The 57,671-nt window shown below is 67.5% G+C and carries 49 protein-coding genes (1 of these 49 running past the window's edge); 24 read left to right on the top strand and 25 right to left on the bottom strand.

The features are described 5' to 3' along the window. A protein-coding gene (locus E8A74_RS43785; RefSeq protein ID WP_136935103.1) for a bactofilin family protein crosses the window boundary here: on the bottom strand, positions 1-140 show its 5' portion. It extends 175 nt beyond the left edge of the window; only the first 140 of its 315 coding nucleotides appear in the window; its start codon is at positions 138-140; its stop codon lies beyond the left edge, outside the window. A 57-nt stretch (positions 141-197) separates the two neighbouring features. Continuing rightward, positions 198-593 (bottom strand): bactofilin family protein, encoded by a 396-nt coding sequence (locus E8A74_RS43780; protein ID WP_136935102.1) that lies wholly within the window; start codon positions 591-593, stop codon positions 198-200. Between the two features lie 164 nt (positions 594-757). Here E8A74_RS43780 and E8A74_RS43775 point away from each other — a divergent pair, with 164 nt between their 5' ends. Continuing rightward, positions 758-1,564, top strand: coding sequence for a CPBP family glutamic-type intramembrane protease (locus E8A74_RS43775; RefSeq protein WP_170229835.1), 807 nt, complete (start codon positions 758-760; stop codon positions 1,562-1,564). Between the two features lie 121 nt (positions 1,565-1,685). Then, positions 1,686-2,486 carry a hypothetical protein gene (locus E8A74_RS43770; protein ID WP_136935100.1) on the top strand — a complete coding sequence of 267 codons (801 nt, stop codon included), beginning with the start codon at positions 1,686-1,688 and terminating at the stop codon, positions 2,484-2,486. An 18-nt stretch (positions 2,487-2,504) separates the two neighbouring features. Here E8A74_RS43770 and E8A74_RS43765 read toward each other — a convergent pair whose 3' ends face one another. Then, positions 2,505-4,262, bottom strand: coding sequence for a C25 family cysteine peptidase (locus tag E8A74_RS43765; RefSeq protein ID WP_136935099.1), 1,758 nt, complete (start codon positions 4,260-4,262; stop codon positions 2,505-2,507). Positions 4,263-4,366: 104 nt separating this feature from the next. After that, positions 4,367-6,445, bottom strand: a complete 2,079-nt coding sequence (locus E8A74_RS43760; protein ID WP_232380014.1) for an ATP-binding protein — start codon at positions 6,443-6,445, stop codon at positions 4,367-4,369. Between the two features lie 51 nt (positions 6,446-6,496). Here E8A74_RS43760 and E8A74_RS55235 point away from each other — a divergent pair, with 51 nt between their 5' ends. Continuing rightward, a complete protein-coding gene (locus E8A74_RS55235; RefSeq protein WP_232380015.1) occupies positions 6,497-6,643 on the top strand; it encodes a hypothetical protein in 147 nt (48 codons plus the stop codon). A gap of 47 nt (positions 6,644-6,690) precedes the next feature. On the opposite strand, the gene E8A74_RS53410 is transcribed toward E8A74_RS55235, so the two are convergent. After that, positions 6,691-7,077 carry a hypothetical protein gene (locus E8A74_RS53410; protein ID WP_170229833.1) on the bottom strand — a complete coding sequence of 129 codons (387 nt, stop codon included), beginning with the start codon at positions 7,075-7,077 and terminating at the stop codon, positions 6,691-6,693. Positions 7,078-7,130: 53 nt separating this feature from the next. Between E8A74_RS53410 and ppk2 the strand changes: the two genes are divergently transcribed. Further along, positions 7,131-8,144, top strand: coding sequence for a polyphosphate kinase 2 (gene ppk2 / locus E8A74_RS43755; RefSeq protein WP_136935097.1), 1,014 nt, complete (start codon positions 7,131-7,133; stop codon positions 8,142-8,144). Between the two features lie 697 nt (positions 8,145-8,841). Here the strand turns inward: ppk2 and E8A74_RS43750 are convergent. The 5 genes from E8A74_RS43750 to radC all read right to left on the bottom strand — a co-directional run bounded on the left by E8A74_RS43750 (position 8,842) and on the right by radC (position 14,770). Beyond that, on the bottom strand, positions 8,842-9,336 hold the full coding sequence (locus E8A74_RS43750) for a hypothetical protein (protein ID WP_136935096.1): 495 nt from the start codon (positions 9,334-9,336) through the stop codon (positions 8,842-8,844). 62 nt (positions 9,337-9,398) lie between these two features. After that, positions 9,399-10,823 (bottom strand): PPC domain-containing protein, encoded by a 1,425-nt coding sequence (locus E8A74_RS43745; RefSeq protein ID WP_136935095.1) that lies wholly within the window; start codon positions 10,821-10,823, stop codon positions 9,399-9,401. A 174-nt stretch (positions 10,824-10,997) separates the two neighbouring features. Beyond that, a complete protein-coding gene (locus tag E8A74_RS43740; RefSeq protein WP_136935094.1) occupies positions 10,998-12,341 on the bottom strand; it encodes an outer membrane protein assembly factor BamB family protein in 1,344 nt (447 codons plus the stop codon). Between the two features lie 2 nt (positions 12,342-12,343). After that, complete coding sequence (gene amaB, locus E8A74_RS43735) at positions 12,344-13,915, bottom strand: L-piperidine-6-carboxylate dehydrogenase (protein WP_136935093.1); 1,572 nt, start codon at positions 13,913-13,915, stop codon at positions 12,344-12,346. Positions 13,916-14,050: 135 nt separating this feature from the next. Continuing rightward, on the bottom strand, positions 14,051-14,770 hold the full coding sequence (gene radC, locus E8A74_RS43730; RefSeq protein WP_232380013.1) for a RadC family protein: 720 nt from the start codon (positions 14,768-14,770) through the stop codon (positions 14,051-14,053). A 167-nt stretch (positions 14,771-14,937) separates the two neighbouring features. Between radC and E8A74_RS43725 the strand changes: the two genes are divergently transcribed. The 4 genes from E8A74_RS43725 (at position 14,938) to E8A74_RS43710 (ending at position 19,882) form a co-directional block, all read left to right on the top strand. Further along, positions 14,938-15,795 carry a diguanylate cyclase gene (locus E8A74_RS43725; protein WP_136935091.1) on the top strand — a complete coding sequence of 286 codons (858 nt, stop codon included), beginning with the start codon at positions 14,938-14,940 and terminating at the stop codon, positions 15,793-15,795. Positions 15,796-16,142: 347 nt separating this feature from the next. Then, the gene (locus E8A74_RS43720; RefSeq protein ID WP_136935090.1) at positions 16,143-17,195 is read left to right on the top strand and encodes a hypothetical protein; all 1,053 of its coding nucleotides are present in this window, start codon (positions 16,143-16,145) and stop codon (positions 17,193-17,195) included. A 720-nt stretch (positions 17,196-17,915) separates the two neighbouring features. After that, positions 17,916-19,061 carry an STAS domain-containing protein gene (locus tag E8A74_RS43715; protein ID WP_136935089.1) on the top strand — a complete coding sequence of 382 codons (1,146 nt, stop codon included), beginning with the start codon at positions 17,916-17,918 and terminating at the stop codon, positions 19,059-19,061. Between the two features lie 227 nt (positions 19,062-19,288). Then, positions 19,289-19,882: a hypothetical protein gene (locus E8A74_RS43710; protein ID WP_136935088.1), complete on the top strand. Its 594-nt coding sequence runs from the start codon at positions 19,289-19,291 to the stop codon at positions 19,880-19,882. Positions 19,883-19,926: 44 nt separating this feature from the next. Here E8A74_RS43710 and E8A74_RS43705 read toward each other — a convergent pair whose 3' ends face one another. After that, positions 19,927-20,562 carry a cyclase family protein gene (locus E8A74_RS43705; protein ID WP_136935087.1) on the bottom strand — a complete coding sequence of 212 codons (636 nt, stop codon included), beginning with the start codon at positions 20,560-20,562 and terminating at the stop codon, positions 19,927-19,929. A gap of 42 nt (positions 20,563-20,604) precedes the next feature. Continuing rightward, positions 20,605-20,922, bottom strand: coding sequence for a hypothetical protein (locus E8A74_RS43700; RefSeq protein WP_136935086.1), 318 nt, complete (start codon positions 20,920-20,922; stop codon positions 20,605-20,607). Positions 20,923-21,568: 646 nt separating this feature from the next. Here E8A74_RS43700 and E8A74_RS54350 point away from each other — a divergent pair. Then, on the top strand, positions 21,569-22,738 hold the full coding sequence (locus tag E8A74_RS54350; RefSeq protein ID WP_211365598.1) for a hypothetical protein: 1,170 nt from the start codon (positions 21,569-21,571) through the stop codon (positions 22,736-22,738). A 260-nt stretch (positions 22,739-22,998) separates the two neighbouring features. Continuing rightward, positions 22,999-23,553, top strand: coding sequence for an EF-hand domain-containing protein (locus E8A74_RS43690; protein ID WP_232380012.1), 555 nt, complete (start codon positions 22,999-23,001; stop codon positions 23,551-23,553). A gap of 171 nt (positions 23,554-23,724) precedes the next feature. Here the strand turns inward: E8A74_RS43690 and E8A74_RS43685 are convergent, their stop codons facing one another. Continuing rightward, entirely contained in the window at positions 23,725-24,087 is a 363-nt protein-coding gene (locus E8A74_RS43685) for a hypothetical protein (protein ID WP_136935085.1), read from the bottom strand. Positions 24,088-24,509: 422 nt separating this feature from the next. Here E8A74_RS43685 and E8A74_RS43680 point away from each other — a divergent pair, with 422 nt between their 5' ends. From E8A74_RS43680 to E8A74_RS43660, 5 genes are all read left to right on the top strand, one after another. After that, positions 24,510-26,537, top strand: a complete 2,028-nt coding sequence (locus E8A74_RS43680; protein WP_136935084.1) for a YncE family protein — start codon at positions 24,510-24,512, stop codon at positions 26,535-26,537. Then, positions 26,534-27,136 carry an SCO family protein gene (locus E8A74_RS43675; protein WP_232380011.1) on the top strand — a complete coding sequence of 201 codons (603 nt, stop codon included), beginning with the start codon at positions 26,534-26,536 and terminating at the stop codon, positions 27,134-27,136. The genes E8A74_RS43680 and E8A74_RS43675 overlap by 4 nt, the downstream gene beginning before the upstream one ends. Positions 27,137-27,138: 2 nt before the next feature. Then, the gene (locus E8A74_RS43670) at positions 27,139-27,780 is read left to right on the top strand and encodes an SCO family protein (RefSeq protein WP_136935108.1); all 642 of its coding nucleotides are present in this window, start codon (positions 27,139-27,141) and stop codon (positions 27,778-27,780) included. Then, positions 27,777-29,351 carry a cytochrome c/ABC transporter substrate-binding protein gene (locus E8A74_RS43665; protein WP_136935082.1) on the top strand — a complete coding sequence of 525 codons (1,575 nt, stop codon included), beginning with the start codon at positions 27,777-27,779 and terminating at the stop codon, positions 29,349-29,351. Before E8A74_RS43670 ends, E8A74_RS43665 begins: the two co-directional genes overlap by 4 nt. An 82-nt stretch (positions 29,352-29,433) precedes the next feature. Continuing rightward, positions 29,434-34,188, top strand: a complete 4,755-nt coding sequence (locus tag E8A74_RS43660; protein WP_232380010.1) for a multicopper oxidase domain-containing protein — start codon at positions 29,434-29,436, stop codon at positions 34,186-34,188. Positions 34,189-34,257: 69 nt separating this feature from the next. Here E8A74_RS43660 and E8A74_RS43655 read toward each other — a convergent pair whose 3' ends face one another. Beyond that, positions 34,258-35,625, bottom strand: a complete 1,368-nt coding sequence (locus E8A74_RS43655; RefSeq protein ID WP_136935081.1) for a dipeptidase — start codon at positions 35,623-35,625, stop codon at positions 34,258-34,260. 245 nt (positions 35,626-35,870) lie between these two features. Next, positions 35,871-36,896, bottom strand: coding sequence for a hypothetical protein (locus E8A74_RS43650; RefSeq protein WP_136935080.1), 1,026 nt, complete (start codon positions 36,894-36,896; stop codon positions 35,871-35,873). 447 nt (positions 36,897-37,343) lie between these two features. On the opposite strand from E8A74_RS43650, the gene E8A74_RS43645 reads away from it, so the two are divergent. Next, on the top strand, positions 37,344-38,513 hold the full coding sequence (locus E8A74_RS43645) for a pectin acetylesterase-family hydrolase (RefSeq protein ID WP_136935079.1): 1,170 nt from the start codon (positions 37,344-37,346) through the stop codon (positions 38,511-38,513). Between the two features lie 23 nt (positions 38,514-38,536). Here the strand turns inward: E8A74_RS43645 and E8A74_RS43640 are convergent, their stop codons facing one another. After that, positions 38,537-39,766, bottom strand: a complete 1,230-nt coding sequence (locus E8A74_RS43640) for a monooxygenase (RefSeq protein WP_136935078.1) — start codon at positions 39,764-39,766, stop codon at positions 38,537-38,539. A 394-nt stretch (positions 39,767-40,160) separates the two neighbouring features. Here E8A74_RS43640 and E8A74_RS43635 point away from each other — a divergent pair, with 394 nt between their 5' ends. Further along, a complete protein-coding gene (locus tag E8A74_RS43635) occupies positions 40,161-43,022 on the top strand; it encodes a serine hydrolase (RefSeq protein WP_170229832.1) in 2,862 nt (953 codons plus the stop codon). A gap of 26 nt (positions 43,023-43,048) precedes the next feature. Here E8A74_RS43635 and E8A74_RS43630 read toward each other — a convergent pair whose 3' ends face one another. Together E8A74_RS43630 and E8A74_RS43625 are read right to left on the bottom strand one after the other, a co-directional pair. Further along, on the bottom strand, positions 43,049-43,447 hold the full coding sequence (locus E8A74_RS43630) for a hypothetical protein (protein WP_136935076.1): 399 nt from the start codon (positions 43,445-43,447) through the stop codon (positions 43,049-43,051). Between the two features lie 278 nt (positions 43,448-43,725). Continuing rightward, the gene (locus E8A74_RS43625; protein WP_136935075.1) at positions 43,726-44,139 is read right to left on the bottom strand and encodes a hypothetical protein; all 414 of its coding nucleotides are present in this window, start codon (positions 44,137-44,139) and stop codon (positions 43,726-43,728) included. Positions 44,140-44,458: 319 nt separating this feature from the next. On the opposite strand from E8A74_RS43625, the gene E8A74_RS43620 reads away from it, so the two are divergent. Further along, positions 44,459-45,514 (top strand): phosphotriesterase family protein, encoded by a 1,056-nt coding sequence (locus E8A74_RS43620; protein ID WP_136935074.1) that lies wholly within the window; start codon positions 44,459-44,461, stop codon positions 45,512-45,514. A 23-nt stretch (positions 45,515-45,537) separates the two neighbouring features. Here the strand turns inward: E8A74_RS43620 and E8A74_RS43615 are convergent, their stop codons facing one another. The 5 genes from E8A74_RS43615 to E8A74_RS43595 all read right to left on the bottom strand — a co-directional run bounded on the left by E8A74_RS43615 (position 45,538) and on the right by E8A74_RS43595 (position 49,542). Beyond that, positions 45,538-45,981, bottom strand: a complete 444-nt coding sequence (locus E8A74_RS43615; protein ID WP_136935073.1) for a hypothetical protein — start codon at positions 45,979-45,981, stop codon at positions 45,538-45,540. Between the two features lie 168 nt (positions 45,982-46,149). Further along, positions 46,150-46,938: an AAA family ATPase gene (locus E8A74_RS43610; protein WP_211365597.1), complete on the bottom strand. Its 789-nt coding sequence runs from the start codon at positions 46,936-46,938 to the stop codon at positions 46,150-46,152. Positions 46,939-47,090: 152 nt separating this feature from the next. Continuing rightward, positions 47,091-47,759, bottom strand: a complete 669-nt coding sequence (locus E8A74_RS43605) for a serine hydrolase domain-containing protein (RefSeq protein ID WP_211365596.1) — start codon at positions 47,757-47,759, stop codon at positions 47,091-47,093. 292 nt (positions 47,760-48,051) lie between these two features. Next, on the bottom strand, positions 48,052-48,504 hold the full coding sequence (locus E8A74_RS43600) for a VOC family protein (protein ID WP_136935072.1): 453 nt from the start codon (positions 48,502-48,504) through the stop codon (positions 48,052-48,054). Positions 48,505-48,756: 252 nt separating this feature from the next. Beyond that, on the bottom strand, positions 48,757-49,542 hold the full coding sequence (locus E8A74_RS43595) for a hypothetical protein (protein ID WP_136935071.1): 786 nt from the start codon (positions 49,540-49,542) through the stop codon (positions 48,757-48,759). Between the two features lie 318 nt (positions 49,543-49,860). Here E8A74_RS43595 and E8A74_RS43590 point away from each other — a divergent pair, with 318 nt between their 5' ends. From E8A74_RS43590 to E8A74_RS43580, 3 genes are all read left to right on the top strand, one after another. After that, positions 49,861-50,715, top strand: a complete 855-nt coding sequence (locus tag E8A74_RS43590; RefSeq protein WP_136935070.1) for a hypothetical protein — start codon at positions 49,861-49,863, stop codon at positions 50,713-50,715. Between the two features lie 186 nt (positions 50,716-50,901). Further along, positions 50,902-52,335, top strand: coding sequence for a rhomboid family intramembrane serine protease (locus E8A74_RS43585; RefSeq protein ID WP_136935069.1), 1,434 nt, complete (start codon positions 50,902-50,904; stop codon positions 52,333-52,335). A gap of 159 nt (positions 52,336-52,494) precedes the next feature. Then, on the top strand, positions 52,495-52,950 hold the full coding sequence (locus E8A74_RS43580) for a nuclear transport factor 2 family protein (protein ID WP_136935068.1): 456 nt from the start codon (positions 52,495-52,497) through the stop codon (positions 52,948-52,950). Between the two features lie 165 nt (positions 52,951-53,115). Here E8A74_RS43580 and E8A74_RS43575 read toward each other — a convergent pair whose 3' ends face one another. Then, entirely contained in the window at positions 53,116-53,568 is a 453-nt protein-coding gene (locus E8A74_RS43575; protein ID WP_211365595.1) for a GNAT family N-acetyltransferase, read from the bottom strand. A 236-nt stretch (positions 53,569-53,804) separates the two neighbouring features. Between E8A74_RS43575 and E8A74_RS43570 the strand changes: the two genes are divergently transcribed. Continuing rightward, entirely contained in the window at positions 53,805-55,100 is a 1,296-nt protein-coding gene (locus E8A74_RS43570) for a hypothetical protein (RefSeq protein ID WP_136935066.1), read from the top strand. Here the strand turns inward: E8A74_RS43570 and E8A74_RS43565 are convergent. After that, the gene (locus E8A74_RS43565) at positions 55,097-56,110 is read right to left on the bottom strand and encodes a hypothetical protein (RefSeq protein ID WP_136935065.1); all 1,014 of its coding nucleotides are present in this window, start codon (positions 56,108-56,110) and stop codon (positions 55,097-55,099) included. The genes E8A74_RS43570 and E8A74_RS43565 overlap by 4 nt on opposite strands. Positions 56,111-56,226: 116 nt before the next feature. Here E8A74_RS43565 and E8A74_RS43560 point away from each other — a divergent pair, with 116 nt between their 5' ends. Next, entirely contained in the window at positions 56,227-57,225 is a 999-nt protein-coding gene (locus E8A74_RS43560; RefSeq protein ID WP_136935064.1) for a sigma-70 family RNA polymerase sigma factor, read from the top strand. An 87-nt stretch (positions 57,226-57,312) separates the two neighbouring features. After that, positions 57,313-57,573, top strand: a complete 261-nt coding sequence (locus E8A74_RS56195) for a helix-turn-helix transcriptional regulator (protein ID WP_136935063.1) — start codon at positions 57,313-57,315, stop codon at positions 57,571-57,573. The last annotated feature ends 98 nt before the right edge of the window (positions 57,574-57,671 follow it).

Here is a 57,671-nt window from a genome sequence, read left to right as displayed (position 1 = left end):
TCGACGACCGCGCCTCCCTCGACGGTCACGCCGCCGTCGACGCTCAGCTTGCCGCGCACCGTGCCGGCCACGACCACCTCCTCGTCGGAGGTGATCTCACCCTCGATCGTGATGCCGCTGCCGATGATCGTACCCGCCACCTTCCACGCTCCCTCGCCGCGCGCGCCGCAGCACGTTCGTGTTCCTCGGAAAAACGTTTACCGACCGCCGGCGCGGCCACCCTGAAGCTCGGCCGGCAGCTCGAAATCCGCCTCGATCCGCCCCGCAAACTCGGCGCCTTCGTCGAGGCTCACCTCGGTGCCGCCGAGGTTGCCCGAGACCTTCGCCGACGCGCGGATCGCCACGGGGCCACGCGCCGACACGTCACCGGTCAGCGTGCCGGCGATCGTCACGACCCCGGCCTCGACGTCGCCGGTGATCTCGGCGCCTTCTTCGATCACGAGCTCGCCCGTGAGGCTCACGCCGCCCTCGACGTGGCCCTCCACGCGCAGATCTCCCTCGCCCACGACGCGGCCACGCACGCGCGTGCCGCGTCCGAGCACGGAGCCGCTCGTATCGAGATCGTTGTCTTGCATCGCCGGCGCTCGGACCATGGACCTCTTCTCCACGTTCGCGTCCGCCACGGCGAAACACGCGCGGGGCGGAAAGCGCGCGCAAGCTACTCCAAGGCGATCCGGCCCGCAACGCCTGTCTGTCGGGGCCGCGCCCTCCGCGGCGAGCGAAGCGTCCCTCGCGGAAACATGCCACCATGCGGCCCGTGCCTTCCGCGACCGTACGGCTCGACGCACCTCGGACCGCCTTGCGTGAGATCGCCAAGGGCTCCGCGTGGCTGCTCGGCACCGCGGCGGCCGTACGCCTCGCGGAGGTCGTCGTCGGTCGCAATCCGCTCGTCGCTGCGCTCGTCGGCGCGATCATCGTGGACCTCGGGACGTACCGCGTGGGCGTGCGATGGGACCCGGACCCGAGCACCGGCAAGGAGCCACGAGCGCGTGCGTTTCGCGGCATCGGGCTCGGTCTCGGCGTCGCGCTCGTGCTCGTCGTCGTGCCGCTCCTCGTGGCCGTGCTCGCGGGGTTTGCCACCGTGAGCGCGGGCAGCCCGTCGAGCTCGCTGGGGTTTGCCCTGCTGCGCGCGGCGGCCGTGGCGACGCGGGACGAGCTGCTCTACCGGGGTTTGCCGCTCGTGGTCGCGGCGCGCGCGGGGCTCGGTCCGCGCTTCGGGATCGGGTACGCCGTGCTCGCCGGGGTCGCCGCGCTCGCGCTCGTGCCGGGTGCGTCGTGGGAGGCGCTCGTGCTCGCGGCCGCGCAGGGCGCGCTCTTCGCGGTGCTCTGGGCGCGCACCGGCGTCGCGTGGGCGTCGGTCGCGGCGCATGCGGGCTTCACCCTGCTCGCGGGCGTGGGGCTGCGCGGCGGGCTGCTCGACGTGACGTGGAAGAGCGGGCTGCTCGGAGACGGGCCGCGCGCGCGTGGCGTGGTCGCGCTCGTGGCTGCGGCCGTCGCGGTGGGGATGGCGATCGCGGCGTGGAAGAAACTTCCGGCGAGGGCGGTCGAAAAAGCGGACGCGTAGAGACGCTGTCCAGCGCAATGCAACGCGGGCATCGCGGAGCGGCGATGGACGTCGCAATCGTGCGAGTCGTATCCGAGCCGGAGGCTTTACGGGAGCTACGGGATCGGATACCTCGAATGGTATGGCTCTCTCGGGCGGCTCGAACCAGGCGACGCACGTGCGTGGATTCGTTGTGCAGGGGGCGCTCGCCGCGGCGGCTTGTTTCCTCGCCGCGGGCTGCAAGGAAGGCGGCGCCGAGCCCACCGCGGAGCCCGACCGCGCGACGATCCAGCCGGAAGCCAAGCCCGAGGCGAAGGAGGCGTCCGCCACGCCCGAAAAGCCCGCCCCCGCGGCACCGGCGGCGAAGGCGCCCGAAAGCGAGGGAAACGCCGGCGCGGCACCGGCGCACGAGGCGCCCAAAGCAAAAGCAGCCGACCCGGCCCAAGCGGACGCCGCCAAGAAAGCTGCGCCCAGCGCCGCGCCCGAGCCTGCGCCGGCGCCCCCGCCTGCCACCACGCCCGAGCCTCCGCCCGCGGTTGCCGCCGCCCCGGCGCCCACGCCCGAGCCGCCTCCGCCGGTCGTCTCCCCGAAGGTGGGCGAGCAGAGCTTCAGCCTGTGGATGCAATCGTCAGGCCGGTACAAGGCCGGGGAGCAGGGCTTCGTCGAGGTGGTGCTCGTCCCGAAGGGCGAATTCCACTGCAATCAAGAATATCCGTACAAGATGAAGCTCGGCGCGGCGGCCGCGGGCGTCACGTATCCCACGCCGATCGTGCGGACCGAGGGCGTGAGCGTCTCCGCGAGCCGCGCCGTGATGCGCGTGCCGTTCGTCCCGCAAAACGCCGGCGACGCGCAGGTGTCCGGCAAATTTTACTTCTCGGTCTGCACGTCCGAGCAATGCGTGATCGACAACCGCGACGTGGCGGTGACCGTGAAGGTGGAATGACCGGCGCCGCCCAGCCACCTATGGCTTCTCCACCTTGACCCGCGCGTGCCCCGTCGCCGCCTGTCCACTCCCCCCGGCGAACACCTTGATCACGTATTCACCGGCCTCGACCGGCAGCTTCACGCGAAACTCCGCGCGCCCTTCATGCAACGCTCCTTCGAGGCGCGTGATCACCTTGTCCGAGGCCGCGGCATAGGTCTTTCGTAGCACCTCCCACGCCTGTTCTTCGGGCATCGCTTCCAGCTCGGCCTCGCCCGGGACCTTCGTCCGCACCACGCTGCGCTTCGTCTCGACCGTGAGGAGCGCCGTTCCCGTCGGAATCCCGGAGGCCTCCACCGAAATCGCCACCTCGGCGCCCGGCGCGCGTGACTCGGGCCCTCCCGCGAGCTTCACCACGGCGCTCGCCGGGTATTGCAACACCGTCGCCGGATCGCCGAGCAGGTTGTAGAGGCCCAAGTGCTCCTCCGCGAGCTCCTCCGGATCCGATTGAAAGAGCAACGGCGCGAGCGGGACCTCCCCCTCGTGCATTCTCCGCTTCGCAGTCACGATCCCCTCCCCGATCGTCGGCGCGCGCTCCTCGACGAACGTCTGCACGATCGCCTCTCCATAAAGCGCATTCGGGTACGGGTGACTCTCGCGGCTCGACGCAAACGCGGCGATGACGCCCTCCGGGTTCATGACGAGGGCCTCCGCGATGGATCGACGCCCGTTCCGGAGATCAAAAAACCCCGTGCTGCACGTGATCGCCACGAAAAAGGGCTTGCCGTCGGGGATACGCACATGCGCAAAATCCAGCATGTTCCCGGTGCTGTACCGAGCGCCGTTGAAGCGGACGGTGTCGAGGAACATCGGCGACCCGTGGCCGACGTAGCCCGCAATCAGCGCGCCCGCGTCGAGCCGCTCGACGAGCCGATGGCCAAGCTCCGGGAAAGGATACGCGTACGGCGACCCTGCCTTCGGGAAAACGATGTCCACGTCCCAGTCATAGGGGACCTGCTCGTCCAGGACACGCGTCATCCTTCTCTCGATCAGGAGATCGGCGACCGGGCCAAACCGCGCCGGCGCGCTGAAAAGCGAGATGCTGCGGCGCCACGCGCGCTCCGGGCGCGCCGTCTCGTACGCGACCACCTTCTTCGCGAAATCACGCGCCTCGTCCGCGGTCCGCGCCGGCACCCGCCCCACGGCGAGCGCTGTGGGCGCTCGTTGCGCCGAGAGCTCCGGTTGTCCGGGCGCACCCACGTGCGCGAGGGCGTACGGGAAGTCCGTCGCGTAACTCCCCTCCATGTGACGCAGGAGGCCGCGGTCCTCCTCCCGCACATTCGCCTCCAGGAACGCATACTCCTCGATGTCCTCGTTCTCGTAGTGAATCTTCGTCCGGTAAAACGTCGGCACGAACGAGGACCCGTCGAGCGACTCGCCATACCCCGGCGCGTCCCCCACGAGCAGGACGAACCGAAGCCGTTTCCCCGCATCCGACGCGACCTGCCGGATCGCCCCCTCGATCTGCTCCGGCGACGGCGCGCCGCCGCCGTTCGGCCGGGCGATCTCTTCGAGCGAAACCCGCGCGACCCGGAGGCCCCGCGCCTCGCGGTGCACGAGCAGCGGCTCGATTCCTTCAAGCAGCGCGCGAGGACCTATCGCGATGTACGCCACATCCGCGCGTCCCTTCGTCGGCGCGGGTTTTCCCGGGAACGCAGAAGGGTCCCCCGGAGCGGCCGCGCCGCAGCCCACGAGCCCGAGGAACATGGCGATCCGTGCGAAACGACGAACACGCATCACGCGCAGTCTACCCGGGACCCCGGCCTGCCGGGAAGGGCTCGTCGTGGTACGATCGCCCCGGGCGCCACGGACGTACACGCGTCCTTCCTACCCCGGTGGGTTCAACTTGCGCGAGATCGCGCCGCCACCTTGGACGTAGAGAGCCGCTCGATCACGGCCGCGAGCTCGCTCGGATCGAGCGGCTTCGCCACGTGCGTGTCGAATCCATGCAAGAGCGCGCGCGTCCGGTCCTCCGGGCGCGCGTACGCCGTGAGCGCGACGACCGGCGTCGTGCTCCCCTCCACGGGCAACGCGCTGCGGAGCTGCTCGATGAAATGGTAGCCGTCCTGCCCCGGCATGCCGATGTCGCACACGACCACGTCCGGCCGCGACTCCTTGATTTTCCAGAGCCCCTCGGCGGCGCTGCTGGCCACGAGGACCGTCGCGCCTCGGCTCGACAGGTAGGACGCGAGCATTTCGAGCACGTCCGGCTCGTCGTCGATCACCAGAATCCGGTGGCCTTCGAGGCTCGAACCCAGCGCCGGCCCGAAGCCATACAATGAGGCGCCGGGCGACACGGCGAACGAATCCTGCCGTCGCGGCAGCCGCACCACGAAACGCGCGCCCTTGCCTTCGCCTGGGCTCGTCGCCTCGATCACGCCCCCGTGCAAATCGACGAGGTGGCGCACGATCGCGAGCCCGAGCCCGAGGCCGCCGTGGGCGCGCGTCGTGCCCACGTCCGCCTGGCGAAACGGCTCGAAGATGTACGGCAAAAACGCGGACGGAATGCCCTTGCCCGTATCCTCCACGGCGAGCTCGACATGGCTGTCGTCGCCCAGCAACGTCACGAAAATCTGCCCGCCCGCCGGCGTGAATTTTACCGCATTCGAAAGCAGGTTCCACACGACCTGCTGCAGCCGCGCCGGATCGGCGCGCAGCGGCAGGACACCCGCGTCGAGCGCCCGAACGATATCCACGCCTTTGGCCATCGCCGCGGGCCGCACCACGTCGAGCGCCGCTTCCATCACGGCGAGCGGATCGACGTCCTGCACCTCGATCCGCATCGATCCCGCGAGGATCTTCGTCACGTCGAGCAAATCGTCAATGAGCTGCGCCTGGGCGCGCGCATTCCGCTCGATCACCTGCAGCGCCTTGGCCAGCGTCTCCGGCGGCGGCAACCTCCCGCGCAGGATCGTCGCCCAGCCGAGGATGGCCGTGAGCGGCGTGCGCAATTCGTGGCTCATCATGCCCAGGAAAAGATCCTTCGCGTGGTTTGCCTCCTCGGCGCGCTGCATCTCGGCCTTGGCCGTGTCGAAGAGCTGGCCCCGCTCGAACGCCTGGCCCGAGAGGCGCGCGAACGTCTGCATTTCACGGCGATCATCGTCGTCCGTGAAATGCGGGGGCGCGTCGTACAGGAGCCCGAGCGCCCCGACCTGGCTCCCGCCCGCGCGAATCGGCAGGACGAGCAGGGCCTCCGTGCCCAAGACGCGCCGCGCGAATTCGGGGTACCGCGCTTCGAGGGATGCCCGGTCGCGAAAATAGATCGGCGTATCGGCGCGCACCGCGTCGGTCAGCGGCAATTCCTCGAGGAGCGGCAGGCGCCGGCCGAGCCAGAGCGCGCGCATCTCGTCGGGCCAGCCCTCCATTCGCACGATCTCGAGAAACCCCGGCTCCGCGACGAGCTTCGCGAACACGCCGCGTGAAGCCCCGAAAGCTTTGCGCCCCTCGGTCACGATGGCGTCGATCACCTCGCGGATCGTCCGCGCGGCCGAGAGCTTCGCGGTGAACGCCTGGAGCCGTTCCATTCGTTTTCGCTCTCGCTCCGCCACTTCGTAGAGGCTCGCGAGGGCCGCCTCGTTGCGCTTGTGCTCGTCGATGTCCGTGAGCGCGCCGAACCAGCGCTCGGGTCGCCCGTCCGGGCCGTACATCGGCCAGGCGCGCGAGAGGAACCAGCGATACTGGCCGTTCACCCCCCGCACCCGCGCCTCGCATTCGTAAATCTCCCCCGTCTGCTGGCTGCGCGCGAACGTGCGCGCCGCCCTCTCGCGGTCGTCGGGATGAACGTGCTCGACCCAGCTCACCTTCCGTCCGGTCTCGATGGTCCGCCCAGTATATTCCACGAATCGACGATTGTAGTATTCGGGTCCGTCCAGACCCCATATCCATACGAGATGCGGCAACGCCTCCGCGATCGGGCGCATGCTCGCCGCGCTCGGCGGGGTGCTTCCGTCCGAAACGGAGGATACCCCTCGTTGCACGTCCAGCAAACGCTGGTTCTCCCCTCGCAGATGCTCGATCTCGCGCTCCAGCGATTCGAGCCGGGCTCGCGGGTCGTCCTCCGGCATGGCGGCCGCCTCCAGGGTCATTGCATTTCGACGCGGCGTCAAGCGGACGCGTGACCGCAGCGCTCCCTTTCCGCAGCGCGGGGTTCCAGCAAACGAACGCGTCAGTGCTTTGGCAGCCGCTGGCGCGCATCCCAGCCGCTCGCGCGTGGCGCATCCGGATCGAGAAACACGCGCTCGCCGACGTCGTATGCGAACCAGCCGTTGACCTGGCAAAGGTGCGAGAGCACGGGCACGGGGTTGCCGCCGCCGGCGACCTCGACCTCGACGCGATCCACGACGTCGCCGCCGGACAAAGCGAGCCACATCGTGTATTCGCCTTCGTCGAAGGTAGCCCTGGACGGATCGGACCAGTCGACGTCGCAAAGCAAGGACGAGATCGACGCCCGCACGTATGCAGGCGACCCCATGGGCCGGGCCCGAAAGCCCTGCACGAGCTCGTCGGGCGGCGGGTGACCGTCGAAATTGAACAACACGACGCGCCAGCTCACCTTTCGATGGGTAGCATTTGCCACCACGACCACCAAGGCGGGGCGAGGTACGCATGTCGCTAGGACCGAGCAAGGGGGCCAGGCTGGACGAGGGCAATGGGGGCGTCCGAGGGACACGCGGGCAGCAAGAAGGCGCGCGGATTCATCCGCCCGGGGTGTCGTGCGAAATCGAGCCCGTGGTGCAGGCGCTCTGCGACCTGCCGGCCGCGACCCTGCCGGAGTCCATCCTTTCGCTCGAAGAGCTCTCCGACCTGCACGCGTCGCGCGAGTTCATCCAGCTCTTGCGTTCGAAGAGCGTGGACGTCCGGCGCATCAAGGCAGCCATCGATTACGAGAACGAGCTGGAGAAGCTTCAGGTCGAGCTCGTGAAGATGCAGCGCTGGGTGCAGGAGGAGGGCCGGCGGGTCGCGATCCTGTTCGAGGGGCGCGACGCGGCGGGCAAAGGCGGCTCGATCCGGCGCTTCACGGAGTACCTGAACCCGCGGGCGATGCGCGTGGTGGCGCTGCCCAAGCCGTCGGACGAGGAGACGGGGCAATGGTATTTCCAGCGGTACATGCGCCAGCTCCCGAACCGCGGGGAGATCGTGTTCTTCGACCGGAGCTGGTACAACCGCGCCGTCGTCGAGCCCGTCAACGGGTTCTGCACGCAGGAGCAATACGAGCGCTTCATGCGCCAGGTGCCGGAGTTCGAGCACATGCTCGTCGAGGACGGCGTGGTGCTCGTGAAGTTCTGGTTCTCGATCTCGAAGGGCATCCAGAGCGCGCGGATCGAGGCGCGGCGCAAGAACCCGCTCAAACAATGGAAGCTCTCGCCCCTCGACGGCAAAGCCGAGGCGTTGTGGGACAGCTACACGCGGTACAAGGAGATCATGTTTGGCCGGACGCACACGAGCTTCAGCCCGTGGATGATCGTGCAGGCCAACAACAAGCGGAAGGCGCGGCTCGAGAGCATCCGGTACGTCCTGTCGATCCTCGAGTACCCAGGCAAGCAGAACGCGGGCGTCTCGCTCGTCCCCGACCCCAACGTCGTGATGCGCTTCCACCGCGCAGCGCCCAAGGTCGACTGAGCCGGTATTCGTAGGGTGCCGCACCTACATGCCCTGCAGGTTCGTCGTCGTGATTTTCACCGATGCGATGCCGCGGGGGCCGCCTGATCGCCAACCCTTCGAATTCAGGTCAGGAGATGCCTGGCCCAGGGCTTGCTCTATCTCTACGCGAGCGCCTGCTCCGGTCCCCCCCCCCGCCGTCGAGTAGGCGCTCTTTCTTTTTGTCCGCTGCAAGCCGAGACGCCGCAGCGTGCGCGCGTGGACGTGTTCATCCGCCGTCCACGCGCGCATCCGTCCGCGCCGCAGCCGCCCATCTGCACGATCCACCCGATGCGCGGGTCGGGCCGCGCCCCCGCGACCGCCTCGCGTGCGCCCGGAGGCCGCTCCGGTCCTGCATGGTTGTCGGCGCGTGGTTGCAGGGGTGAAGGGCCGGGAGGGTCGAGCTGGGCCAACCCCTCGAATTCAGGTCAGGAAGTGCCTGGCCCGGAGGTTGCTCTATCTCTACGCGAGCGCCTGCTCCGGTCCCCCCCCCCGCCGTCGAGTAGGCGCTCTTTTTTTGCCTTCGCGTCAAGATCGTACGCCACACGACACGCTGTCGCGCATTGCGTTGGACGCAGGTTGTCTGGGGAAACGACGCTCCGTGAAGGACCTCGGGCGCAGCGAGCCGAGCCTCGGCTGGGGCGCGCGCTCGGCGACGACGACCCCGGGAACCCCTGAATCAGCGCGTCTCCTCGGCTTCGAGCACACGCCCCGCGAGGGCCACACGCGAGCGGGGCAGGATGTCCAGCGTGACGGGCTCGCCTCCGCGGCAGCGATCGAAAAAACGGCCACGCGTCACGAACCGCTCGCCACCGACTGTCACGTACGTGATGGTCTCGCCGTACGCATTGCCTTCGCTCGTGATGCGCTCGATCTTGCCCGTGATCCGCCGTTTTTCGCCCGCGGCGAGGTCCGCGGCGATCAGGGAGACGAGGCGGTAGCCGAAGGTCCAGACGAGCAGGCCGACCACGATCACGAAGGCGATCGCGAGGCCGAAGAGGGCGGCGCCCTTCGAGCCGCGCCCCATGCCGTCGAGGACGACCTTCAGGACGAAAAGGGTGCTCGGAATCGCGGCGATGATCGCGAAGCGGTTCGCCACGGAGCGGCGGCTCGCGAGCTGCGTCGCGACGAGGGCGCGCTCCTCCTCGGTGAGGGGCGTGGGGGCATCCGTCATGAATGGAGAATCGCAGAGGCGCGGGCGAAAGAAAAGCCCGCGCCTCTGCGACCCGGCGCACCTCAGGGGCGCGGCGGCCAGGCCATGTCGAGCGAATCGACGGCCTCGCCGGGCGCCTGCATCGTGTGGAACGGCGCGGGCGCCACGAGCGGCGAGACCTCACCCCCACGCGCATTCCCCTGGGACCGCCATTCCAGGCTGAGGTGAATGTGGTGGTGGTGATAGGGCCAGCCCGAGCCATACGCGAGCCGGCTCGAGAATGCGCTCAGTTCGGCTTGGCTGATCTTCCTACGATCCCCGGCGGGCAGCGCCGCGAGCGATTTCGCGGTGGACTGGAGCAGGGGCGCGAGGACGGTGTCCGTGCCGATCACGCGCGTGCGCGGTGAAGCGAAGAGCTTGGCCATGAAGAAGGCCTGGCGCGGCAGATCGACGATGTGGGTCTTCGCCGCGCCGGCCGTGCAATAGCCGTCGGCGTGGCTCGCGCCGTCGTTGCACACGATCTCGGCGTCGTTCGCCCCGTCGGTCTGGAAGTACGAGATGTCGATGTTGCCGCCCTGATCATGCGTGCTCTGCGGATGGCGCGGGTCGCCGACGTCGTAGCCGGGCGTGACGCCGTCCATCTGGCAGATGTCGATGAGCGAGAGAGGCTTCGTGCCCGGGAAGGCCTTGCGCGTCTCGGCGAGGGCGTGACGCACGAGCATGACGAGCTCGCGCCGGGCAAAGCGATAATTGGAGTACGAGGCGAAGTTGTAGCCGTCCCCGACGACCGAATCGGAAGGATCCGCGAACGGGAACGGGATCAGGCCGCTGCCGCTGCTGCCGCGTCCATCGCAATCGGCGAGGGAAAACCCGGCGCCCGTGCAGGTCTGGCTGTCCTTGTAAGCATAGTGCTTGAGACGCAGGCTGTACGTGTTCGTCGCGCCCGCATGGCCGAGGACACGGACGTAATACACCGCGCCGCCGTCCTCGGAATAAAAGCCATAATATTCGGAGTTCGTCTCCTGGCCGCGGAACGTGTAGGGATACTCGGCGCCGTTGCGGGAGCCGAGCAGGCGTCCCTGCGCATCATACGCCACGAGATCCAGGTCCCCCGCGGCGTGCTTCATCTCGATGCCGACCCGCGCGATGGTGTGTGCAGGCACGACGACACGGTACCAGTCTTCATCGCCCTTGGTGATGGAGAGGTTGCCCGTGACGCCGAGCGGCGCGTCCTTGGCCGTCATACGGGCATCGTCCGGTTCGAGGCCCTCGCTGCCGGCCCTCGCGGAGCCCGGCATGTCGCGCAGGCTCCCCGCGGCGGTGAGGGCTGCCTCGTCCGTCACCTCGGCGGGCTCGGCGTCCTCGGAATCGGCCGGCGCTTCGGCCTCGGACGCGGTGGAGTCCGCCGCGTCGTCGAGGCCGGTCTCGCCCATTTCTCCCTGACAACCATGGGTCATGGCGGCGAGGGCCATGACGACGAAGTAAGACCATTCACGGCGTGCAATCATTTGTTTCATCCACCCGGTTGAAGTTCCCCCCCGGATGAAACCGAACGTGATTCGAGCGTGCAGCCCGATCAAGCTGGAACGAGCGTTTGCCCGCGGATAAATGGGAGCATTGGCGGACTTTCCGGCCTCCGGCGCGCCACGCGCCTCGGGAATCGCACAAGAACGTCGGCAGCGCTACCGGCGCTCGCCGATGCCCCAGAGGCTCCAGCCGTCGCGCAGGTAGATGCGCCCGTCGCCGACGCTGATGGACGGCTCGTTGAGGACACGGTCGAGGACCCGCGGGCGGAAGGCGCGGCACGGGGCCGGCAAGGTCCAGCGCCAGAGCCGGGTGAACGGCTCTTCGAGGCGCTCGACGAAAAGCGCCTCGGGGCTCGACCAGGCAATGGCATGCTCGTCCACCGCGACGATCGCCGGCATTTCGGTCGACCAGAGCTCGAACGAGAGGCGCCCGCTCCAGGGATCGAAGGGCGAGCCGGGCCAGCCCGCGCCGAGCGACGAGGCGCCCCGCGCCGCGCCCGTCTCGGCGTCGAACCGATGCAGATGCGCGGCCGTACCCGCGACGCCCACGACCGCGAGCATGCCCCCGCCCGGCCCCGCAATCGAGACGACGTCCCCGGGCACCTGCGCCTCCCAGCGTACGATCCCCGTCGCGGCGTCGAGCGCGACGATCCGCGAGGGCGCGCGGACGGGGCGCTGCGCGAGCAGGCTGCGCAGGAGCGAGTCGAGGGCCTCGCCCATGAGCGCGGGCTCCTCGGCGAGCGCTTCGAGCAGCTCCTCGTCGCGAGCGATCTTGCGCGCGGCGTCCTCGGCCACGCGGGCCGAGCGATCGAGGACGAAGAACATGCCCGCGCCGGCCCCGGCGACGGTGCGGCTGCGCGCGCCGAGCGACCAGAGGACCTGGCCGTCCTCGATCGACCGGGCCACGAGCGTCCCCCGATCGTCGGTCCCGCGCACGGGCACGGTCACGCCGAGCACGACGTTCGAGGTGGTGGCGAGCATGGCCTCCTCGCTGCCCCAGCGAAGGCCTCGCGCGAAGGAGCGGCATTCGGTCCGGTAAAACCGGACCTGGCGGTAGAGCCAGGAAACGAGGTAATGGTCATCGGACGCGCGGGCGAGGGGCATCAGGAAGAGCTTGCAGCTCCCGTCGCTCCCGAAGATGCGCATGTCGTTGCCGCGCGCCTCCTCCTCGGCGCCGGGCGCATCGACGAGGCCGATCGCCCCCGCGGGGCTGACGTCGTAGACCTTGAGCGAGGCGTCCTTCTGGTAGACCGGCACGAGCGCGCGGCCGTCGTTCCACGGCATGGGCAGGCCCGCGTAGGCGTCGGTGGCTTCGAGCGGCACGTGGAGCGTGTAAATCGCGCGCCCGGTGGCGCCGTCCACGCCGACGACGGAGGCGTCGTCGCCCGCGAGCAGCAAGCCCTGCTCGGCGATGACGGGCCGTTCCAGAAACCCCGACCAGGAACGCGGGGCCTGGCTCGAAAAGAGCAGTTCGGGCTCGGTGAGGGGCAAGCGGGGCATGCTCAGGGCTCTCCGAAGGTGATGCCCTGCGACAGGGGCAGGTCCATGCCCCAGTTGAGGGTGTTCGTCTGCCGTCGCATGTAGGATTTCCACGCGTCGGAGCCGCTCTCGCGTCCGCCACCCGTGTCTTTCTCGCCGCCGAACGCGCCGCCGATCTCCGCGCCGCTCGTGCCGATGTTGACGTTCGCGATCCCGCAATCGCTGCCGGTGTGGGCGAGGAAGGCCTCGGCCTCGACGAGGTGGTGCGTGAAAATCGAGCCCGAGAGGCCCTGGGGGACGGCGTTGTGGAGCGCGATCGCCTCGCGCATCTCGCCGAGGAGCGTAACGTGATCCCGCGGCCGCGAGGTGCCGCCGTAGTCGATGACGTAGAGGATCGGCGCGAACGTCTCCTCCTGCACGATGCGATACTCATGTTTCGCCGCGGCGATGCACGGCTCGACGTAATGACCGCCGGGGAACGCGGGGCCGTCGAGCGGCGCGCCGCCGTAGAGCACCTCGCCGCCCTCCTCCTTCAGCCGCGCGAGGGCCGATTGCACGGCGGCGACGGCGTCATGGCTGACGAGGGGCCCCATGAGCGTGCCGGCCGCGCGCGGATCGCCGATCCGGACCGTGGCATAGGCCCGGACGAGGCGCTTGACGAGCTCGTCCCGCACCGAGCGGTGGACGAGGATGCGACGGGTCGAAGTGCAACGTTGCCCGGCCGTGCCGACCGCGCCGAACAGGATCGCCCGCGTGGCGAGGTCGAGGTCGGCGTGACTCGTGACGATCACGGCATTGTTGCCGCCGAGCTCCAGCAAGGTGCGCCCGAGGCGCCGGCCGACGACCTCTGCGGCGCGCCGGCCCATGCGGGTGCTGCCCGTGGCCGAGACGAGCGGGAAGCGCGGATCGGCGAGCATGGGCTCTCCGACGTCCTCGACGCTGCCGAACGCGAGCGAGAAGACGGCCGGATCGACGCCGCTCTCGCGGCAAACCCGCGCCGCGAGGTGCGTGGTGGCGATGGCCGTGAGCGGGGTCTTCGGCGAGGGCTTCCAGACCGTCGTGTCGCCGCAGACGGCCGCGATCGCCGCATTCCAGCTCCACACGGCCACCGGGAAATTGAAGGCGGTGATCACGCCGATGACGCCGAGCGGGTGCCATTGCTCGTACATGCGATGGCGCGGCCGCTCGCTGTGCATGGTGAGGCCGTGGAGCTGGCGCGAGAGGCCACAGGCGAAATCGCAGACGTCGATCATCTCCTGCACTTCGCCCTCGCCCTCGGCCGTGATCTTGCCCATCTCCAGGGTGACGAGGGCGCCGAGGTCCTTCTTGTGGGCGCGCAGGGCGTCGCCGAGCCTGCGCACGACCTCGCCGCGCTTCGGGGCCGGCACCTCGCGCCACGTCCGGAAGGCGGCCTCGGCTCGCGCCACGATGTGCTCGTACTCGGCGCGGCGGATCGGGCGCACGGAGGCGATACGCGCGCCGTCGATCGGGGTGATCACGTCGAGGGGCGTGCCTGTGCCGAGCCAGTGCTCGCCGTCGAAACCGCCGAGGTTCTCGTCGCGCGCGAGGCCGAGCCGGGAGAGCAGTTCATGCATGAGGAAGCTCCGGGGCGAGCGGCGCGTGGCCACCCGACGCGCAAGTGTCCGATCATCCAGGGAGGAAAGGGAAGAACTCGGCAAAGCTTGGAGCCCCCCACGGTCCCCGCGGGCGTGGGGGGCGAGGGCGGCGCCTCACACGGCAGGGGGCAAGATCCCGAGATCCAGCAGCGAGACGTACTGGCCCGTGCTCGAAACGATCACGTGATCGAGCAGGGGCACGCCCACGACGTGGCAGGCCTCGGCGACCTTGTGGGTCATGGCCACGTCGGCGTCCGAGGGCGCAGGGTCGCCGCTCGGGTGGTTGTGCACGAGGATGATGGCGGCCGCCGTGTCCTGGAGGGCGACGCGCAGGACGTCGCGCGGGGTGACGCCGAGCCCGTGCACGCCGCCCTGGGCCACGCGCCGCGCGCTGCGCAGGCCGTTGCGGCCGTCGAGCGAGATCACCCATAACTCCTCGTACTCGCGCCAGGAGAGGCGGCTCGTGAACCAGGCGGCGACGGCGGCGGAGTTGCAGACCGCGGGCCGCGGGCGAATCGAGCGCATGAGCGAGCGCCGGCCGATTTCGAGCCCGGCGAGCAGGCGCAGGGCCTTGGCGGTGCCCACGCCGGGGATCTCGGCGATCGCCGAGGGCCCGAGCCGCCCGAGGCCTTCGAGCCCGCCGACCCGCTCGAGCATCTCGTTCGCGAGGCGGAAGACCGAGCACCCGACGAGCCCGGTGCCGAGGACGATGGCGAGCAGATCGGCGTCCGAGAGCATCAAGATCCCCTCCTCCAGCGCGCGCTCGCGGGGCCCGCGGGGCCCGACGGTCAGCGTTTCGAGGACGTTTTCGTGGGCCGGGGCCAGTTCGAGCATCGCTACCATGGCCCCGGCGGGAGCAGGATCCAGGCCGCGCACGTTTCCCGGGCAGGAACGGGCGCGGGGGGGGTGGCGGAGGGAAAATCCGCCTGGCGGGCGCCAGGGACGAGGCCCCGTCACGCTATTCTAGGGAGCCCGAGCCAACCCCAGCGCCGCCGCCCCCCATGATCATCTGCTCCTCGCAAGACCCGGCAGGCCCCGACACCCTCATCGTCATCTACACGCGCGATCGCAAGCTTCTCGGCCATCGGTACAAACTGGACCCGGCCGTCACGGTCGTCACGATCGGACGCCGCGCGGAAAACACCATCCCGATCGACAGCGATGGGGTCTCGCGGTGTCACGCGCGCTTCGAGAAGCGCGCCGAGGGCTTCTGGGTGGTCGACAACGACAGCACCAACGGCACCTTCGTCAACGACGAGCGGGTGCCGGAGGCGCTGCTCCGCTGCGGGGATCGGGTCCGCGTCGGAAACACGATCTTCAAGTGCTGCTGCGCCGAGTGCGGACGGATGATCGACGAAACACGGTACACGACGACGCCGATCGACGGCCTGACAAAGGCGTACAACCGCCGTCATCTCATCGAGCAACTCGACACCACGTTGCGGCGCACGGAGCCCACCGAGCATCCGCTCGCGCTGGTGATGTTCGACCTCGACCATTTCAAAAGGATCAACGACTCGTTCGGGCACCTGGCGGGTGACCAGGTGCTCCGCGAGATCGCCTCGCTCACGCAGCAGCATGTACGCCCGGGTGATGTCTTTGCACGATATGGCGGGGAAGAGTTCGCGTGGATGCTCCCCGGGACAGACCTTGCGGGAGCCGTGGCGCTCGCCGAGACGATCCGCGCGGCCGTCGCGGCCCACGTGGTGACCTTCGAGGAGCACACGATCTCGCTGACCCTCTCGGCGGGTGTCGCCCAAGCGGACGAGAAAACCTGCTTCGCCAGCGATCTCATCGGGGCGGCCGATGAAAGGCTCTACCAAGCCAAACACGACGGCCGCAATCGCGTGCGCTCGTAGGGGCGCGGGGAATCGTTCGAGGGGTCGTCCGGGCGCCGCCGCGCGGCGCACGACCTCGTCGAAATCCAGCGCGTGGCATGACGCTTTGCGTTGACGCCTCGTCCTTCTCTTGGAATCCTCGTTGGGTCTCCTCCCTACTACCTTCACGATTTTTGGAGTTCTTCATGAAGTTGACGCGCCTGGTTCCGATCGTCCTTTGCCTTGCTCCTGCTGCCTGCGACAGCGCTTCTGGCACCCAGAACGCGGGGGGCGCCGGAGGTACGGATGGTTCGAGTTCGACGACGTCCCCCACGGGGAGTCGCGGGGCCTCGACCTCCTCGAACGCGTCCAGCGGGACGGGCCCGGACATGCCCGGGGGGTATGCGCTTCCGCCGCCCAGCGAATGCTCGAACCAGTTCTCCGTCGATGGCTGCAAAAAGGGGGACACGAGCAGCACGTGCGGCGGCGAGTGCACGAACGACTATGGTCCCACGTCGAAAAACGCCTGCGAGGGCGGCAAGGATGGGGTCCCCGTTCAGTTCGCCTGCCCTCGTTACATGCTGTTTGCGAACGAGATGGAGCAGGCCGCGATCGACGACGGCTTCGAGGGCAAATTCAACTATGCCGTCGCGGGCCACGACCCCGACGGGACGAACCTCGACATGGGACTGCCCGACTCGTGTTGCCAGTGCTACCAGCTCGTCTTCGACGCCCCCAGGTACCTGACCAACTCGACGTTGACGCCGCCGAAGCCGCTGCTCGTGCAGAGCTTCAACACCCAGGCCTCGGGGGCGACGGGCTTCGACATCTACATGGGAGCGGGAGGCCTCGGCGCCTTCAACGCATGCGACGCCGACCTGAACTACGGGACGAAGTTCGGGTATTCGCAGTACCAGACCTATCCTTCGGAGGGGCAAGCGTTCAACGGCGGCGTGAAGCCCGGGCCCGACAGCATGAAATGCGATGACGGGGGAAACCTGAGCGACGCATTGATCGCGTCCGGGAGCTGCCAGCAGAAAATCACCAGCGCGTGCAATACCATCACGGCCGCGGACCCCACGCTCCAGGAGGAGACGCGCAAGTCTTGCATCCAGTCGAACCAGGCCACTTCGTACTACCATGAGAACTGGAAGGTCCTCGCCAAGCGCGTGGCTTGTCCGGAGCACCTGACGGAGGTCACGGGCTGCAAGCTGGCTCCCCAGGGCCTCCCGGCGCCCGATCCGAACATCCAGACGGCCGCGCAGGCCAAGGCGGCCGGCTTCGTCAGCACGCTCAACAACGAGCCCTATCACACGACGACCATGCAGGACTGCTGCATGCCCACCTGCGCGTGGAAGAACAACGTCAAGAGCGCGACCGTGGACGGGTACAACTCGTTTTATTCGTGCCGGAGCGATGGGAAACCGGTCGTGAAAAAGTAAACGGCGGGGAACGGAGCCCAAGCAACACCACGCGGGCCCTCGCTTCCGGCTATCGTTCCCCCCAAAGCGTGCAAGCCGGTCTCCAGCGGCTTCTTCGCACGCCCTGCGCACGCTCGCGGTGCGCGCCTCGCCCCGGCCGGAAAGCCGAGAGAACGTGGCGAGAAACGATAGAAGCTACAATTCCGTTGCGGAGCACCCGCCCGAAGCATTCCCACACGAAGAAATCCAGTTGTTGCATGCCCAAGAGGCATCACCCGCCGTGTGGCCCCACCAGATACTGACAGTCCCCTGGGCGACGCCATTGTGCCAGCACCGCCATGTCGTCGTGCGTTGTGCCAGCGCCGAGGTCGAATATGTGGCGGCGCCAAACAGCACAAGTGCAGCCAGCGCAGCCAATGCACGGAGCTTCGTTCGACTGGAAAACATAGACACCTCCCTGATGCGATCTGCAGGCAAACCGTTGCCTGGATGAATCGTGTGCCGTGTGGGCGTCCGAGGCGAGTGGGTCTCCCACCCGCCATGGGGCCTCGTGCATCTCCTGAGCGCCGGGAGCGGTTTGGCCATATTTTTTCAGCTATCAAGGACCGCCGCAGCACCGACCGGATCACCACCTGCGTTCGGGAGCGTGGCATTTTTACGCTCCTCCTCATTGGGACACGGTAGCATGGTTGTCCGTGCGTCCGACCAGGTCGCATTTTTCCAGGCGTGGGTGGAGGAGCGATGAACGAGCGTCCGAAGATCAGCGTGGATGGCGTGGATTTCGAGTGGGATCGCGAGAACGGCCGCATCCTGGTTTGGGGCAACCCGGCGGTCCTCATGTGGATCGAGACGACGCTGGCCGGGCTCATGGTCGGCATCCACAAGATGGTCGGCACCGAGCGTTTCGTGATCGCCGCGGAGCAGGCGGGCCGCGAAAGCATCGCAGGCGAGGTGGCGGCCATCATGCAGCACCGCCAAAGCGTGGAGGACGGGTTCCGGTACCTCGGCACGAGCGCCGCCGCGGTCGGGCACGGCCACTGGGAGCTCGTGCGGCTCGACCATGCGAAGAAGGAGGCGTGGTTCCGCGTCCACAATAGCTGGGAGGGCCTCTACCAGAAGGCGCTCGGCGTCACCTGGGGGACCAGCACGATGGCGGGCAAGTTCGGCGCCCACTGCTCTCGCATCTTCGAGACGCACTGTCGGGCCGAGCAGACCGCATTCCAGGCGCGCGGCGACGCCTATGACGAGTTCGTCGTGCGCCCCACGGCGCGCACGATCGAGGACGACCTCGAAGCGCTGATCGGCACCGAGAATGCCACCAAGGCGGACCTCACGATTGCCTTCGAGCGCCTGCAACGCGAGGTCGAGGAGCGCCGCCGCATCGAGGAGGACCTGCGCCGCGAGGTCGAGGAGCGTACGCGCATCGAAGAAGAACTCCGGAGCAAGCTCGAGCTGATCCGGCGACAAGAAGAGGCGATCCGCGCCATGTCGACGCCGATCCTCCGGTTGTGGAAGGGCGTCCTGACGATGCCGGTGGTCGGGCTCGTCGACAGCACGCGCGCCGGGGGGATGATGGAGGCGTTGCTCGAAGAAATCACGCGGACGCAGGCGCGCTTTACGATCCTGGATCTGACGGGCGTCGACGTGATCGACACGGGCGCGGCGAGCCACCTGCTCAAGGTCGTGCAGGCAGCGCGGCTGCTCGGCACGCAATGCCTCGTCTCCGGGATCTCGCCAGGCATGGCGAGTACGGTGGTCAGCCTGGAGCTCGATCTCGGCGCGCTGAAGACGTTCGGAACGCTGGAGGCTGCGCTCCGATATGCGATCAAGCAGGGGAACGCGGAGGATACGGAGGTCCCGAAGGGAAGGCCCGGCGCGTCGTCGTGACCTTGAGGTCGGGTCGTCGCGTGCGCACGAGGAGGTGCTGCAATTCGACCGGGACAAGCGCCAGTACCACGTTCGCGGCGATAACGGCAGCGTGCGGTGGTCTGCCACTCTCGACGTCAGGAACCACGGTCATCACGAAAGGCTCATCCTTTCACCCCGTGCCGCGTCCCCCTTGACCCCGCCGACCACCACGTGCAAGCCTCCCCACCGATCCTCGGGAGGGCCCCATGCGCATCCACGTCTCCACCGACATCCCCCTCAGCGAGCCGAACGACTCCTCCGGCCTCGTCACGTGGTTCTCCATCGACATCTTCCCCGACGACGACGCCCCGCACCCCGCTCGAATCGGCCACGCGCGCGTCGCCCGCATTCACATTGGCAGCGCCCTCGACCTCAACGTACCCCTCCTCGACGTGCTCGACGCCGACAGCGGCGAGCTCGAAGCGCTCCACGATATCTTCTTCGAGAACGACTGGCCCAAGGACGAATACCTGGAGGGCGGCGGCAACGACGCCCTCTACATCCGCGAGCTCGTCATCGACCCCGCGCACGAGGGCCGCAACATCGACCTCGCCCTCGTGCGCCGCCTCTGCGATACGCTGGCGCAAGGCTGCACCGTCGCCATCCTCCCGTATGCCTCCCGGCGCGACATCGACCATTGGACGCCGCTCGGATTCGTGGTCACCCCGCCCGGCGCAGCCGAGGGATATCTGCATCTCCTGCTGGGGACACGCACAGCGCGCGTGGACGATCCGGATCGGCCAGGGGTCTTCAAGATCCTGCCGAATCCTTCGCCCGAGGCCGCGAAGAGGCATCACTGAGGTGCCGAGGGACGGAACCACGTGAGCCCGGGCGCTCCGCTGCATCAAATCGAAAAAAGCAGCGCGCGCACGGGGCTCGCCTCCAGCGCGACCGGTAGAGGCGGGCAAACGAGCGTGTAGCTGCCCGCCTCGACGCCATCGAGATCGAGCGCGACGAGCGCGGGCAGCCCCGCGGCCGCGAGGCGGGTGTGGGCGGGGAAGGTCGTCGAATCGAGAGGGTCGAGGCTGTAGGCATCGAATCCGACGAGGACGGGGCGGCGCGCGAGCAACGCGTCGATCACCTGCGGATCCAGAAAGGCGAGGTCGACCGCGGGAGAAGGACCCTGCCAGCGGGCGCTGTTGCGCGTGCGGAGCAGGAGGCGGCTCCGGCGCGGGATGCGCGTGAGGTCGCCGAGGTCCGAGGCCTCGATGCGGTCCTTGGGGAGGCGCGCGAGATCCAGGACGAACGCGGGGCCGACGAAGGTCTCGGGCAAAAAGGCAGAGAGATCCGGGGCGCCGAGGACGAAATGAGAGGGCGCGTCGAGGTGGGTGCCGACGTGGGCGTGAAGGTGGAGGCTCGAGACGTCGAGCGGCGCGCCGTCACGAATGCGCGCGAGTGGACGCAGCTCCGGCGGTGGATCGCCGGGAAAAACGGGGGTTGTCGCGGCAAGGGGGAGCGAGAGGTCCTTGACGAGGCGCATGGCTTGCGAATGTAGCCGGGCCGGCGGGGAGGTGTCGAGGGATCAAACGGTGAACGCGGCGGCCCCGGCCGCGACGCCGTCCACCTCGACGTGTGCTTTAAAAGTCCTGTATTGAGTCATTGTGCGCCAACCCTGAACGTCCGGCATGTCGCCAAACTGCGGCGTCGGCGCGATCCTTTCCGCGGACGATGCCTGGCCCAACCGTTGCTCCGATGGATGCGCCATGAACCTGACCAAGATAGCATCGATAGCGCGCGCGGCGTGGTGGACATTCCTGACTGCGTTGACGCTGGGTGCGTGCGATGGTGCCGCCAACACGGAATCAGGGGACGACTCCTTCGCGAAGCGACGCTGCGGCATGGGCGCCCCTTGCTCGGCGGGAGCGACCTGTGCGTATTCGGGCGTCGAGAGTGGTCTCCGATGCACCTGTGATCCCTCCGGGCATTTCTTTTGCGACCCGTGGGCCAGCGGAGGCGGTCCGCCTGTCGGCGTCTGCGATAGGGAGAGTGCCTGCAATGAAGGAGGCGGAGGAAGCGGCGGCGCCGGAGGGGCAGCCGGCGGGCCGTGCTCGCTGAGCAACGGCTGGTGCACGCGGAGCTGCACCTGCGCTGGCTGCGAGGTCGAATGCACGGGCAATCCACCCCCTTCGGAGAAGGGCGAGTTATGCAACTTGGCGTATTGCTCGCATGATTACTGGGGCTGGGGCGGCTGCGAGATAAAAGACGGCGCGTGCGATTACACAGTCGAGTGCGGTGAGTCCCCGAAGATCACCGGCACGTGTCCGGACAGCAATTGATGCTCGATCCATCGCGGCAGATCATCGCGCCCGCCGTTCTGCCTTGCAGCCTTACGACCCCTCTCTCGTTCTCCGCCTCGCCTCCGGCACCCGCGCGAGGTACGCCGGGTTGCGTGTGGAGGGAGGAGGGCAAGGGCGAGGGCGCAGGGCAAAGAATGGGCGCAGCGGGCTCTTGACTCATTCCACTCCCCTGCCTTAAGGACTGAAGCCATGCATGGAATTGGCTTACGTGGTTTCCTTTGTCTGTTCGTGTCCTTCCTCCCCGTCCTCGCCGCATGCTCCGAGCCCGAAAAGCAAACCGGGGCCGGAGGCGAAGATCCCTCGGGATCGAGCAGCTCGACGACGGGCACCGGCGGCGCAGGGGGCGGCGGCGGCGCAGGGGGCGGCGGGGGCGCGGGTGGGAGCGGTGTTTGCTCTCCCTCTCCCTGGGAGTTCAAGGCGATCGACATCGCGAAGAATGGGAATCAGCCGGATCTCGAGATAGGGAAGAACCATCAGATCTGGATCTCCTACTACGAGAAGGATTCGAAGACGCTCCAGGTCGTACGCAGCGCGGCGGATGGCTTCGAGGTCGAGACCATCGACACCGGCGACGTGGGCGGGGCAAGCCAGCTCGTCTTCGTCGACGAAAGGCCGCACATCCTTTACAAGGATTACGCCAACGGGGCCGTGAAGCACGCGACGTACGAGAACGGGGCGTGGAAAAAAGAGGTCGTCGAGCCGGCAGCGGCCAACGGGCTCTCGCTCGTCGCCGATGCCAACGGGAAGCTCCACGCGAGCTTCTACGTGCTCGACGACGTCCGGTACGCCACGAACGCCTCGGGCACGTGGACGGTCGAGGTCGTCAATACCGCGTTCCAGCCCGGGAGCAACACCTCCCTCGCGCTCCGCAATGGCACCCCGGAGATCGTTTATACCCAGCGCGAAAACAACATCTACTTCCGCGTCTACCACGCCGCCCGCGTGGACGCGATGAACTGGGACAAGGCCGAGGTCACGTCGAGCTACATGTACGACACGACGAACCCCTTCCTCGTGGACGCGACGGGCGGTCGGCACATCTTCCCCGCCACGTACGACGGGCTCCTGCATATGCAGGGCACACCAGGGAGCTGGACGAAGGAGCCCATCACGACGAGCTCCATCGCGACCTCGGCCGCGCTCGACGCGAAGGGCGTCTCGCACGTCGCGTACCTCGACATCGGGGCACAGAGAATGAGCTATGCGAGCCATGCGACGGGGAGTTTCCAGACCACCGAGGTGGACCCGACGAGCTTCGCGACCGGCGGCTCGCTCAAGGTGGATGATACGGGCCGCGTGCACATCGCTTACCACGACCTGTCGGCGAAGCGCCTGATGTACGCGACGGCCTGCCCGTAAAGCCGCGGCGCATCCTCCACGGCTTCGCCAAGGCGCACACCTGTCGGGCACGCGAGGTAGCGGGGGAATCCGCCTTCCGATCGGGTTGACGCCAGCGAGTGCTCCGTTGTCTACTCTCCGCGACGATGGTCTCCGCCACGCCTTTCGAGGTTTCTCGCTGCCGTGGGCGGAGGCATCGTGTTCGTATGGAGCGGATATTGGCGCAGCGGATTCCAGACGGGAATCCCGAGCGATCCAGATCGAGCGACAGGGATATCTTCATGACGACGGATTTGCAGGCCAAGAAGTTCGGCTTCCTATTCACCTGGTTTGACCAGAATGGCGATGGTTGGCTCACCCGGGACGACTTCGAGAAGATGGCCGGGATGTTCACCGGCCTGGCAGCCGAGGACGATGAAAAGACCAAGACCGCAATGCAGCAGTCCTTCATGCACTGGTGGGGCCTCCTGCTGGAGTCCGGTCAAGGCACGTCGGGAGAGAAGATCGGGCACCCGGAGTTCCTCCGCATCATGAGCACCAGCGTCATCGCTCCGGAGAATTTCCAGAATGCGGTGGGGCGCATCGCCGAGGGGATGGTTGCAGCCCTCGACCGCGACGGCAACGGGAGCCTTTCGCAGAAAGAATTCGTGCGAATGTACGACGTGGTGGGGGTTCCTCCGTCGACCTCCACCGAGTGGTTCAAGCGGCTCGACCGCGACAGCAGCGGGGGGCTGAGCTGCGCCGAGTTCCGGCAGGCGATCGTCGAGTTTTACCTGAGCGCGGACCCGAACGCCCCCGGGAACTGGCTGCTTGGCTCCATGGATGTGTTCAAGTAGCGCATTCGCCGCCCGCGCAGCGGCGTGAGCGCCGCGGCGCTCCCGAAACGAGCATGATCCGGAGCGACAGGGCGACCAAGCGCGAAGCAACTCCCGCTCGGCCGCCCTCCGCGGCCCCGCTTCCTCGACCGGAACCCCCGCCTCCTTCGGCGCCTTCACCCGCGTAGCTTCTTACGCCACCCCGCCCTCGCGGAACGCCACCCCGCCCTCGCGGAACGCCACTCCGCCCTCGCGGAACGTCACCCCGCCCTCGCGGAACGCCACTCCGCCCTCGCGGAACGCCACTCCGCCCTCGCGGAACGCCACTCCGCCCTCGCGGAACGCCACTCCGCCCTCGCGGAACGTCACCCCGCCCTCGCGGAACGTCACCCCGCCCTCGCGGAACGCCACCCCGCCCTCGCGGAACGCCACCCCGCCCTCGCGGAACGCCACTCCGCCCTCGCGGAACGCCACTCCGCCCTCGCGGAACGCCACCCCGCCCTTGCGGAACGAGCCCCCGCCATTGTGAAATGCCACTCCGTCCTTACGAAGCACGGCCTCGCCCTCCGCGCGAGCCGTGCCCTCCGCGCAAGCGACGGTACGGATCAACGTAGGCCGTGCGCCCCTACGAACGCACGCGATTACGGTCATCCTCACGGGTTGATGACGTCGCGAGACGTGTAAGCGTGCGTTCGTGCCGCCCCTGGAATGCCACGAGCGCCTCGTCGTGCCGCCCCAGGAGCACGAACGAAATCCCCTGGAACTCCCAGCAATCGTTGGGCAGCTTCAGCGAAAACCATGAACAACCATTTTTCCCAAAAAGGTCCAGGGCTGGCTTTGGCTCGGGTCGAGGTCCGGGGCAGCGCCCCGGCGCGGCGCACCTGGAGGCGGCTCCGGAGACGCCTGACCAAAGAAGCGGCAAGCGCACGGCAGCTCTTCGACATCCTAATCGCGCGAACCTGGAGAGACTGGTCACCGTGGAAACAAATTCTGTCGTGCAATGGGGACGGCGGCGGCTGCTTTGCCTCCGCGCCCTGGCGGAGCAACACGCGCTCGTCCTTTGGCTCGCCTCCTGGCTGCTGCACACAGGCGGCTGCGCGAGGCAGGATCCCAAGGAAAAACCCTCGCTCCCGGCGGCCGCGGGAGAGAGCGCGGGCGCGCCTTCGGCCCCGGTGTCCGTCGAGGTCACAGACAATGGCCTGACGATGGCCTGGTCCGCGACGTTCGAAGACGGCGCGACGAACGCCGTCGGCGCGTGGCGGGTGGCCCGCGCGAGGCTCTCCGTGAAGGACGCTGCGACGGGCGCAGCGCAGGTCGGCCTCCGGCCCCGCGTATGGCTGTCCGCACGGAAAGAAGGGGGCACGGCGCTCGATCACGAGGCCTGCCGAAACCTCGTCGCGTCCTTCGCCGGGGGGCTGCTCTCCGCGCAGCCAGCCTCGGTCCTCGACGGATACCTCGTCCTCGCGCTCAACGAAGACCCGAGCCTCTCGATCATCGAGCCGCGCGTCGCCCTCGCGCGCACGAAGCTCCAGAGCCTCGTCGCCCTGCCCGGTCAGGCCGCGGACTGGGCCGCGGCGCCACAGGGCACCTCGGTCTTCGTGACGATCCCGGAGCGCGACCTGATCGCCGAGGTGGACGTGCTCCGCGGCCGCGTGCGCGGGAGCCAGGACGTCGGCGACCACCCGACACGAATCGTGCCCCGCGGCGATGCACGCTCGTTCTGGGTCGGAAATGATGGCGACGGGACCGTGAGCGTGATCGACGCGGACGCGCGGGCGAAACGGAAGACGTTGGGCTCGGGCGCAGGACATCAGGAGATCGTCTTCCTCGCGGGGGGGCGGCGCGCCTGGGTATCGGCGTCGGACAGCGAGACGATGAAGGTCTTCGACGCCGAGCACGGGGAGCTCCTCGCCGAGGTCAACGTGGGCCGAGGTGTCGTCGCCCTCGCGGGCAGCGACGAGGCAGCCATGATCCTCGCCGCGCGCGACCATGGCGAGCTCGTCGTCGTCGACGAGGCCAGCCGGGCCGTCACCAGGCGAATCCCCGTGGCCCGCGGCGGCGCGTCCGTCGCATTCGCGCCCGGCGGCAGGTTCGCCTGGCTGGCCCAGCGGGAGGCGGGCGTGGTGCACGTGTTCGATGCGTCCCAGGGCAAGATCGTGCAGACGACGAGGAGGCTGTCCCGCCCGGATCACGTCTCCTTCACGCGGAATTTCGTGTACGTGCGGGAGCTCGGGTCGAGCCACCTCTCCATGTTCGGGCTCGCGGGCGACCCGGCGAACGAGCCGCCGAAGCTCGTCCAGGTCGCCATGGGGCAAGCGGCGCCGGACGGGGACTTCGCGCCGAGCTTCGCGGCTCCGATGGCTCCCTTGCCCGAGGGGGGCGGAATGCTCGTCGCGCACCCCGTGGACCGCACACTTTATGGATACGCCGAGGGGATGATGGCGCCCATCGCGACGCACCCCGCCTACGGGCGCTCGCCGCGCGCCGTGCGAATCGTCGATCGTTCGCTCCACGAAATCGAACCGGGGGTCTATGAAGCGCCGTTCCGCATGGACGGCGGCGGCGTCCACGACGTGGCCGTGCAAATCGACGGACCCCGCAAGGTCACGGCTTGCCTCGAAGGGTCCCTCCCGGACGGGGAATCGCGCCCGGGCGAGGATGCATTCGGCATCGAGCCCCTCTTCGATCCCGGCGAAAAGCTCGTCGCGGGTCAGGCCACGACCCTCCGCTTCCGGCTGCGGGAGCCCATCGCCCCGCGCGCGCTCACGGCGCTCTTCACGCAGGATCCGACGGGATACGTATGGCGCGGCGTGCCGAAGGCCGAGGGGGATTCGGTCTATGCGATCACGGTGAAACCCTCCACGCCCGGCCGATATCGGCTGGTCGTGCGTCCGAACCAGAAGGCGGGGCCTTTGATGCGCCGCGCGACATGGACCCTGGGCGTCCGGGCAGGCGACGCCGAGGTTCTGCCCGCGAGCGAAGGGGGAAAGGGGGGTCGAAAGTGAAGCGGCTCCGGGTCGTCACCTTGCAGGTCTCGCTCGGGCTCCTGGCCGCGCTCGTCGCGGCGCCCGTGGTGGCCGAGGCGCCGCCGGCGTCGGGCGCGAAGGCCAACGAAGACGCGGCGGCGCGCTATTTCACCAATACGAAGCTCGTGGATCAGGACGGAAAGGTCCGCCATTTCCACGACGATCTCCTGCGGGGGAAAAAAGTGCTCATCAACGTCGCCTTCACGTCGTGCAAGGGCGCGTGTCCCGCCATGACGGCGAACCTCGCGAAGGTGCAGCGTCTCCTCGGCGCGCGAATGGGCAAGGAGATCCACATCATCACCGTCACGGCCGACCCGGAGAACGACACCCCGGCCGTGCTCAAGCAGTACGCCGATCGGCACGGAGCCACGGCCGGATGGTACTTCCTGACGGGCGCACCGGACGACGTGAACAAGGTGCTCGGCCGCATCGGGGGCCTCTTGCGCAAGCCCGAGGACCACGCGACGACCCTCTACGTCGGCAATCTCTCGACCGGCAACTGGGTGAAGACCCAGGCGACGGCGCGCCCCGAGGACATCGTCTATCTCGTCGACCACCTCGACGACCCCAAGCGATGAGCATGGCCCTTGCAACTCATCCGCTCCGGCACGCGCGCGCCCTGGTCCTCGTGGGCGCCGCCCTGTTCGCCGCGGGATGCGAGGGGGAAAGCAAGGGCGCGCCGCCCGTCCCGCTTCCGCCCCCGGGCGCCGACGTCCGCGTCGCGCCCCTCGCCAAGGTCGTCGTGCCAGACGTGGAGCTCGTCGATCAGGACGGGCAAACGGTGCTGCTGCGCGACGCCCTCGGGCCGGGCGCTTTTGCGATCCAGTTCGTCTTCACCACATGCACGACGATCTGCTCGCCGATGACGGCCGTCTTCGCGCGGCTCGCCCACGACCTCGGCGATTCGTTCGGAAACGATATACGTCTCGTATCGCTCACCCTCGATCCGGCCATCGACGGCCCCGAGGCATTGCGCCGTTACGCGGACCAATTCGGGCGGCGGGAGGGCTGGACGTTTCTCACGGGGAGGCCGGATCGTTTGTCGCGGGCCCTTCGCGCGCTCGGCGGCGATGCGAGGGTCAAGGAGGAGCATCGCCCGCTCACCGTGATCGGAGACGGCCAGGGCAAGTTTGTCCTCGTCGACGGGCTCGCCTCCCCCGCGCGCCTGCGCGCCGAGATCGCGGCGCTGCGTCATCCCGCAAAGAACACGGAGGCGCCGTGATCGAGCGCTGGGGGATGGGCGCTGTCGTGCTCATGGGCGCTTGTTTGCTCCTCGGAGGGAGCGAGAGCCGCCCCGAGGCGCCGCGCGACCGAGGCGCTTCGTGCGCGAGCCTCGGCCCCGCCGCGCGGCGCGGCAAGGCGCTCTATCACCAGGGCCGGGGCGCCGAGGGAGAGCCCCTCGTGGGGCTCGTCGGCGACGGCTCCGCCAGGCTCTCGGGGGCGAGCGCGGCGTGCGCGCGTTGCCATGGTTTCTCGGGGGAAGGGACCGAAGAGGGAGGCATCGCCGCGCCCGCGCTCACGCCCGAGAGCCTCTTCTCGCCCGATGCACGCACGGGCCGCCCCGGACACGACGAGGCGACGCTCCTCGCCGCGATCCGGGAAGGGCGCGTCGGCGCGCGGCGACTCGGTCCCGCCATGCCGAGGTTCACGCTCGATACGTCGGCCCTTGCGGATCTGCGAGCGTACCTCGCCTGCCTCGGTCACGAGCGCGAGCCGGGCGTCTCCGCGGGCGTGATCCGTGTCGGCGCAGCGTGGCCGATGTCGGGCCCAGCCAAGGCGCAAGGGGCGGCGATGGCCGCCGCCGCCGCCGACGTATTCGCGGAGATCGAGGCCGAGGGCGGGGTGTTTCGACGTCGCATCGAGCTCGTGCTCGAGGATTCGAATGGCCCCGGAGGCCCGCATGCAGCGGCAGCGCGCCTCGCCCGGCGCGAGGTCTTCGCCATGATGTCGAGCCCGATCGCGGCCGAGCCGCTCCGGGACGACGAGGGCGAGGAGATCCCCCATCTCGCGCCCCTCGGGCCGACGCCGCCGGACGCCGAGCGCGTCTTCCAGGTGCGACCCGGCCTCGATATGCTGGCGCAGATCGTGCTCGCGCACGCGGCCACGTCCCGGCGAACCCCCGCATTCCACGTGATCGCTCCCGACGACGCCGCGGGCAGGCTGCTCCGGGACGGACTCGCGCGCGGCCAGGCAACGCGGCGAGACCTGGCCGCGCCCTCCGCGTGGCTCTTCGTGCCAGGCTCCTTCGACGCGGCGGCGGCGGCCGCGGAGACGCGCGCGCGCGTGCCCGATGCCATTCTCTTCGGCGGGACCGCCGAGGAGCTCGGCGCGTTCGTCCGGGCGCTCTCCTCCGCGGACGAGGTGCCGATGTATGCCCCGTCCGCGATCCTCGGCGATGCGCCCGCCGCGCTCGATCCCCGCGCCGCGCGGCGGACGCTCTTCGTGCACGCGGGCCCCGTCGACGATCACGTCTCCGCCAGGGTCCGGGACCTCCGCGCCCGCCTGCAAGCGCGAGGCGCCCCGGCAGGGCGGATCGGGCTCGCGATATCGGCGGAGGTCGCCGCCCGGACCCTGATCGAAGGGCTCCGCCGCGCAGGGGGGCGTCCGACACGGCGAGCCTTCGTCGCGGCGCTCGAGACGCTGCGCGATTTCGAGGTCGGCCTCTCGGCGCCGCTCAGCTTCAGCCGCGGGAATCACGTCGGGGTGACGGGCGCATACGTCGTCCGCGTCGATCCGGTCGCGCGAGAGATCGTGCGGGTATCGGAATGGCTGACGGTCGCCCCCCACCGGTGATCTCGGGCCATCGCGCTTTTTTCGTAGGCATATCGAATCCATGTGATGGGGGTATACCGTGTCCAGACCTGGACCTTCTTTGTTGCGATGGTTGGCGTTCGTCCTCTTGTTGGCGTCGGGGTGCGGAGGGAGTGACCCCGACGAGTCACCGCCCGACGCGGGGACGGCAGGGGCAGACTCGCTCGCCGTCGTCGCTCCGCCGAGCGAGCCCTCCCCGAGCCCCCCCCACGGAGGCCGCACGATCGTCGCGCGCGTGGTCGCGCTCGATCAGGTGTACGTATACAACAGGTTTGGCGCGTTCAACCCCGACGGGATGATCTTCGCCCTCGAGCGGGACGTCGTCCCCATTGACGACGCGAAGCCGATCGGTCCGGGCAACGCCATGCTCGCGCCCGACAAGCGACCGAGGCCGCTCGTGCTTCGCGTCAACGTCGGGGACGAGCTCGTCGTTCATTTCAAGAACCTGCTCGCCCCCACGGTGGGCGACATCTCTCCCGACGCGGAGGTCCCCTTCCACGTGGGAGGCGACATCGGATCGGATTCGACCGCGACGAGGCGCGCGTCGTTCCACGTGAGCGGGCTCCAGGTCCTCGATCAGAAATCGCTGGCCGGGAACGTCGGGAAAAACGCGCCCGCCCTCGCGGCGCCGGGCCAGACCCGCACGTATCGGTTCCTCGCCGACCGTGAAGGCACGTTCCTCGCGCATAGCGGCGGGGCCATGACGGGCGGCGAGGGTCTCGGGGGGCAAATCGGTCTCGGGCTCTTCGGCGCGGTCCACGTCGAGCCGAAAAACGCGGTCTGGTATCGCTCGCAGGTCACGGGCAAGGAGCTCGCGGTCGCGGCGACGTACGACAAGGACCCGCTCTTGCCACCCCGGATCAATTACGACGCGACGTATCCCGATGGTACGCCCATCCTTCGTATCCTCGACGACCGAGACGGCGAGCTGGAGATCGTGCACAGCGATCTCTACGCCATCATCACCGGCTACACGAACACCGAAGCGGGGACCACGGTCTCCAAGGACCAGGGCCATTTCCGCGAGATGACGGTGCTCTTCCACGACGAGCTCAAGGCCGTGCAGGCGTTCCCCGAACTCGACGAGGACCCGAGCCTCCACGGCGTGCGCGACGGCTTCGGCATCAACTACGGCTCCGCGGGGCTGGGCGCGGAGCTGCTCGCCAACCGCGCCCGCCTCGGGCCCGCGGCCGATTGCGCCGAATGCAAGTTCGAAGAGTTTTTCCTCTCGTCGTGGGCGAACGGCGATCCGGCGATCCTCGTGTCGCGGGACGAGGAGGGGCGAGCGCTCGGAGCCCTCTTCCCGGAGGATCCCTCGAATGTCCACCACGCCTACCTCGGGGATCCGGTCCGCATCCGGAACCTGCACGCGGGGCCCAAGGAGACACACGTCTTCCACCTGCACGCCCACCAGTGGCTCCAGTCCCCGGGCCATGACGACGCCATGGCCCGCGACTCGCAGACGATCGGCCCCGGCGCGGCCTTCACCTACGACCTCCTGTTCGGGGGCGCAGGCAACCGCGTCCTCACGCCCGGCGACGCCATTTTCCATTGCCACCTCTATCCCCATTTCGCGCAAGGCATGTGGGCGTTGCTCCGCGTGCACGACGTCTTCGAGAACGGATCGCCGTCGCGGAGGCTGCCGGACGGAGAGATCCCGAGCGGCACCCCGACGCCCGCCCTCGTCCCCATCCCCGAGCGTGGAATGGCGCTCATGCCCACCTACGAGCCCACGCTGGTCGTCCAGGGGAACAAGAAGGTATGGCGCCCGGCGATGCCAGGGTATCCCTTCTACGTCCCCGCCGACGCGGGGCACAGGCCGCCGCAGCCGCCGCTCGACATCGTCTTCGACGGCGGCTTGCCCCGGCACAAGATCGACGCGGTCCCCGACAATGCGATCGTGCGGGGCAGCGGGGTCGCGCGGTTCGACGTGGAGATCCTCGAGGCGGACCTCGTGCTCCTGCCGCAGAATGGAACGGCCTCGGAGCAGGCGGCCATGGCCTTCCACGCCGGCACGTTCCCTGGCGGCAAGCCAACCGTAACACTTCACGGCTGGACCGGCGCGAGTTACCCCACCCGCACGCCGGCCGGTCAGGTCGCGCGTTTCTTCGTCAATGGCAGGCCGCCGGCGGTGGGCGCGCCGTTCGCCGACCCCTGCCCGAAAAACGTCCCGCTGCGCACGTTCCAATTCGCGTTCGTGGAAATCAACGGCCTGCTCAACGACAACTACTGGCACGACCCGCAGCTCCGGATGATGGTGCTCGAGCACGACCTGCCCGCGACCTACGCAGGGACGCGGCCCCCGGAGCCGCTGTACATGCGGGTGAACTCGAACGACTGCATTCATGCCGAGGCCACGAACCTGCTCCCCAAGGTGCTCGATGAGGACGATTTCCAAATCCGCACCCCCACGGACACCGTGGGCCAGCACATCCACCTCGTGCAATTCGACGTGATGAGCTCGGACGGAGGGGCGAACGGGTTCAATTACGAGGACGGTACGTTCGCCGCGGGGGAGGTCGAGGATCGCATCGCAGCGGCGAACGCGAGCGGCGGCGCCATCACACCCAAAGGAAACCGCGTCTTCCTCACCCCCAAGGCGCACCCGCGCATCCCCAAGGCCTTCGCCGCGCAGACGACGGCGCAGCGCCAGTGGGCGGCGCCGATCCTCGACGAGATCGGCCGGGATCGCACGAGCCGCACCGTCTTCACGCACGACCATTTGTCGCCGTCCTCGCACCAGCAGCACGGCCTCTATGGCGCGCTCGTCATCGAGCCCGAGGGCTCGACCTACCGCGATTCGAGGACGGGGCAAGCCTTCGGCACACGAAAGGACGGCGGGCCGACGAGCTTCCGCGCCGACATCACGAGGGGCGATGGCACGTCGTTCCGCGAGTTCAACATCGCCTTCGCGGACTTCGCGCTCGCCTACGACGCCTACGGCGAGCCCGTGAACCCGCCCGGGACCGTCGAGGCGCCGCTGCCGCTCGCGGTCACGCACGAGCCCTTCCCGCCGGAGGCCATCTCCGCCGCGGACCCGGGGACCATGCTGATCAATTACCGGAACGAGCCCATCCCGCTGCGCATCGGGAAGCCCGGCCCGGACGGCACGCTCGTGCAAAAAGACGGCCCGGTCGGGGAGATGCAGAATGTCTTCCGCTCGGATCTGCACGGCGAGCCCTCGACGCCGATCCTCGAAGCGTACCCCGAAGACGAGGTGCACATACGATTGATCCAAGGGGCCCACGAGGAGCAACACGTCTGGGCCCTGCACGGAAACAAGTGGCTCTACGAGTTCGCCGACCCGGAGAGCGGATACGCGAACAGCAATCCGATCGGGATCTCGGAGCACCTCGAATTCGTCATGCCCAGCAATCAATGGTCGACGAGCACGGGGGCGGACCTCGTCGATTACCTTTACGCGAGCACGCCGACGGACGACCTCTGGAACGGGATGTGGGGGCTCATGCGCTGCTATGGGGAGCGAAAGCCCTGGCTCCGGCCGCTGCCCGGATCTTCCTGGGCGGGCGTCCCCATAGGCAGCTCGTACTACGACACGGATGCGCGCATTTGCCCCGCGGGCGCGAAAGAGCGCGAATACCACGTCGTCGCCATCACCGCCGCGGACAACCTGCCGGACGGGCGGCTCACGTACAATGAAGACTTCGACCTCTACGATCCGGAGGCCATCCTCTTCGTGCGCGAGGAGCACCTCTCCGATCTCCGCCATGGGCTCCGGCGCCCCGAGCCGCTCATCCTGCGCGCGGCCGCGGGGGAGTGCATTCGCGTGACCTTGCGCAACGAGTTGCCCCATGTCCTGCCCCAGACGCCGCACTGGAACTACCACCCGCCGATCACGGACGGGTTCAACGTGAACCAGGTACGAAAATCGAATCACGTCTCGCTGCACCCGCAGCTCGTGACCTACGACGTGGCCGTCTCCGACGGCGCGAACGTCGGCCACAACCCCCCGCAGACCGTGGCTCCGGGAAAGGAGCACACGTACGTCTGGTACGCCGGCGATTGGCAGGGCAAAAAGCCCCGGCCCATCGAGTTCGGCGCGATCAACCTGCGCAACATGGCGGACGTCGTGCACGGCGGGGCCCACGGCGGCGTGGGCGCGCTCGTGATCGAGCCGGAGCTCGCCACCTGGGCGACCGATCCCGACACGGAAGCGCAAGCCACCGTGACGCACCCCGGCCTCGGGGGGGCGAAATCGTTCCGCGAGCACGTCCTCCTGCTCCAGGACGACGTGCCCATGCGGTCGGACGATCCTCGGTTCCGCTGCGAAGATGGGGATCTCAACTGCGGCAACGCGATCCGCAACCTCGGCGGCGAGGACGACGCCGAGGATACGGGGCACAAGGCGTGGAACTACGCCACCGAGCCGATCTGGGCGCGCCTCGGCCTCCGGCCCGAGACCGATTTCAATGCGTACAACGAGCACCAGCTCGGTGACATCCACAACTCGTACGTGTTCGGCGATCCGGCCACGCCGATCCTGCGGGCGAAGGCGGGGCAAGCCTTGCGGATCCGGCAGCTCCAGCCCTCCGGGCATGCGCGGCAGCACGCCTTCACGTTGTGGGGCCACGAATGGGGCTACCGCCCGTTCCTTCTCAACTCGACCGTGATCGGGCCGAACCCCGACTGGTTCGTGGTCTCCACGCAAGGCGGGGCCAGCGTCCAGACGGCGCACAACGTCTTGCCCCTTTACGGCGCCGGCGGGAAATTCGGCGTGGTCGGCGATTTCCTGTACCGCGACGAGGGCAGCTTCGGATACACGAACGGGTGCTGGGGGTTCCTCCGGGTCAGCCATTGAAGGGATGTCGGCCCGAGGACTTGACGGGGATCCACGTCCCGGGCAACCCGGGTGGGGGGCGGGGGAAGATCAGCCCGTGACCTTCGCGAACTTCTGCAGAAAGACCGCCAGGGAGACGGCCATGTTCTCGATCTCGGAGGGGTCGACGCTCTCGTTCGGCGCGTGGATCAACGCCTTCGGCTCCTCGACGCCGAAGAGCATGATCTCCGCCTTGGGGAAGGAGGTCTGGAAGACGTTGCAGAGCGGGATGGAGGCGCCCTGGCCCATGGCGACGACCTCTTTGCCGTAGGCGGCGCCCATGGCGGCGACCATTGCATTGTAGCCCGGCCCCGAGGTCGCCGTGCGGAATGGCTCGCCGCTCGCGGACGGGGTCAGGGTGACCCTCGCGTTCCAGGGCGCGACCGACTTCAAGTGAGCCATCAAGGCTTGCTGCGCCGCCTCCGCCGTGATGCCGGGCGGGATGCGCAGGCTGACGAGCGCCCGCGCGTGGCCCTGCACGGCCGGGGTGGCCTCGTCCACGGACGGGCAGTCGATTCCGCAGACGGTCACCGCGAGCCGCGCCCAGAGCATGTCCGACACGGTGCCGCTGCCGAGCAGATCCACGCCATCGAGGACACGCGCATCCGTGCGGAATTGATCCGGCGGGTATTGTTGCCCCGACCAGGTCATGCCGTTGTCGAGCCCGCGCACCGTGGTGTTGCCCTTGGCGTCGCGCAGGGTGGCCAGCATGGAGATGAGCGCGGCGAGGGCGTCGGGGGACGGTCCTCCGAATTGACCCGAATGCATGGGCCCCTCGAGGGTGTCGACGGCGACGATCACGTTGGCGACGCCGCGCAGCGACGTGGTCAGGGTCGGCGTCCCGTCCGCGAAATTGCCCGCGTCCCCCACCAGAATGGCGTCGGCTGCGAGCAGATCATGGTTGCTCGGGTCGGCGACGAAGTCCTCGAGCCCGCCGGTGCCCTGCTCCTCGGAGCCCTCGCCGACAATCTTGAGGTTGACCGGGAGGTTGTCGCCGAGCGCGCGGATGGCCGTGAGGTGCACTGCGATGTTGCCCTTGCAATCGGCCGCGCCACGCCCGTACCAGCGCCCGTCGTTCTGCGGGGTCAGCGTCCACGGATCGGTCTTCCACTCCGCCCTGTTCGGCACGGGCTGCACGTCGTGGTGGAAGTACAGGAGCACGGTGGGGGCGCCCGGGGGCCCCTTCTTGTAACCGGTCACCGTCTTGGATTTGTCGGAGGTGACGTGAACGGCAATATCGGTGAAGCCCGCCGCGGTGAAGGCCTTCGCCAGCCAGACGACCATCTTGTTGCAATCCGCGGGCGGATTGTCCGCGGGCGCGAACACCGATTCGTAAGAGACCATCTGGGCGAGATCGGCCTGGGCCTGGGCCATCAGCGCCTGGACCTTGGTACGGATGTCGTTGACGTCGTCGCTCATCGAAATTCTTCCTGCTGGGGGGTTTTCTGATCGGGCGTGGGACGGGGGTCGTCTACTGCAGCGAGCGTGCCAGTCGCCGCTCCACGGCTCGGCATTGGCAACCTCCTGAGATGAAACTGCCATTTCAGGCGGTCCGAGGGTCCGCAGTCTGACGCCAGACGGCTGGATGGGGAGCCGCGGGGTGTCCCTCATCAGGTGTACCTGTAACAGTGCATGTTACAGGGGGCGTGAGAGGGCTCCAGGGGCTAGCCCCCCGACATCATGGGCGCAGACAAGAAGCGCAGCGCAGGGTCCTTCGGCGTGATCTCGGCGCCTGCGCAAGCAGGCTCGGGACGGGGGCCGCTTGTGCCATAGCCGCAGCCCGTTCCGATGTTCGGAGCGTGATGGCCGTCCGAGGGAGGACGCCCTGCGCGTGCAATTCGAAGCGCTTGGTCGATCTCGTCCCGTCGCTCGCGCAGTTGTGCCTCGAAGGCGTCTGCGCGGTCGCGGAGCGCTACGGCGAGCTCTGGTTTGGCCTTCTGCGCGCGCAAGCGAAAGGCATGAATCAGGTCCGCAAAGGGCAGCTCGTCGCCCACGCGCGCTCTCGCACACGCGAGGCCCGCTGCCCAGGGGCCAAGCTCGGCCCCCTGGCGGCCTGCGACGCGCCACGCGACGGCTCGGAGGATGCTCGCACGAGAGTCGCTATTTGCGACGGCTTGCACGAGGATCGGATCGAAGCCGCTCACATCCAGCGCGCTCGGCAGGGCGCGGAGCGCTTCTTCGCGCACCTCGGTCGGAGGCTGCGCTCGGACCGAGAGCAGCGCGTTCACCGCGACGGCGGTGTCAAAGGAGCTGCCCCGCAAGGCGCTTCGCAGGCGCTCTTGGGCTTCCGGGAACCTCACCAGGAACCGCGCATAACGCGCGCGCATCCACGGCACACCAGGCGCATCCATGGCGGAAAGCGCGATCGCTTCGGGCGCCGTCCATGCGAGGGCTCGTTGTCCGAGCTCGGAGGTATGGGCGCAGCCGTGCTCTGTGGCGAATGCGACGCGTTGGGCGAGCGAGCGTGCTTCGTCTTCGTCGAGACCTTCGAGGCGGAAGCTCGCACTCGCCGTGGGGCCGCTGCTGCGGTCGTGTGGGTTTGTCGTGGGGATCGCGAGCTGGTATCGACCTGCGGGGAGCGCGGGCTCGGGGCCGCGCGAATCGAACTGCAGCGATAACGTGAGCACCGCGGACGCGCCCGGGTCGAGCGTCGCATAAGCGGCGACGTCCGTCACGACGTGGATCGGCATGCACCAAGCGCGCCCGTCGTCGCCCATGCGTCGCAGCGGCGAGCGGCAATCGCGTGCCCAATGCTGCTGTGCGTTCTCGATGCCGAGCTGGAGAGGCGCGGATGTGCGATTGGTGATTTTCCACCGAGCGACATCGCCTGCGACGAGCGGTTCGAGGCTGAGCGCAGGTTTCGCTTCGGCGTCTTTCGTGAGAGCAGGCGGGGAGGAGATGGGAGGCGCAGGGTCGACGGAGGCTTCAGGCGCTTTCGAGGCGGGAGGTGGCGTGGGCGCGCAAGAGGTGAGGAAGACGATGCAGGCGAAGGCGCGGCGCGAGAGCATTTGGGCAAGGACCGCTGAGAGCGGAAAGAGTTCCCGGGCCTGCCTCGGCGTGATGTTGCCTACGGATACAAGCGGGGCCGCGGGGGGATTTTTGCCGCCTTTCCGGGCGACGCCGGTTATCCTTCGCCAATGAACCGTCCCCGCGCAGGCTCGTTCGCCCCCGTTCTTTTTTTCCTCGCGGCTGCCTCGACCGCGTGCCTCGTGGGGTGCGGGGACGACGTGGTCTCGGCGCCCCCGGTGGAGGAGCCGCGCGTCTATGGCGAGTGGCTCAAGGTCGAGGTGCCCGGGACGGTGTGCGGCAACGGCAGCCAGTACAAGTTCTTCGTCAACTGGTCGGAGACGTCGAACGACCTCGCCGTCATGTTCGAGGGAGGCGGCGCGTGCTGGGACTACGATAGCTGTACGGGGAAGACGGGCATTCGCGGCGCCGCCAACCCCAACGGCATCGACGACGACCACATGGTCATCATGCAGCATGTCTTCCCGCTCCTGCGGCGCGACGAGGGGAACCCTGCGCGCGACTGGAACCTCGTGTACTTCCCTTATTGCACGGGCGACATCCATTCCGGCAACCGCGTAACGGATTACGTCGGCGCCCCCGGGGAGGGAGCGGTCGAGTTCCACCACAGCGGCCACCCGAACAACCTGCTCGTCACCGATTGGCTCGCGAAGCAATTCGAGCACATCCCGCGCCTGCTCGTCTCGGGTTGCAGCGCGGGCGGGGCGGGTTCGCTCGCCAATTATTACTTCTTGCGCAAGGGCCTCCCCGTCGGTCGAGGCTACATGCTCGACGACTCCGGCCCCATCTTCCCCAGCGCGGGTCCCTCGAAATACCTGCACGAGACGATCCGCGAGGCGTGGGACGTCGACTCCGTGTACCAGGACCTGCCCGTCGCCATCGAGCCCGGCGATCTCGGCAGCATCAACACGGCCCTCGCCGACGCGTTCCCCGACGATCGGCTGGGCATCACGTTCTTCCAGCGCGACATGGATTATTCGCTCTATTCGTACGAGCGTTTTTATCCCGGGCTCGAGAAGGAGGAGATCCTCGCGCTCTGGGCCGAGGACACGAAGCTCCTCACCGCGCAGTTCGACACACGCGAGAACCTCGCGTACTTCATTCCTTACTGGCGCGAGCGCAACAACTCCCATTGCGGCACGGTTTTCGATTACGTGGGGACGGAGATCCAGGAGGCCGGCGTCGACCTCGGGGATTTCGTGGATGTCTTGCTCGACGACGGACGCCCGCTGGAGAGCTACATCGAGAGCGTGCAGCCGAACGAAGACGTCGGGCCCTGAGAGCGTGATCCGGCGGGGGCGGGTCACTTCGCGAGGCAGGCGTCGAGCTCGGTCTTGCAGACGATCGCCGGGTCCTGGTTCGGGCCGGCTTTCTTGAGGAAACAACGCAAGGCGTCGGAGAGCTCTCGCGAGACCGCGGCGTCAGAGTTCGTCACGCAGGTCGTGATCTCCTGGCCCGCGCTGAGGGCCTCCTGCACGCAGGCGTACGACGCGGCGCACGTCGCCTTGCCATTACCCACCCACTCGGCACCGATGAAGTTCGGCTGGTCGGGGCCGGTGGCCTCGGCGCGGCAATGCGTCGTCGCCCAATCGGCCGGGTAATACGAGCCGATGAGCATGCACATCTCGTCCGTCGAGCGCGGGCCCTCGAAGACGTCCCTCGCCTCCGCGTTCGCGTAGTCACACCAGTAATCGAAGCGCTCGCCCGCCTTGACCTGGAGGCCCTCGCCCAAATCCTTGACGGTCACGTTCTCCCATTCGGTGCTCGTATAGAACGGATCCGCCTGCCCGACGATCGACGCGGCATAACCAACGCCGCGCGCGTGCATGTGCGATTGCACGTTCGCGATCGTGATGTCCGTGTGCACCGGGCACCGCATGCGCGCGCGGCCCTCGGCCTGCGCCCCGACGTGGATGAAAGGGTTGTAGAGGAAGAGGATGTCGCCCTCCGTCTTCACCTCGGCCTCGGGGATCGCGTAGAGGTTCACCCGGACCTCAGGCACGATGACGTTCATCGAGGCGTTGATGTAATGCGCATTCATGAGGAGCACGGCGCCCGGGCGCACCTTCATGGCCACGCCCTCGGGGAAGCGCAGCATGGAGTCGCCGTCGGCGTTTTGCGAGCCGGCGACGAGCTTCTCCACGTCCCAGCCATCGGTCGCACCGTCGGAGCAGTCGAACACGCCGCTCGTGTCGACGACCGTCCCGTCCTCTTTCTGGGTCGGGATGTCGTCGTAGCTCGTCTGGAAGAGCAGGAAGTGGTGGCTCCCCTTCGAGTAGCGCACCTCGTCACGGTTGATGAAGAGCCCCTCCGCGGGCGCCTTCACGAACATACAATGCTCGCCCTCGGTGCCGGGGTCGAGCTTCGTGACCATCTTGAACTGCACGCCCTTGCCCGCTTCCGGGGGCGCGAGCAGCTCCTGCCCAGGCTGCCCGGGTTGCGGGGGCTCCGAGCCGCCACAGCCCACGAGGGCCGGCAGGGCGAGGGTGAGGGACGGGATGGCGGTCTTGAAGAAGAAGTTGCGAAGATTCATGGCTTTCCGTGTGAGTGACCGGTGGTCTCCCGGGTGGCGAAGAATGGTTGCCGAGAGGACGCTCGCCCTCTGTGCCCGGTCGCGGGAAAACGTTCATCGGTTTTCCAGGGAGCGGCCGCGCGGTGTCACGCGCCGGAGACATTGTCACGTTGCCGTGACAGCCCTCTGTCATGCGCACGTACCAGTCCTCCCGGAGAGGCGTGGGATCCGCGTCTGGCGCGTACGCACCGGCGGCACCGAGGTCTCTGTCCGCAACGCACGGGCGTCGGCACGTAGCTTGCTGGAAAACGCGTAGGCACATCACGTCCTATCCGCTCCTCTGGAGGACAATGTAATGCACCGGACGCGCAAACTGAATGCGGCAACGGTTGGGCTCTTTCTGCTGCCCGGCGTCATGACATGGTCATGCTCGCAGGACACGCAGCCCCCAAATGAATCGACTTCCCCGGCCGAGAACATCGCTTCGGCGCAGCAGGCCGCGGGCATCCCCTCCATCCTCGCGCACAACTACGAAGATCTGGGCCCGTGGTTGTCGGCGACCCATTGCGGGATGCAATTCGCGGATCGACTGAACTCGGAGCACGAGAAGGGGTGTATCGCGGCCGTCGTCCATGGAACCCGGATCGTCGCCATCGGCGCGTCGGGGTTGGCGTACAAGGACCGCTCGTTCTGGAATGCGCCCGGCGCTCCTGCGACCAAGGACATGGAGATCAGCGACGCGTTTCAGCTCGGATCCATCTCCAAGGTGTACACCGTCCTCGGGCTGTCGAAGCTCATCGAATCGGCCCCGACGATCAATGGCCACACGCTCACCTGGGAGTCGACCCTCGCCGACGCGATGCCGTGGGTGAACCTCAACACGCCGGAATGGAACTTTCGCAAGCTGAAGAAGCTCAAGCACCTGGTCTCCCACAGAGCAGGGTACTGCCGAGATCCAGATCGTTCGGACGATGGGTATTGCTCGACGAAGGGAGCCGCATGTACAGCAGGAAACCAGGCCACCGTTTGTGACAGCGGATCGTGTGGCACCGGCGGCACGTGCGAGATGAAGGTCTGCGAGGCGGACGACGAATGCGGCATCGGAACCTGCGTGATCCCTCTCCCAGGAAAGAAATACCCCACACCGGACGCAAGCTACTGGAAGCCGCTCACGCCTGCCCAGATGCGGCAAGAGGTCGCGTTGTTTTACAACGACAGGACGAATGGCGACCCCAATTGCCCGATTCCCGTCATCGTCGACTACAACGACGGGGACGACGACAACGACACGTCTTACTCGAACACCGGCCTCTTCCTGGTCGCGGCGGTCATCGACTATTGGTCTCAGACCAGCCTCGAGAACTACATCCAAACCGCGCAGCCCTGGGGGCCGAGCGTGTCCAACACCTTCCTTGGATACCCGGCGAGCCTGGACCGAGACTCGACGCTGTTCACCGGTACCGCGGCTGAAAAGGCGACGTGGATTCCGAATCTGTTCCAGGAGACGCACGCGCGGATCTATTCGAAGAACTACGCCATCGAGAACGGCTACAACGCATATGCGGTCAATAGCTGGGCCTCCCCCGGCTGGGTCCCGCCCGCGCCGCAGGGCTCTTACGCCGTCACCGCGGATGACGCAGCGAGGTTCTTGACGCGCATGAACCGCGAGCTTTCGCCGGAAATCAAGCGGATGACGCGGGACCCGGCGTTCTTCTCGCCCACGGGCCGGAACTTGACGTTGGATCGACGGGACACGACCAGCCTGAGCTTCGTCCAGAACCGAACCTTTCTACAACACAACGGCAAGCTGTACGGATCGACGTGGTATCAGTTCGTGCCCGAGGCCGACATCGCTTATATCGCCTTCGTGCACAACACGGGCGACGATGGCGGCGCGGTCGGCAAGGTCCTCGCCGACCTGAAGCAGCGCTACCCGTTCAAGAACAACCTCGGGGTATGCGGTGGTCCGGTTGTCGCGTGCAACGCGAACGCGGAGTGCGACAGCGGCACATGCGATAACGGCCTGTGCACCGAGCTGCGGTGTGACAGGCATGCAGACTGTCCCCTCACGGGAAGCTGCGAGAGCACGTCCGAGCTCGGGGTCTCCCACGGGTGCACGGACGAAAACGGCGGCGGCGTCTTGAATGTCCAGCGTTTCTACACGAACCAGACCCAGACGCTCAGCTCGACGAAGATGTTCGGCTGCTCCGGCGCGGTGACCTGGCAAAACCGCGCGGACCTCTGCGCGCCTGGGTTCCATGTCTGCGACGCAAGCGAATACGTGGCTCTGAATACGGACAACGAGCGCCCCCTCTACAACTACTGGACGGACGACAACCTCGGATATCGGGGAGTAGCCGCGGGCGGAATGCCGCCGTCCGGCAATTGTACCGTTGGCACAGGCTCGGCCTACATTCAGTGCCCGACCGGCAAGGGGCCGATGCGCGTCACGACGGACAACACGACCGACGCGCTCGGCAGACAGGTGGACATCATTCAATGTGGGCTCGGCGGGAGCGTACAGAACAAGTGGTTCGGAGGCTGCGGCACAGCCACGACCAACAGGGCGGGCACCCTCTGCTGCGGCGACATCGCTTCCTTGCCGTGGTCGCCGGAGGAGCCTCCGCCTGGGCCGCCGGTCGACTGCCCGCCCGAGGGCTGTGGCACCGTCGAGGGCGGGTTGTGCGCGACCGTCAAGCAGTCGCCGCCCCTCTCGGCGACGGATGAGTATTGGCACCCGGACGGCAATTTTGCGCAGAACAAATATTGCCTGGACGACTATCCCGATACAGGCATCGAGCGCGTGTGCGTCGCGTATGGCACCAATCCCAACGAACACGTCGGCATTTGCCGCACGTGCACGAACGAGACGAAGTGGCCGGGCTGCGAGTGCGATCCGAACCACGTGGATTCGTGCGGCGCGCAAAGCCCCGAGCTCATGTGCATCCCGACGACGGGCTACAACAGCAACGGGCTAGGTACGTACGGGTCGGGCAAGTGCGTCCTGGTGAACGAGGCTTTGCCTTCGTGGGACTGCCAGGCCGACTGTACGATGATTTATGGCAACACGGGCGTTTGCTATCACCGCGAAGAAGGTGGCCTGTATGCGATGTGCGTCGACGCGCTCGACGGCCCCGACGGCATCACATGCGCGACGATGGGGACGGTTTGGAACGGCACCCAGTGCGAGAACGAATGCATCTTGCCCGGTGACTGCCAACTGAGGGGGTACCCGATCGAGTTCGAATGCAACGTAGAAGGCCGCTGCGTTCTGTAAAAGGGAGCCTTCCGGGTCCAAGGCGCTCATTCGCCGCCCCACATCTCCTGGAGCGCCTTCCCGTACGCGGCCGCGGAAGCGCCATCAAAGTCGGCGCTCAGCAGCAACACGATATTGTCTCGCCGTGAAGCGCTGCCGATACCCTTGCTCCCACGAAGTTCCGTGTGCGCCGTCGACGCCGTCGACGCATCGTCGAACTGGAGGATACACGCCCATCCCGCGGCGCTGGCCGTGTCACCGTCGAAGCGGCGCACATTGCGAGGATGTGCGCCGCCCACGGGGCAGTCCCCTGGGCCAGGCTCCCGCGCCCCGCGCGTCGGCAGGCCGTAGGCGCGAAACTCGCCAACGACCTCGTCCGCGGTCCACGCCGATTTGGCACAGGAGGGAACCAAGAGGAGCGCGATGAGCAGGCCTGTGCGAACCATCAGGACGGCCGATCGTAGCGGATCCCAGCTCCGCAGTACATACCATCGGTCGAGGGCTCGAACGCTTGGCTCCCGCATCAAAAACACCTGATCCACGCGCGCTGGCTCGCCGCCACGGATTCATGGGATCCGGTTTCGTGACGTCCTCTCGAGGGCACGCGGAGGGGACGAGCCCCATGCGGTAGCCCGCGAAGCGCGGGGAGCCTCAGGGCAAGAAACGGGCGCTCCACATGGGTTTGCCCTATGCGCCCGTGCGAGCAGGTGCCCCGATCGTTGCGTCATCGCACCGCGATATCCTCGAACGTCGTCCTCGCGGCGTTGGCCTCTTCGCTCAGGTTGAGGAGGACCGGCAATGTTTCTTGTTGCCAATCTTCGTTCGCGCCGCGGCGAACGGTGACGGGTGCGCCGGGGACACCGAGGTAAACCGCGTCCACGATATCCATGATGACGTAGAAACAATTGTCGTTGGCGAACCGCATCCGCGTGAAGTCCATCCGGATCGACGCGAAGACGCGCTCGGGTAGGATCCGGCCGAGCTCTTCAAGGAAGCTCCACAGGTGACGATAAGGATTGTCGACCCGAAGGACGCCCTCGAACGTCAGCACGAGACGATCCTCGTCATCGCGAGCAGCCACCACCTCGAAGACAGAGAGTTCGTCAGCCATCACCGCGCCGCGCGCCAAGATCTTCATCGGCCCCCAGCGTACAGGATGCGCTACGGTCTCCGCCATGTCCGTCGGCCTGAGCCACCACGACGACGGCCCTCCCGGCGCGCGCCCTCCCCGTGCCCCCTCTCGCTTCCGTGGGCGAGCAGCCACAGCGCGAGCGGCGCCCACGCGAGCGCGAGCGCGTCGTTCGCGTAGAGCAGATCCGCATGGCCGAAGTCCTCGACCTCGCGCGAGGCCGGCGCACCACGTGCGTGGTCACGTCCGTGGAGGCCACCCGCGCGGTCGTGTATATCCATACGCGGACTTTGTGGGAGGCTATCCTGGCCGCTCGAAGGAGGTGCCAATGCAGAACGAACGCGTGGGCAAGGTGCAGACGGTTCTGGGGTTGATCGAGCCGGAGCAGATGGGGACGACCCTGATGCACGAGCACTTGCTCATCGACATGCGCTGCCGTTACTTGCCGCCCGAGGGTGATCCTTCGCTCGGCGAGCTGCCTTATGCCATCGAGCGGCGCATGGATATCCTCTCGGATCCCGCGGGCAACCGCGACAACGTCATGCTGCTCGACGAGCAGGAGGCCATCGCGGAGATCCTCGAGTTCAAAAAGGCCGGCGGAGGAACGGTCGTCGACACAACCACCCTCGGGATCGGCCGCGATCCGTGGGCGCTCGCGCGCATCGCCGAGACCACGGGGCTGCATGTCACGATGGGCGCAGGTTACTACGCCGCGGTCTCTCACCCGTCCGACATGGATGCGTTGAGCGAGGGCGAGATCTACGAGCAGATCGTGCGCGAGGTGAATGAGGGGGTCGACGGCACGGGCATCAAGTGTGGTCACATCGGCGAAATCGGCGTCGACGCGATGACCCCCAACGAAATGAAGGTGGTGCGCGCCGCCGCCCGCGCCCAGGGCGCCACGGGCGCCATGCTGAACATCCACCAGATCTACATGGTCCTCAAGCGCCAGGGGCACGCCATCGCGGACGCCATCGAGGCCGCGGGAGGCGATCTGAGCCGCACGGTCTTCAGTCACATGGACGGGAGCGAGGAGGACCTCGATTATCAGACCAGCCTGATCCGACGCGGCGTCACCATTGAATACGACGTGTTCGGCATGGAGTCCTACTGGGCGCGCATCGACATGCAAATGCCACAGGACGACACGCGGATCCGGGCGGTCAAGCACCTCTTCGACGCGGGCCACGGCGACCAGGTGCTGGTCGCCCAGGACATCTGCATGAAGATGATGCTAGAGGGTCGCGGCGGCTGGGGGTATGGTCACCTTCTCAAGCGGGTCGTGCCGCGCTTCCGCAAGGTGGGCTTGACCGACGCCGAGCTGCGCAAGCTGCTCATCGACAACCCCCGCCGCTTGCTTCCCTTCACGAAGCCAAAGGCGTGAAGACGGGGGGGGGTTTGCCCTGCTCACTGTCCCGCTTTCCATTCCCCTGCGGGCACTCCCTCTTTGCACGCCTTGGCCGCCGCATCCGCCGCCATGGGGAGCGGGCCCTCGTTGTAGTAGACCTTCGTTCCCTCCGGAGTCGCACAGGATCCGACGCGCTTGTCGGCCGGACACGCCTCCATCTTGAATTCGCCGGTGCACATGTTCTTGAGGAAGTCCTCGCCTGCCGCCGAGATGTTCGCATCGCCGTACTGCCGGCAGATGCTTTCGGCCTTGATGACGTTGCAGGAGGCGACCTTCGCGCTCGCGGGCGCTGCTTTCTTTTCGGCCTTCGGCTCGGCCTTGCCTTCCGGCTTGGCCTCTCCGGGCTTGGCGCCCTCCGCCGCGGGCTTGTTCTCGCAACCCGCACCAAACAGACCAAAAAGCACAATGGCGACAAGGGCAAGGGACGATCGCGTGCTGACCATGAGATATGCCTCTCTTTTCCTGCGTTCGGGGCGGCGAATACTCCCGATGCCAGGCGTGGTCAAGGGGAATGATTGCATGGCGGTTTTTCTCGGCCAGATCGAGGACGAAGCGACGAACCCATCGATGTTGTGGACCCCGGCAGCGGCTGCGGCTTCTTCCTTCCGCGCTCAACCTGCTGGGTCGTCGCTTCCGTCGGATCTCCAGTACCGCTCGGGATGCTCCAGGATCCCTCGCGTAATCTGGTAATGCTTCGTATCCTGCAAGGCGATCTCGGGCAATGCGGGGTCGTCGAAGTCGAGGATGACGGCCCCCGGAAAGGTGAGCAGGATGGGCGCGTGTGTGGCGATGATGAACTGCGCCCGGCCGCGCTCCACGCGATCCCGCAAGAGATAAAGGAGCGTGAGCTGCCGCTGGGGAGACAACGCCGCTTCTGGCTCGTCGATGAGGAAGAGCCCGTCGTGGATGCGATGCTGGAAGACGTCGAGGAACGCCTCGCCATGTGATCGAAGGTGGAGCGACTTGCCGCCGTAACGCATGTAGGGATCTCCCAGGAAATCCGGATCGCGCTGGCGCTCTTCGAGGAGCGTCGCGAAGTTCACGAGCGTCTCGGCGCGGAAGAAAAAACCGTCTCGGGGCCGATGACGAAAGCGCGGACGCAGCACACGGGCGAGCTCGGAGCCTTGCTCGTGCGAGGAGTACAAAGTATCGGCGCTCCCTCCGCCGGCCACGTGGAGGCCACAGAGGTCCGCGATGGCTTCGAGCAGCGTCGACTTCCCGGAGCCATTCTCGCCCACGAAAAAGGTCACCGGCTGATCGAGCCCCACGTCGAGGCCCCGAACGAAGGGGAGGTTGAACGGGAAGCGGGCCTCGCCGGGGATACGCTCGGCGACGGCGTACACGCCCTGAAGGTACATCTTGCCCGCGAATGGTGCCTTTGCGGTTCTCTTCGACGTCATGGTCGTTGCCCGATCACGCGATGCACAGCCCCCGTCCGCCTTCTACGGCTTCCTCGTCGCCTCGACGACCTGCCCCCCGCCGTCCACGGTCATCCCGGTCGCCTTGCCGCCTGCCTCGCGCTTGAACGTCACGCGCCAGCCGAGCGTCCCCATCACGAACTCGGTCTCCGACTGCGGGGCGTGAGCATCTGCTCGGCCGTCGCCTGCGAGAGCAGCACCTTGGACCGCCCGGCGTGCGCGTCGGCGATCGCGATCGCCAACCGGGCGAGATCACTCGGCGTCGTCCAGAGCCCGGCCGGGGCCATCTCCGGATACACGTTCCACCCGCCAGGGATCGTCTTGCCCTCGCCGACGTGGGCGTGGGCCGCCTCGCCCGCGCGCGCGGCGCTGGCGAGCCGGCGGAGGGTGACCTTCTCCTTCGTGGTGTGCTCGTTCTCAGGCACCTTCCACGTCTTGAGGTAGCGGTTGACGTCGGTGTCGAGCTCCAGCGTCCCGCGCTCGACGAGGCGGAGCATCGCCGTGGCGGTGACGGGCTTGCTGACGGACCCGACCTGGAAGAGCGTGTCGGGCGTGACCGCGTCCTTCGGGTCGGCCGAGCCGGCCGTCTTCACGCCGAAGCCGCGGGCCCACGCGATGCGCCCGCCCTCGATGACGGCGATGCTGACGCCGGGCACGTGGTGGTGGGCCATGCGCTCTTCGATCGTCCAGCGGACGGGCGGCCGGCCGGTGATCTCGACGAACGGGCGCAGGCCGCGGAGCACGTTGGCGACGTGCGGCTCCTGGGCGGCGCTCGTCGGGCCGGCGGCGGAGCTCGGGGTCAACGTGGTTGCGGGTGGGGGGAGAGCGGACTGCGCACATGCGCTCAGGGAGAGCGCGAGGGTGAGTTGAGCGAGTCGACGCACAGGGGTACCTCTTGCTCAGGTGAGAGAGGAACGAGCTTTCGGGTGGTCCAGCTCGTGGAACGCCGCCATTCCGCGAAGTTCCTCCGTTCGGAGCGCCAAGGGTGAGACGGCCTGCGTGGACCGTGCAAGGCCGCGCAAGGTGTTCGTCACGTGCGGACGCTGGACGTCACGAACGGAGCCTCCCCCCGTGAGGCCTGACCTGATCATGTGCTCATCGGGAAGTCTGCCGCCCGAGCTCTTGGGCAAGCCCGATGAGAATTCCTTCGGGGCCCCGGATGTAGCAGAGCCGATACGTGTCTTCGTACTGGACCACTTCGCCGACGAGCTTCGCGCCGCGTTTGCCCAGCCGGGCGAGCGTATCGTCGATGTTCTCCACGGTGAACATGACGCGTAAGTAACCCAGAGCGTTCACCGGGGCGCTGCGGTGATCGGCGACCACAGGCGGCGCCAGGAATCGGGATATCTCGAGCCGGCTGTGACCGTCCGGCGTACGCATCATGGCAATCTCGACGCGCATGTCGCGCAATCCAGTGACGCCATCTGCCCAGTCTCCTTCGATTGGGGCGCGCCCCTCGAGGTCGAGGCCAAGTTCGGTGAAGAACGCAATGGCGGCGTCGAGGTCTTCTACCACGATGCCAATGTTGTCCATACGCTTGACCGTCATGATGTCTCCTTGGCGTCTACCTGTGCCATTTGCCCGCCACCACCTACCCCTCGGCCGGCGCTGATTCGCCCGCTTCGGCCTAACCACGCCCCCTCTAGCGTGATTCGCAGCAGCCGTCTAACCCGCTGTTTCGGGAATTCGGCAGCCGGCTGTGTAACCCGGTCTTTCTGACAAAACGGGCGCCCCCGGAGCGTGGGCACGGGGCGGCCGGGCGCGAAACGGACTCCCGCTCGGCCGCCCTCCGCGGCCCGCTTACTCGCCCGCGACCACCGCCTCCTCCGGCGCCTTCCCCCGCGCAGCCTCCTTCGCCGGCACACTTCGCCGATTCTTCGGCCGCCGGCTCTTCCACGCCGCCAGCGGCGCCAGCAGCCTCTCCGCGAGCGCCGCCGTGGCGGGGTCGTTCTCCCGCACGTGCGCCGCGACGCGCAGCACGTAGCTCCGCAGCGCATCGAGCGCCTCGCCTTGGGCCTTGCCCAAGCTGTGCGGATCGGACGCGGGCCGCGGCTTCGTGATCCCGAGCGCCTCCCCATACGCCGTGTGCGCGAAGATGAGCTCGTCCAGAAACGGCTTGCCTCCGAGATTCGCGATCACGACGTCGAACCCTTTTTCCATGAGGATTCGGATCCGTGTCTCGGCCTCCTGCCACTCGTCGGCGGCGCGCAGCCGCAGGAAGCCGAGGCCCTGGCCGAAGAGCGCGTCGTGCACCCTCGCGGCGTCCGCGGCCGCGGGGTACCGCTCGACGGGCAATCGCTTGAAAGAGAGGAGCCAGTCCGAAAGCGCGCCGAACGCATTGTCCTCGACACGATCGGCGACGGCGACGACCGGAGACGCTTCGCCCTCCGCGAAGACGCGCTTGCCGAGCTCCACCTGGAGGGTCTCGTGCGTGACGGCGAGTGTATTGCGATCGGCAGCGATGGCGATGGGAAGCCCCGGCTCACGGGAGGCCGTCTCGAGGAGCTCGGCGAGGAGGCGAGCGGTGGAGACGGCCGTCATGCGGGGCAAAACGACGAGCTGGGTCGGAGAGAACGAACGCGACATGTGGATTCCTCCTCCCAGGCAAAACCTGGGGGACATGGATGTTGTAGCGGAGGGTGGGACGGACGCCGCGTTCGCGTAATCACGACAAAAACGTGCATGGCGGCTGGAGGGTGCTGGGCGTTGCGGTGGGGGGCGTTCGTGCCGCCCATGCGCACCCTCGTCCGAGCGAGCGTTGAGTGAGAAACCATCCAGAGGCATCATGGAGCCGAACGCTGCACGAGACGGGGTCATGATCGTATAGAAGTCGCAACAATGACGACCGCCGGCCATAGAGCTTCCCACAAATGCGTTTCTTCAAACCGATCCATCGTGCGATGCGTGGCATTCCTGTTGGCATTCGTGTCGAGCGGGGCGCGGGCCTCGGCGCAGCCTGTCGTGCGCCCCGCATCGACGCAGGCCTCCCCGGCGCAGGCGCAGTCCGACGCGCGGATGCTGTCCGCAAGCCCCGACGCCCCTGTCGTGTCGCTGGGCTGGCGGAACACACTGCGCGGCGCAGTGGGGGCGCGCATGCCCATCGTGGGTGCGCTCGCGGGCACGGGGTTCTTGTTGCAACTGCCAGCGCTCATCGAGCTGCACAACACGTCGCCGACGCAGGCCGTCCCGTGGGAGTACTGGCGCGGCCGGCTTGCCATCGAAGCGATCTACCGTCGCGAGGTAGCGCTGGGCGCACGGAAGGCAGCGTTCGCAGGCGCGTTCGCGGTGGAGCACGAGAGCGACCACTCGTCCAAAGGGCACCCGGGCTTCGTGAACCTGAATAGCCTCTCGCTGCGCGGCGACTCCACCGTCGCGCTCGGGATCCACGCGCTGACGGTGGCGCTGGTCACTCGGTTGCACGTGCTCACGTGCACCACGAACGCCGTGACGTGCGGCAACTACGGCGGAAAGGGCGGCTCGGTCACGTTCGAGACCGCGATGGACGTGGTATTCGACGGCACGTTCGTCAAAGGGTATCCCTACCGCTTCTTCGTCGCCCTGCACGGCGCGTGGCTGGTGAGCAACGAGCTCGCGGCGACCGAGCGGCGCCTCGTGCTCGATACGGGCGTCGCGCTGCGGCCGGCCACGCAGGGGCTCTATCAGCTCTATTTCACCGCGCTGGCCGGCAACGAAGTGGGGTATTACCGCATGGCTCCCGCGGTCCTGCAGGCGGGCTTCGGCGTGCGCTGGGGGTTCTGACAGCGTCTCTGAAGCGTCACGGAGACAGGACCGGCAGGACGATCGCCGAAGGCGCCTCGTGCGAGCGCGCGATCGTCTGGGGGGCGGCCACGTAATCGGACGCCTTCGCCGCAAGCAGGCGCCGGGGAGGAGAAAATCCCGGTTTGTTTGCCCTACCCTCCGGTCACGAGGCACACGGCTTCCACGATGATCCTCCCCATCACCCACGAAAACATGGAGGCGCGGAGGTGGCCCGTCGTCACCCTCGTCATCATCGCGATCTGCTTCGTGATCCATTCTGTCGTGGCCGCCACGGAGCGCTCGCAGACGCGGGACCTCAACGCGCTCGTCTCGCAAGCCCTCGCCTACCACGCAGCGCACCCGTATTTGAAAACGCGCCCGCCGCTCGACGAAATCGTCGGCTACAGGCAGCTCCCGCTGCTCGCCGAGAAACCGCGCCCCGAGAAGGCCCCGGACGACGAGGAAGCGTTGGCGCGGCAGCAGCAGCACTTCGATGAGCTCGGCCTCTCCGTGCAGAAAACGATCGACGCATTCCCCACGCGCCGCTTCGGCTACGTGCCCGCGCGCGGGGACGTGCTCGGGCTCGTGACACACCCGTTCCTCCACGGCGGCTGGCTGCACCTCTTGTTCAACCTCTGGTTCCTCTGGCTCTGCGGCTGCAACATGGAGGACCGATGGGGCCGCGCCGTCTACGGCCCGTTTTACGTCGCAGCGGGCGTCGTCGCCGCGCTCGTGCACAAACTCTTGGGAGGCTCGCCGAACGTCCCCCTCATCGGCGCTTCGGGCGCCATCGCCGGCGCCTTGGGCGCGTTCCTCGTCGCGTTCGCCACGACGCGCATCCGCTTCGTCACTTTCCTCCGCCTGCGCCCCATCTTCTTCACGGCGCCTGCGTACGTCATGCTCCCGCTCTGGCTCGCCTTGCAGATCACCTATTTGATGCTCGCGCCGCGCAACGGCGTCGCTTACGCGGCGCACGTAGGAGGCTTCGTGTTCGGCGTCGTCGTCGCAGGGGTCCTGCGCTTCAGCGGCGTCGAGAAGAAGCTCGACGACGCCGTCGAACAGAGCGTGACGACAATGCAAGATCCACGCATCGTCGAGGCCTCGGACCTCATCACGCAAGGCCGCGCCGCCGAGGCGCTCGTGCTCCTCGACGAGCTCCACGCAGAGATGCCTTCGAGTATCGACGTGCAACTCGAGATCCTGCGGGCCACGAAAATGCTCGGCCAGAGAGCACGCGAGATGGCGGCCTACGCTCGGCTCATGCAGCTCTACGTCCGCGCGGGCGAGGCCGATGGGGCGCTCGCGCTCTTCCGCGAGGTGCGCGCCGAAAAGCGGCTCCTCGAGCTGCCAGCCGCGACGCTCATGCAGATGGGACAGGCGCTCGATGGCGCCGGTTTTCCGCGCGACGCGACGGACGCGTACGAGGCGGTGCACCGGAACAACGCAGAGACCCTCTTGGCCGTGAAGGCGCTCATCGCGCACGCCAAAATCGCCGCGCGTCTCGGGGCGATCGAGGAGGCGCGCGCGCTCTTCACCGCGGCGCGCGAGTCGCCTTTCTCGACGAAGGAGCTCGACGACGCGGCCCTCGTCGAGCTCGAGGCGCTCGATAACCGAATCTAGGTCAAACAATGTCCAAACGGCCGGCTTTTCATGTGCCGCGTGCGCCATGGACAGTGCTATCCTATCGATGTCTCGCGCGCGATCCCCGTTCTGGATGGCGCATGACCGCGCTGGTTGTCATGCGCGTCGGCGCCGCGGGATGATGTCATGAGGTGACCCATGTCCCAAAACGCTGATTTCAGCCAAAAGTTCGAGATCCACGAACTCGTCGCCAGGTTCGCCGATCTCGTGAACCGCAAGGCGATGAATGAAATGCACCACCTCCTCACGCCGAACGCGGTGCTCGACATCCCCGGCCATCACGTCGCCGGCCGTAACAACATCGTCACGTTCCTGGCCGACATCCTGAACAAGTGGAGCACCATCATTCAGGCGGTCCACTCCGGCACCGTCGAGTTCGTTCCGAACACGCACCCCCAGCGGGCCACGGGGCGCTGGTACCTGAGCGAGTTCGGCGTGCTGGAGGGCGTCGACACCAACGTGGGCGGCGTCTACAGCGATGAATACGTGCGGACGGCGAGCGGATTCCGGTTCACCCGGCGTCGGTTCGATCTCCTTTACATGCGCTCCGGGACGAGCGTCACGGCCCAGCCGTTCCCCTCCGACCTGCCCTGAAGAGCCTGCCGAGCCGCCGGCATCGAGCCATTGCGCCGCGTAATCGACCGGGCTTTGCCTGCGCGAGAGGGGGACGCGAGGCGTCCCCCTCGGGACAAAAGAGCTAGAACATCGAGCGGTTGTCAAACCGACCGATGTTCTAGCGGGGAAGATCAGTCGACCGGTTCAGCGACGCACCACGAGCTCCATGTCACACCGATCGAGCCCGGGCTGATAGAAATCTTCGATTCGTTGCAGGAGCCTGAACCCGCGCCGCGCATAAAAATCCATGGTCAGGTGGCTCGTATCGATGCGCACGAGCTCGATCTCGGGCATGTCCGCGAGCCAGGCGAGCCGGCCCTCGGTGAGCGCCTTCCCATACCCCTGCCCGTGCAACGACGAATGAACGAGGCCCCACGTCAACGCCGCCACGCGCGGGTCTTCTCTCGTGGGCGCGAGCCCCCCGCACCCTACGACGGCGCCGTCGTCGTCGCAGATCACGGCATAACGGCCCGGCAAGTCGTCGAGGAAGCACCCGAATCGCTCACGCTCCTCGACCGAGAAGAACCACGGGATGTTGCTGTCAAACGCGGCGAGGCACGCCGCCCGATCCTCCGGTCGATAGTCACGCAGCTTCATCACTTCCTCTCGTGCGGGCCTTGACCGCTGACCTTCGCTTACAGGTCGAGACGGTCGCACGGGAGCCGCGTGCGAGTCAATGTCGCCGCCGAGCCGAAAGTTCGATGCCGTGCCCTGGCACCCCGTAGGCCCAGGTTTGTCCCTTCCCCCACGGGGTTTGCCCGCGCATCGTCAACGACACGGTATCCGCGCTGTAGACCTTGCCCCGCCACGCTCGGATGGCGTACCCTCGCGCCATGGTTCGTCTCGCACGTGCAGCGTTCGTGCTCGCAGCCAGCGCAGGCCTTGCCGCGCTCGCCGTCCCGTCCTGCGTCGTCTCCAGCATAACGGTTGGTGCCGACTGTCCCATCGACGACGACGGCAACCTCCTCATCCCGAGGGAGTGTTGCATTTGCCCCTCCCCCGAAGCGTGCCCGCAGGGGTTTCCGAAGGATGTGACCATCCCCGACTACTGCCGGCCCGATTGTCCAGAGGGCATCCCCTATGAGTGCTGCCCGTGCCCGACTCCCGTGTGGTGTTCCCGCGGCGTCCCTCCGGATGAGTGGGATTTCCCGGACTACTGCGACCAGTTCGATGGCGGAACGGACGCAGGCAGCGACGGCTCGATGTCCTCGCTCTGCACGGGCGGATCGTGCGTGTCCCCGGGCCCCGCGAGCTGGAAAGGGCCGATGAGCTTCTGGCAGGGATGGGGCATCGAGGCACCCTTGTGCCCGGAGGACGCGCCGATCCTCGCGTTCGAGGGGTGGACCGCGCCGCCCCCGCCCTCGTGTGGCACGTGCGAGTGCGATGCGCCCGAGGGGACGTGCAAGCTCCCAGAGACGTGGGTCGTGGACTCGCAGGCATGCCCGGGTGGCGGTGTCAAGACAAACTTCGATCCGCCGACAAACTGGGATGGGACCTGCAACGGCGACAAGTCGATCCTCGGTGACAAACTCTGCGGCGGTGTTCCGTGCGTCCGCTCGATCACGATCTCGCCCCCGGTGATCGAGGAACTGCCGTGCCAAGCGCACCACATCGGGGATCCGGAGCCCAAGGTTCCAAAGGCCCGGAATGGCGGACCGGAGATCACGCTTGGGCGAGTCTGCACGAGCGAAAGCGCCCTGCCGAACTGCATCGAGGCCGAGGGGAAGGTCTGTGTCCCGAAGCCGCCCAGCTTCTCCTCTTGTTTGTACCGCGAGGGGGACCACGTGTGCCCGGAGGGCTGGGGCAAGAAGACGCTCCTCTACGGGTACGTGGACGACAAACGTACCTGCGCGGAGTGCGAGTGTGGCGAGCCGAGCGGCGGCACTTGCAGCGTGAAGTTTCGACTCTTCAGCGATACGGCGTGCACGGTCGTCGAGGAGGACTCCAACATCTCCACCGGCATGATCCCTCCCTGCAAGGACCTCATGTCGGGCACGCAGCTCTCCAGCAAATCGGCCGCAATCCTGGAGTACACAAAAGGCGCGTGCACGCCGAGCGGGGGGAACGCGGAAGGGGATCTCGTTCTGCTCGAGCCCGTCACGGTTTGCTGCTCCGCGCCCGTGACTTAGAACGCGTACACGAGCGACCCACCGCCCGTCATAAAGGGGCGCAGCGTCTCCCATAGCGAAGGAGCGATCGTGTCGAGACCTGTAGCGAACAGCGGGATCGCAACCTCGACCTCCAGGCGCACCGCGAACCGTTGCGCGAACGGGAACTCGACCCCGCTGCGCGCCCCGATACCGAACATGCCTCGCATGCCGTGACCGGCATACCTCCTGTTCAAGGCTGTCGCTCCGACGGTCCCGCCCATGACGAATAAGCACCCGACGAACGGCGCGCGCTTCAGGCAGCCCGCGCCCGTCATCGTGAACGCGTGCACTTCGACCTCGGTTGGGCCCGCAGGACGCGTATTCCAAAGCGGCATCCACCGCGCATCGAGCTCGACCGAAAGCTGCGGGAGCTGCACGCCCCCCGCGACCCGGAGCCCGGGTGCCCAATCTGGCATGAGACCGGAAGAGACGATCCCTCCGAGCGCCACGAAACCTCGCTTCTTCGGAGCTGGGGCTGCGGTGGGTGGGGACGGTGGGCACGCCGGGCATTGCGGGCACGGTGCCGGTTTGGGAGAGGGCGGCGGAGGGGGTGGCGGTGGTGTTGGCGCCTGCTCCTCCTTCTTCGGCGCCGTAGCTCGTATCCGTGTCCCCGCATCAAATGCCGTCCAATAAAGCACCTTGAAACAGTCGGTCCGGGGTGAGTAGTCGCGGTGATCGGTGGATACGGCGACGCCGTTCTCGTCCGTGATCGTCGTATCGACCGACTTGCCGCCATCGGGGAGTCGCCGGATCCGCACGACGAGCGCGCGCGTCGCCGTCGGATCGATCGTGCTCACGGGCACCCAGTTCGTCAGAAGGGCCTTGAACTCGAACGCATCCGCGCAACCGGGGAGCGTCCGATCCGTCGTGAGCTCGACGCGATGGCGCGGCAGCTCGTCCGCCGCGAGGGCCGAGGACGACCAGGCCACGCCCAGGGCCGCCGCGCCAAACGCACTCCAGGAGCGCCAGAAATCAGTGCGCGACCTCACTCCGTGGCCCCCTCGACGAAAAATGTGGAGGGGTCGGTCGATTGTTCCCGTGATGGAGGGCGACTTCTGCCCTTTGTATCCATGGGACTCGTGAACGCGAGCAGAGGCGGCCCCCGATGCCGAGCCTCGACCGAGAGGTCTGGGGCATGACACACGTCCTCGACGACTGCTCGAACGAACTCGGTATCTCCAGGGAGGCCACGCGCCGGTATCTGGATGCTATGGCCGCGGTGGTTCGCTCGGTCGGGGTCGATTCGGCGCATGAGATGGATATCGTCCATCATGCATTCTTGCTCGCCTGTCGCAAGCCCAAAGCAGAGCGACCCGATCCATACGACGAAGAAGCGTTCGGCGCATGGCTGAACGCGGTCGCGAAATACGCGGCCCTGACGAACCGCAAGGACGCGACCCGCTCGCGGGAAGTCGCGACGCCTACGGAGGAGATCGTGCGCGCAATCGATGCCCGTGGCGCGCACGTCGAGAACTACGAGGCGAAGGTCGACGCGTCCAGGATATTCGAGCGTCTGAGCCATGACGATGGCTCCCTGCTCCACGAGTATTTTTACGAGGGGACGACGATCAAAGAACTCGCCGCGGAGCGCGGTGTGGCGTGGGCGACGATGCGGGAGCGGATGGATAACGTCACCCATCGGGCGCGCATGGTGGTGAACGAGCCTGCGGCGCGGTCGAAACGTCGCCGCCGGCGCCGGATCGGTGCCATTCCGCTGGCCCTGTTTGGCCTGGTCGCCCGCGAGGCGCGCGCGCAGGTGGGCTCGTTCTGGACACGGTGGGTCGGGTCTCTTCGCCGCACCCCTGCCCGTTTCATCGGAAGCCTTGGCACGGCAGCCGCAATCTTCACGGGCACGCCGCACCTCGGGTCGTGCGCAGGCGAAGAGCGTGCGTTCGCTGCTCGCGCGGATTGCATGGAAGGCCGAATCTCGGACGATCTCGCGCGGCATGCTGGCCTCGTAAAGTCGAGACCCAAGCCCCCCATCCCGGCAGAGGCCTCGAAGGTCACAAGTCCACGACCTCCGCCGGGGGGTCGCTACGAGGACCGCTCGCCGGCGCCCTGGATCCTCGCGAACGCGCTTCGGGACGCCGAGGCGACGAAGTAGCGCTTTTCAGTTTCGCGAAACACGACTCGTCGGCCTTGGGCGGCTTCGGTGTTGCCGCTCCTTGCAGCTCACGATGGAGGGACGGCCATGCCACGTCGACAAACGAACCATCCACTTCTCAGGGCACTTGGTGCGCACATTCGGAACGTGCGCCTCGATCGGCGGATGTCGCTGACCGACCTCGCTGACGCGAGCGGAGTCACGAAAGGCGCCTTGTCCAGTATCGAGAATGGGCGCGTCAACATGACGATCACGACCTGCGTGAAGATTGCCGTGGGCCTCGGCTTGCGGGTCGAGGACATGATCCCTGGCGGACTGGAGGTATCACCTCGCCCACCCCCGTCCTGACGCCCCGTGTCCCTCGTGCCCAGGCTCCCCGCCGGAAGGAGCCTCAACATGTGTACGGAACAACAAGCGGCAGCCATTCGTGCGGAGGTCTCGCGTAT

It is taken from the genome of Polyangium fumosum (genome assembly GCF_005144585.1).
Taxonomy (GTDB): Bacteria; Myxococcota_A; Polyangia; order Polyangiales; family Polyangiaceae; genus Polyangium; species Polyangium fumosum.
This window is presented reverse-complemented; position numbering and strand designations above follow the sequence as displayed.

What these genes read in the sequence shown, in the direction of transcription:
- E8A74_RS43780 (WP_136935102.1), bottom strand. Translation starts at nt 593, where the DNA reads ATGGTCCGAGCGCCGGCGATGCAAGACAACGATCTCGATACGAGCGGC.
- E8A74_RS43770 (WP_136935100.1), top strand. Translation starts at nt 1,686, where the DNA reads ATGGCTCTCTCGGGCGGCTCGAACCAGGCGACGCACGTGCGTGGATTC.
- E8A74_RS43765 (WP_136935099.1), bottom strand. Translation starts at nt 4,262, where the DNA reads ATGCGTGTTCGTCGTTTCGCACGGATCGCCATGTTCCTCGGGCTCGTG.
- E8A74_RS43760 (WP_232380014.1), bottom strand. Translation starts at nt 6,445, where the DNA reads ATGCGCCCGATCGCGGAGGCGTTGCCGCATCTCGTATGGATATGGGGT.
- ppk2 (WP_136935097.1), top strand. Translation starts at nt 7,131, where the DNA reads ATGTCGCTAGGACCGAGCAAGGGGGCCAGGCTGGACGAGGGCAATGGG.
- E8A74_RS43750 (WP_136935096.1), bottom strand. Translation starts at nt 9,336, where the DNA reads ATGACGGATGCCCCCACGCCCCTCACCGAGGAGGAGCGCGCCCTCGTC.
- E8A74_RS43745 (WP_136935095.1), bottom strand. Translation starts at nt 10,823, where the DNA reads ATGATTGCACGCCGTGAATGGTCTTACTTCGTCGTCATGGCCCTCGCC.
- E8A74_RS43740 (WP_136935094.1), bottom strand. Translation starts at nt 12,341, where the DNA reads ATGCCCCGCTTGCCCCTCACCGAGCCCGAACTGCTCTTTTCGAGCCAG.
- amaB (WP_136935093.1), bottom strand. Translation starts at nt 13,915, where the DNA reads ATGCATGAACTGCTCTCCCGGCTCGGCCTCGCGCGCGACGAGAACCTC.
- radC (WP_232380013.1), bottom strand. Translation starts at nt 14,770, where the DNA reads ATGCTCGAACTGGCCCCGGCCCACGAAAACGTCCTCGAAACGCTGACC.
- E8A74_RS43725 (WP_136935091.1), top strand. Translation starts at nt 14,938, where the DNA reads ATGATCATCTGCTCCTCGCAAGACCCGGCAGGCCCCGACACCCTCATC.
- E8A74_RS43720 (WP_136935090.1), top strand. Translation starts at nt 16,143, where the DNA reads ATGCCCGGGGGGTATGCGCTTCCGCCGCCCAGCGAATGCTCGAACCAG.
- E8A74_RS43715 (WP_136935089.1), top strand. Translation starts at nt 17,916, where the DNA reads ATGAACGAGCGTCCGAAGATCAGCGTGGATGGCGTGGATTTCGAGTGG.
- E8A74_RS43710 (WP_136935088.1), top strand. Translation starts at nt 19,289, where the DNA reads ATGCGCATCCACGTCTCCACCGACATCCCCCTCAGCGAGCCGAACGAC.
- E8A74_RS43705 (WP_136935087.1), bottom strand. Translation starts at nt 20,562, where the DNA reads ATGCGCCTCGTCAAGGACCTCTCGCTCCCCCTTGCCGCGACAACCCCC.
- E8A74_RS43700 (WP_136935086.1), bottom strand. Translation starts at nt 20,922, where the DNA reads ATGCCGCAGCGTCGCTTCGCGAAGGAGTCGTCCCCTGATTCCGTGTTG.
- E8A74_RS54350 (WP_211365598.1), top strand. Translation starts at nt 21,569, where the DNA reads ATGCATGGAATTGGCTTACGTGGTTTCCTTTGTCTGTTCGTGTCCTTC.
- E8A74_RS43690 (WP_232380012.1), top strand. Translation starts at nt 22,999, where the DNA reads ATGACGACGGATTTGCAGGCCAAGAAGTTCGGCTTCCTATTCACCTGG.
- E8A74_RS43670 (WP_136935108.1), top strand. Translation starts at nt 27,139, where the DNA reads ATGGCCCTTGCAACTCATCCGCTCCGGCACGCGCGCGCCCTGGTCCTC.
- E8A74_RS43655 (WP_136935081.1), bottom strand. Translation starts at nt 35,625, where the DNA reads ATGAGCGACGACGTCAACGACATCCGTACCAAGGTCCAGGCGCTGATG.
- E8A74_RS43650 (WP_136935080.1), bottom strand. Translation starts at nt 36,896, where the DNA reads ATGCCGATCCACGTCGTGACGGACGTCGCCGCTTATGCGACGCTCGAC.
- E8A74_RS43645 (WP_136935079.1), top strand. Translation starts at nt 37,344, where the DNA reads ATGAACCGTCCCCGCGCAGGCTCGTTCGCCCCCGTTCTTTTTTTCCTC.
- E8A74_RS43640 (WP_136935078.1), bottom strand. Translation starts at nt 39,766, where the DNA reads ATGAATCTTCGCAACTTCTTCTTCAAGACCGCCATCCCGTCCCTCACC.
- E8A74_RS43635 (WP_170229832.1), top strand. Translation starts at nt 40,161, where the DNA reads ATGACATGGTCATGCTCGCAGGACACGCAGCCCCCAAATGAATCGACT.
- E8A74_RS43630 (WP_136935076.1), bottom strand. Translation starts at nt 43,447, where the DNA reads ATGGTTCGCACAGGCCTGCTCATCGCGCTCCTCTTGGTTCCCTCCTGT.
- E8A74_RS43625 (WP_136935075.1), bottom strand. Translation starts at nt 44,139, where the DNA reads ATGAAGATCTTGGCGCGCGGCGCGGTGATGGCTGACGAACTCTCTGTC.
- E8A74_RS43620 (WP_136935074.1), top strand. Translation starts at nt 44,459, where the DNA reads ATGCAGAACGAACGCGTGGGCAAGGTGCAGACGGTTCTGGGGTTGATC.
- E8A74_RS43615 (WP_136935073.1), bottom strand. Translation starts at nt 45,981, where the DNA reads ATGGTCAGCACGCGATCGTCCCTTGCCCTTGTCGCCATTGTGCTTTTT.
- E8A74_RS43610 (WP_211365597.1), bottom strand. Translation starts at nt 46,938, where the DNA reads ATGACGTCGAAGAGAACCGCAAAGGCACCATTCGCGGGCAAGATGTAC.
- E8A74_RS43600 (WP_136935072.1), bottom strand. Translation starts at nt 48,504, where the DNA reads ATGACGGTCAAGCGTATGGACAACATTGGCATCGTGGTAGAAGACCTC.
- E8A74_RS43595 (WP_136935071.1), bottom strand. Translation starts at nt 49,542, where the DNA reads ATGTCGCGTTCGTTCTCTCCGACCCAGCTCGTCGTTTTGCCCCGCATG.
- E8A74_RS43585 (WP_136935069.1), top strand. Translation starts at nt 50,902, where the DNA reads ATGATCCTCCCCATCACCCACGAAAACATGGAGGCGCGGAGGTGGCCC.
- E8A74_RS43580 (WP_136935068.1), top strand. Translation starts at nt 52,495, where the DNA reads ATGTCCCAAAACGCTGATTTCAGCCAAAAGTTCGAGATCCACGAACTC.
- E8A74_RS43575 (WP_211365595.1), bottom strand. Translation starts at nt 53,568, where the DNA reads ATGAAGCTGCGTGACTATCGACCGGAGGATCGGGCGGCGTGCCTCGCC.
- E8A74_RS43570 (WP_136935066.1), top strand. Translation starts at nt 53,805, where the DNA reads ATGGTTCGTCTCGCACGTGCAGCGTTCGTGCTCGCAGCCAGCGCAGGC.
- E8A74_RS43560 (WP_136935064.1), top strand. Translation starts at nt 56,227, where the DNA reads ATGCCGAGCCTCGACCGAGAGGTCTGGGGCATGACACACGTCCTCGAC.
- E8A74_RS56195 (WP_136935063.1), top strand. Translation starts at nt 57,313, where the DNA reads ATGCCACGTCGACAAACGAACCATCCACTTCTCAGGGCACTTGGTGCG.